The sequence below is a fragment of the Thiomonas sp. genome (assembly GCF_054608695.1).
Genome location: NZ_JBTRXV010000003.1, coordinates 74,820 through 129,302 on the forward strand (window position 1 = coordinate 74,820; position 54,483 = coordinate 129,302).

Below are 54,483 nucleotides of genomic sequence, written 5' to 3' on the forward strand. Positions count from 1 at the left end.
GGCTGCACCTTGCCGGTGAGCGAGACGGCGAACAGGCTGCGGCCGTGGAAGGCGCCGCCAAAGGCGATCACCCCCGGGCGCTTGGTGTAGGCGCGGGCGATCTTGATGGCGTTCTCCACCGCCTAGGCGCCGGTGGAGAACAGCGCGGTTTTTTTCGCGTGGCTGCCGGGCGTCAACGCGTTGAGCTTTTCGGCCAGACTCACATAGCTTTCATACGGCACGACCTGGTAGCAGGTGTGGGTGAAGCGATTCAATTGCTCCTGCAGCGCGGCGACGATCTTGGGATGGCGGTGGCCGACGTTCATCACGGCGATGCCGCCGGCGAAGTCGATGTAGCGGCGGCCTTCGACGTCCCACAACTCGGCGCCCTCGGCGCGGTCGGCGTAGAAACTGGCCATCACGCCGACACCGCGCGGCGTGGCAGCGGCGCGGCGGGCTTGCAGTTGTTCGTTGCGGGAATGGTTCATGGTGGGGCTCCTAGCGACTCCCCCTCCCAACCTCCCCCACACTATGGGGGATGAGTTGCCCCCTCCCCACTGGTGGGGAGGGCTGGGGTGGGGAGTGGGGTTGTTTCAATTCGCGCTGTCGATGCGCATCCAGGTGGTCTTGAGTTCGGTGTATTTGTCGAAGGCGTGGAGCGATTTGTCGCGGCCGTTGCCCGACTGCTTGACGCCGCCGAAAGGCACGGTGATGTCGTCTTCGTCGTACTGATTCACGTGCACCGTGCCGGCTTGCAGCGCACGCGACACGCGCACCGCGCGGTCGAGACTGCGCGACCACACGCCCGCATGCAGGCCGTAGGCGCTGTCGTTGGCGATGGCGATCGCCTCCGCCTCGGTCTTGAAGCGGATCACCGCCAGCACCGGGCCGAAAATTTCTTCCTGCGCGATTTTCATGTCGTTGCGTACGCCGTCGAACACCGTGGGGGCGACGAACTGGCCGCCCGTAGCTTCGAGCGCGCGGCGACCGCCGGTGACGCACTGGGCGCCCTCGTCCAGCCCGGCCTGGATGTAGCCCATCACCGTCTGCGTCTGGGTTTCATCCACCAGCGCGCCGAGCACGGTGCCGGGGTCGAGCGGGTCGGCGGGGGCGTATTGAGTGGCCAGCGCCTTGAGCTTTTCGACGAAGGCGTCGGCGATGGTGTCCTGCACCAGCAAGCGCGAGGGTGCGTTGCACGATTCGCCCTGGTTGTAGAACATGCTGCCGGCGGCGGTGGCGGCGGCGCGGTCGAGGTCGTCGAAGTCGGCGAACACGATGTTGGCCGACTTGCCGCCGAGTTCGTTGTACACGCGCTTCAGGTTGCTGCGGCTGGCATAGTCGAGCATGCGCCGGCCGGTGCGGGTGGAGCCGGTGAAGGCGATGGCGTCCACGTCCAGGTGCAGCGCCAGCGCCTCGCCGGCCTCGTGGCCGAAGCCGGGAACGACGTTGAACACGCCTTCGGGCAGCCCGGCTTCGAGCGCGAGTTCGGCCAGGCGCAGCGCGGTGAGCGGCGATTTTTCGCTGGGCTTGAGCACCACGCTGTTGCCTGCGGCCAGTGCCGGGCCCAGCTTCCACGAGGCCATCAGCATCGGGTAGTTCCAGGGCACGATGGCGCCGACCACGCCGATGGCCTGGCGCGTGACCAGGGCCAGCGCGTTGTCGCCGGTGGGGGCGATTTCGTCGTAGATCTTGTCCACCGCTTCGCCGAACCACTGGATGCAGCGGGCGGCGCCGGGTACGTCGGTGGACAGGCTGTTCTTGATCGGCTTGCCCATGTCCAGGGTTTCGAGCAGGGCGAGTTCCTCGCGCGCGCGGCGCAGTTGCTCGGCGAAAGCCAGCATCACCTTCTTGCGCTGCGCCGGCGCCTGGCCCGCCCAGCGGCGGTCGTTGAAGGCGGCGCGGGCCGAGGTCACGGCGCGGGCCACGTCGGCCGCCTTGCCGCGGGCGACGCGGGCGATGACCTTGCCGTCGAGCGGGGAGATGCAGTCGAACAGCTGGCCGTCGGTGGCGTGGTAGCGGTGGCCGTCGATCACCATGCGGCCGTCGATGCCGCGCGCGAGCAAGTCGGCAGCGCGGCCATGCCAGAGTCCACGGGGGTTGGGGGCGTTCATGCGAATCTCCTGGGTGTTGTGGTGTGTTGTGCTGTTGGGAATGCGTTGCGCCAACCGTGCAGGATGCAAACCCTGCCCTGGCCGAGGCTGGCAGGCGGCCTCAGCATACGCCGCAGCCGCATCAGCCGGCAGCGGGTACGGCCAGCGCCATGATGGCGTCATGCTTGCGCACGCGGCTGTGGTTTTCCCAGACGCCGGTGAAGCCACCAGGGACGACGAAAGCATCTCCAGCGCTGAACTGCCGGGCCGTGCCGTCATCGGCCGTGAGGGTCATGCGGCCTTCGAGCAAGACACAGAATTCTTCTTCATGCGCGTCGTAACGCACCCGCCAGGCACCAGGCTCGCCCTGCCGCACGCCCGCGCTGAATTGGCCGGTGGCGTCGGTGTCGTGGTTCCAGGCGATTTGTTGGGGATCGTCGCGCAGCACGCGTTCAGGCGCCGGGGAAATGGCCTCGGGCTGCGCCCCGGCGGAGTTGAAGGCGACGGGGTGGTTCATGCGGTTGCATGCGGTGAAGCGGTGGCAGGCTGCGCCCGCCCCCGCGTGGACCATCAGAAGCTCACCACCACCGAGGCGGCGAGCAGGTTGTTGTTGTTCTTGTAGCTGCCGCTGGAGACGTTGAGGAAAGTTGGAAGGCTGGAACGGTCGTAGCGGTATTCGAGCTTCAAGGTTGTCGACTGGGTGTAGAGGTAGTTCATGCCCAGGGACAAGGCGTAGCGGTTGGCGCCTGTGCAGGTCGTGGAACCGCTGGCCACGCATGCCGGATCAGGCCCGAAGCCGTTGATGCCGTCAGGCCCGTTGAATCCGCCCACCAAACCACCGCCATTCCTTGAATCGTTCAAGTAATCAAAGCGTGCGAAACCCAGGGTGCGCGGCGTGAAGTTGTAGGTGCCCATGCCCGACAAGCCATACCAGCGTGCGGTACCGCCGTTATAGGCCGCTTGGCTTTGCTGGCCGTAGCCGATCTGGCCGTAATAGCCCCAGTTGCCCTTGGTCACGTAACCATCGACCTCGAACATGGCCGTGCTGGAGTTGGTGTCGCCAGCGGGGTTGGCAGCGGCTAATGCAGCATTCGGCAACTTACCCACCAAGCCCCAGAAGCCGATGTCGGCGTTGTCGTAGCCGGGCACGCTGTAATCGGCACGGAACACTGCGGCGGGGGCGCGACCGCCGTTGCCGTTGTAGTAGTAGCGCGCGGAATTGACATTCGCCAGCATCGCCTTCCATTCCCAGTTGCCGCGCGTCACGTCCATGCCGGCGCCGGTGTAGGCCACGACTTCGGTGAAGTCGAACAACAGGTTGTGGGTGATGGCCTTGGTCTGGTTGTCCCAGGTGGATTCGTAGCCTTCCCAGTCGGGAATCTGGCCGGCGATCAGGCGTGTGTTTTTGTCGCCGTTCAGCGGCATGGACACCGAAGCCTCGTGCACGATGGAACTGCCGTTGAACACGCTGCCGGCGCCGCGGTCAGGCGCCAGCGTCAGGTTCCATTTGGTGCCGCCGTCTGTTTCCTTGAGGAACTGAATGTAGGCGCCGCCAAAATACGAGTTGTCGTAGTTGTACAGCGTGGGGCCAGCTGCCGAACCGTTGGAACGGTTGAGGAACACGAAGGAGCTGGCCTGCTGATCCTGGTTGTAGACGTAGGCCGGGGCGATCATGCCGGTGATCTTCAAGCCCTTCAGGCCGGAGCCCTCGGATGCCTGTTTGATGCCGCTGATTTGCACGTCCGCATGGTTGGCGACCTGGGTCGCCTCGGTCGTGGCCTTTTGGTTGTCGTTGATTTGCGCCTGCTGGGTTTTCACCTGGGCTTCGAGTTGCTGCACCTTGGCCTGCAAGGCTTGCAGCTCCTTGAGGATGTCGGCATTGGTGTCGGCCATGGCGATGGCAGGCATGAGGCCGAGGCTCAATGCCAGAACCGATAACTTGAACGGCTGCTTCATGTTGACTCTCCCTAGAGTGTGGGTTGTGAACGGACTACGAAAGCACGATTCCGGTATCTCCCGCATGAACCCCGGGATGGAACTCGATTTCCTGGCGGTAGGCGGCGGCGCTTTCCAGCGCGCGCCGGCGCTCGCGGCGGGCGATGAGCACGCTGCTGATGGCCACGGCGATGACCACCAGATACACGGTGATGGCACCGACGACGTTGATGGTGGGGTTCAGCCCCAGGCGGGCGCGCGAGAAGATGACCACGGGCAGGGTGGTGGCGCCGGGGCCGGAGAGGAAGGCGGAGATCACCACCTCGTCGATGGACAGCGAGAACGCCAGCAGCCAGGCCGACACCAAGGCCTGAGAGATGGACGGCAGCGTCACCAGCATGAACACCTGGAAGGGGCGCGCGCCGAGGTCCATCGCGGCCTCTTCGATGGACCGGTCCATTTCCTTCAGGCGTGACTGCACCACCACGGTGGCGTAGGAAATGGCCATGACGGTGTGGCCGATGAAAATGGTGAGAAAGCCTTTTTGCGGGAAGCCGATGGTTTTTTGCACGGTGACGAAAAACAGCAGCAGCGCCAGCGCAATGACCACCGTGGGCATGACCAGCGGGATGTTGATCATGAAATTGAGCAGGCTCTTGCCCTTGAAGCGCCGGTAGCGCGTGAGCGCGAAAGCCGCCAGCGTGCCCAGCACCACCGAAGCGGTGGCGGTGGACAGCGCCACCTTGAGCGAGAGGGTGAGCGCGGAGATGAGCTGGTGGTCGTGCAGCACGGCGCCATACCACTCCACCGTCCAGCCGCCCCAGAGGGTGACCATCTTCGAGGCGTTGAAGGAATAGATCACCAGCACCACGATGGGCAGGTAGAGAAAGAAATAAACCAGGATCATCCAGACCGTGGGCAAAGCCGAGGACCGTTTCATCGCGCGGCCTCCAATGCCTTGGTCTGGTATTTGTTGAACACCGCGATGGGCCCGAGGATGAGGATGATCATGACGATGGCCACGGCCGAGGCGCGCTGCCAGTCGAGGTTGAGGAAGAACTCGTTCCACATCACCCGGCCGATGTTGAGCGTGGACGGGCCAGCCAGCAGTTCAGGAATGACGTACTCGCCCACCGCCGGAATGAACACCAGCAGCGAGCCGGCGATGATGCCCGAGCGCGACAGCGGAATGGTCACCAGCCAGAAGGTCTTGAGCGGTGTGGCGCCGAGGTCGGCGGCGGCCTCGATCATGCGGGTGTCGAGCTTGACCAGCGTGGCGTAGAGCGGCAGGATCATGAACGGGATGTAGCCGTAGACCATGCCGATCATGAAGGAGAACTCGGTGAACATCATGCGCAGCGGCGTGTGGATGATGCCGGCCCACATGAGGAACTGGTTGATCAGGCCGTTGACGTCGAGCAGGTTTTTCCAGGCGTAGATGCGGATGAGGAAGGAGGTCCAGAACGGCAGCATCACCAGCATCAGCAGCGCCGAACGCACATTGGGGTTGGAGCGCGCCAGGAAGTAGGAGAACGGGTAGCCGATCACCAGGCACAGCACCGTGGTGAGGAAGGCATACCAGAGCGACGAGAGGTAGGTGAGGATGTAGAGGTTGTCGCGCACCAGTGCGAGGTAGGCGCCGAAGCGCAGCTTGAACTGCAGGCTGTCGTTGACGTAGGAAATGATGGGATCGAAGCCGATGCCCAGGGCGTTGCTTTCCGACAGGCTGATCTTGAGCAGGACGAAAAAGGGCGCGAGCAGGAAAGCAATGAGCCAGAGCTGCGGCGAGCCGATGACGGCGAGCCGGCCCCAGTTGAAGATCTTTGCGGGGCGTTTGCCAACCGCCGGGGGAGCGAGGTCTGCCATGAGGACGCGCCTTCAGTCGACGATGACCACGGGCGAGGTGGCGGCCCAGCTCGCGGTGACCGCGGTGCCGACGTCGAAAGGGTCGGCATGGCGGTCGGCGTTGGACACGGTGACGCGCATGCGCCGCTGCGTGGGCAGCTGCAGTTCGTACACGGTGTAGCTGCCCATGTAGGAGCGTGCGCAAATGACGCCGTGCAGGGCGTTGTTGGGGTGCGCGTGATGCCCGGCCTCGAGCAAGATTTTTTCGGGACGCAGGGCGACGTTCAGCTCCATGCCCAGGGTGCCGGCGATGCCGTGGCCGATGTGGAACAGGCCGTCGTCGCAACGCACTTCGCAATGGTCGGGCTCGTCGGTGACGAGGCGGCCTTCGAACAGGTTGACGTTGCCGATGAAGTCGGCGACGAAACGGGTCTGCGGGTGTTCGTAGATTTCGCTGGGCGTGCCCAGTTGCAGGAAGCGGCCCTCGCGCATCACGGCGATGCGGTCGGCCATGGTCATGGCCTCTTCCTGATCGTGCGTGACCATCACGCAGGTCACGCCGACCTTGCGCAGAATGCTCACGAGTTCGAGCTGGGTGCGCTCGCGCAACTTCTTGTCGAGCGCAGCAAGAGGCTCGTCGAGCAGCAGCATCTTGGGACTCTTGGCCAGGCTGCGCGCCAGGGCCACGCGCTGCTGCTGGCCGCCGGAGAGTTGGTGCGGCTTGCGCTTGGCGTAGGGCTTGAGTTGCACCAGATCGAGCATCTGCTCGACCCGCTGCGTCACGGCCCGCTTGTCCATCTTGTCGCGGCGCAGGCCGAAGGCGATGTTGTCGAACACCGTGAGGTGCGGGAACAGCGCGTAGGACTGGAACATCATGTTGATCGGACGCTCGTAGGGGGGCAGATCGGTGATGTCCTCGCCCGCCAGAAACACGCGGCCGCTGCTGGGCGTCTCGAACCCGGCGAGCATGCGCAGCAAGGTGGACTTGCCGCAGCCCGAGGAGCCGAGCAGGGCAAAGATTTCGCCCTTGGCGATGTCGAGTTCGATGTTGTCGACCGCGGTGACATCGCCGAAGCGCTTCGTCACCTGGTCGATCTTGAAAAAGGCTCCGCCCGCTTGAGGCAAGGGTGCCCCCTTGTTGCTGGTCTCCACCATGTTTGAGTTCTCGTGGCTTGCGCTGGAAGATGCCGCCCGCGCGGCGCGGTGCTGCGCTGCGGGCGGCGCAGGCTTTACAGACCGGTCTTGAACTTGGTGTACAGGCGGGTGACCAGACGGCGTTCCTCGCTGGTGTAGACCTTGGGCGGGATGAGCTTGTTCATCATCGCCTGGTCGAGGAAGACGTAGTCGTTGTCCTTCACGCGCGGCAGCACCATGGGCAGCGAGGCTGGCACCGGGTTGGCGTAGTACACCGTGTTGGTGTCGGCGGCGCAGACCTTGGGTTGCAGACGGTAGTTGAGGAATTTGTAGGCGTTGTCGACATGCTTGGCATCGGCCGGGATGTCCATGGTGTCGATGAAGATGACGGCGCCATGGGTGGGCGGGAAGACCTTGATGTCCACCCCGTTCTTGGCTTCCTTGGCGCGGTGCGAGGCGATGCCCATGTCGCCCGACCAGCCGAGCGAGGCGCAGATATTGCCACCGGCCAGGTCGTTGATGTAGCCGCTGGAAGAGAACTCGCTCACATCAGGGCGGATTTTTTGCACCATGGCATAGGCCTTCTCGAAGTCGGCCGGATTGTTCGTGGCTTGCGGAATGCCGAGGTAGTTGAAGGCCGCCTCCATGATGTCGCCGCCCGAGTCGAGGAAGGAAATGCCGCAGGACTTGAGCTTGTTGGCATAGGTGGGGTTGAACACCAGGTCCCAGGGGTTGGCCGGCATGGGCGTGCTGCCCAGCGCCTGCTTGACCTTGCCCACGTTGATGCCCACGGTGGTGTAGCCCCACATCCAGGGAATGAGGTATTTGTTGCCCGGATCGACCTGCGCCAACAGCTTCATCAACTCGGGGTTGAGGTTCTTGTAGTTGGGAATCTTGGACTTGTCGATGGGCAGCAGCAGGCCGCCCTTGATGTCGATGGCGGCCCAGTTGGACGAGGGCACGACGAGGTCGTAGCCGGTATCGCCCGCGACCATTTTGGCGAACAGCGTTTCGTTGGAATCGAAGGTGTCGTAGCGCACCTTGATGCCGGTTTCTTTCTCGAAATCGGGCACCGTGGTGGGCGCGATGTAGTCGGACCAGTTGTAGATGTTCAGCACGTTGTCGGCCGCGGCGGCCGGTTGGCTGGCGCTGAAGCCCAGCGCAGCGAAGCCCAGCGCCAAAGTGGACACCAGCTTGGCCGCGATCGAGATTGTCGAAAGCGGCGATTTCAGACTCGGTTTGCGATGCATCAAAACTCCCCTTTGAAGTGGTTAGACCGGTTGTGACAAGCGCGTGAGTAATTTATGCAAGTTTGATGCCAATAGGGCGTGTTTTGTTGTCTCGCATCCGTCTTGGCGTCAGTTGCACGGCGCAACGGGTTTATAGCAGCCCATCGGCCCGAAGACCAGCCAATGTGTCGTCCAGACTGCGTCGAATCCGGCGGATCATTTCGTCGATTTCAGCGTGGCTGATGACCAGTGGCGGCGCGATGATCATGCGTTCCTCCACGGCCCGCATCACCACCCCGTTTTTGAAGCAGTTGTCGCGGCAGCGGTAGCCCACGCCCAGCTCGGCATCGAACAAGGTGCGCGTCGCTTTGTCCTTGTAAAGCACCAGTCCCGCGACCATGCCCAAGGATTGGGCATCGCCCACCAGGGGGTGGTCGGCCAGGGTGGCGAACTGCGCGCCGAGGTAGGGCGCCGTGTCGTTGGCCACGCGTTGCACCACACCTTCGGCGCGCAGCGCCTGCACATTGGCGATGGCCACGGCGCAGCAGGTGGGGTGGCCGGAGTAGGTGAAGCCGTGGTTGAAATCGCCGCCCTGCTCGATGAGGACATGGGCGACGCGGTCGCTCACCAGCACGCCGCCGAGCGGCAGGTAGCCCGAGGTCACGCCCTTGGCGAAGGTGATGAGGTCGGGACGGAAATTGATGTGCGGATGCTGGCAGCCAAACCAGGTGCCGAGCCGGCCGAAGCCGCAGATGACTTCGTCGGACACCAGCAGCACGCCGTACTTGTCGCAGATGCGTTGAATCTCGGGCCAGTAGCTGGCCGGCGGGATGATGACGCCACCGGCGCCCTGCACCGGCTCGCCGATGAAGGCGGCCACCTTGTCGGCGCCCAGCTCCAGAATCTTGGCCTCCAGCCAGCCTGCCGCGCGCAGGCCGAAGGCATGCTCGCTCTCGCCCGGCCTGCCATGCTGCAAGGCGTAGGGCTGGTCGATATGGGTGATGCCCGGCAGCGGCAGATCGCCCTGCGCGTGCATGCCGCTCATGCCGCCGAGCGACGCCCCGCCCAGGGTGCTGCCGTGGTAGGCGTTGTGGCGGCTGATGAGGGTTTTGCGCTGCGGCTGGCCCATCAGGTCCCAATAGCGGCGCACCAGGCGGATGATGGTGTCGTTGCCTTCGGACCCCGAGTTGGTGAAGAACACATGCTCGAAGCCGGGTGGCGCCACGTCGGCCAGCAGCGTGGCCAGCTCGATGGTCGGCGCGGTGGTGGTGCGGAAAAACGCGTTGTAGAACGGCAGCAGCTGCATTTGCCGGGTGGCCGCGTCCACCAGGTCCTGCCGGCCGTAACCGAGGTTGACGCACCACAGGCCGGACATGCCGTCGATGATTTCGTGGCCCTCGGAATCCCAGATGCGCACGCCTTCGCCGCGCACGATGACACGGCTGCCGCCGGCGTTGAGGTCCTTGGTGTCGGTGAACGGATGCAGGTGGTGCGCGGCGTCTTTGGCGCGCAGGGTGGCGGTGTCGAAAGTGGGTAGGTCGTTGAGTTTCATGCGGGTCTCCGCGCGATGCTGATCAGGATTGCCGACCGGCTCGTGGTCCGGTCTGTGCAAACAATGCGTGAACGGGTTCGGGGATGGTTGTCTTCAAACATGCAGCAGCAGGTGCTCGCGCTCCCAGGGGCTGATGACCTTCATGAACTCGGCGTACTCGCTCATCTTCACGGCCTTGTAGATGCCGCAAAAACGCTTGCCCAGAATCTGTTCCAGTTCGGGCACGTCGTCCAGCATGCGCACCGACTCGCTCAAGCTTTGCGGCAGCGGAATGGCGTTGGGGCGGTTGTAGGCATTGCTCTTCATTTCGGCCAGCGGCTCGATCTCGTTGACCATGCCGAGGTAGCCACAAGCCAGGCTGGCGGCCAGCGCCACATAGGGATTGGCGTCGGCGCCGATGACGCGGTTTTCCATGCGCCGGTTCTCCGCATTGGAGTTGGGCACGCGGATGCCCACGGTGCGGTTGTCGCTGCCCCACTCCACATTGGTGGGCGCGGCGGTGTTGGCCACCAGGCGGCGGTAGGAGTTGACGTAGGGCGCGAACAGCGCCATGACGTGCGGAATGTATTTCTGCAGCCCGCCGATGTAGTGGGCGAAAGCGGGCGAAGCCTCGCCGTCCGGGTTGCTGAAAATGTTCTGCCCGGTCTTGCGGTCGACGATGCTCTGGTGCACATGCATCGCGCTGCCGGGCTCGCCGGCCATGGGCTTGGCCATGAAGGTGGCGAACATATTGTGGCGCAGCGCCGCTTCGCGCAGGGTGCGCTTGAAGAAGAACACCTTGTCGGCCAGGTCCAGCGGATCGCCGTGCAGGAAGTTGATTTCCATCTGCCCCGCGCCGACTTCGTGAATCAGCGTATCCACGTCCAGATCCATCGCCTCGCAATAGTCGTAGATGTCCTCGAACAGCGGATCGAACTCGTTCACCGCGTCGATGCTGTAGTGCTGGCGCGAGGTTTCAGCCCGGCCCGAGCGGCCGATGGGCGGACGCAGCGGCTGGTCGGGGTCGGTGTTTTTATCCACCAGATAGAACTCCAGCTCCGGCGCCACCACCGGCGCCCAGCCCTTGTCGGTGTAGAGCTTGATGATGTTTTTCAGCACCGTGCGCGGCGCATAGTCCACCGGCTCGCCATCCTTGGAATAGCAGTCGTGAATCACCTGCGCGGTCGGGTCGGTGGCCCAGGGCACGACCCGCACGGTGCTGGGGTCGGGCACCAGATTCATGTCGCGGTCGGTGTCGGCGATGAGCTGGTCGATATTCGAGTCTTCCGGCCAGTTGCCCGTCACGGTCAGGCCGATGATGCTTTCCGGCAGGCGCATGCCGCGGTCTTCGGTGAACTTGCTGCGCGGCAGAATCTTGCCGCGCGCCACGCCGGTGAGGTCAGGCACCAGGCATTCGATTTCGGTGATGCGGCGCTCGTTCAACCATCGCTCCAGATCGTTGAAGGTCCACTGTTTTCGGTTGTCGGTATTCATGTTTTCGGTTTCCAGATCGCGTTTCATGGTTGCACCTCGAGGTGTCGGGTCGCAGAGTCGGTGCCTGGACGGGTTCGTCCGGACAGCATGCTTCAGGCGGCTTTCGCTTCAGGGGGGCGCAGACGTTCGCGATTGCGGTTGGCATGGTCGCGGCAGGCATCGCCAAAGGCGGCGAAGAGCTTGCGCGAAACGGGGTTGTTGGCGGCCTGCCATTCCGGATGCCACTGCACCGCGAGCAGGAAACCGGGGGCGTGGCGATGGCTGTAGGCCTCGACCAGCCCGTCGGGCGCGTGCGCCTGGGCGAGCAGATCGGGCGCCAGGGTCTTGATGCCCTGGCCATGCAGACTGTTGACCTGCCAGCTGGACGCGTCCACCATGCCTTCCAGCCAGCCTCCGGGCACGGCGTGCACGGCGTGGGCGGGGCCGTACTGGCCGTCGATGTCGAGATCGCCATCCTCGCGGTGATCGGCGAAACCTTCGGTGTTGTGCACCTCTTGCAGCAGGCTGCCGCCGAGGGCGACGTTGATTTCCTGGAAGCCGCGGCAAATGCCGAACACCGGAACACCGCGGGCGATGGCAGCGCGGATCAGCGGCAGGGTCGTGGCGTCGCGCGCCGGGTCGGCGGGGGATTCGGGGTTGGCCAGGGCCGCGCCGTAGTGGCGTGGCTCCACATTCGACGGCGAGCCGGTGAACACCAGGCCATGCACGGCGTCGAGCAGGGCGTCGATGGGCAGCGTGTCGCCCAGCGCGGGCAGCAGCAGCGGCAGGCAGCCGGACAAGTCGCGCACGGGGTCGACATACTTTTGCGCCACCGCGTAGGTCGGGTGACCGGCGAGGAGTTTGAGGTCGGTGGACACGGCCACCAGGGGCAGGACGGATTGCATACGAGCGAGTTCAGGATGCGAAACGGGCGGCTTGAAGCGGTGGCCTATTCGGGAACGGCTTCGGCCACTTTGGCGGCGATGCAGACGACCGTTGAAACCACCTAAGCTACGGGTTTTCCTGGATCTTTTGGCTTTCGATGAACAAAGATACGTCAACAATGGCACCCTCGGAAGTGCCACTATCGGCTTTTCGGTGAGGGCCAGTGGTGTCTGCAGCCTTGGCTGCGCCGGGTGCCCGCCGAGGCCGGCCGTGCCCGGTCCTGCCAGGCTTATGGCAGGGGCGGGTTGCGCCGCGCCACCAGCGCGTTCACCCCGGCCAGAACCAGGCCGCCGAGGAAACGCCGGGCCGTTCCCAGGTTTCCTCGCCCCCTCGGGGGGCCTGACGCGAAGCGGCAGGTTTGGGGGCGCTCATGCCGACGTCACATCATCACCGCGAGGTCGTAGCCGGTGGCCTCGCCGGACTTGAGCAGCGCCGCGACCTTGGCGAAGAACTCGGGGTTGGACTGGATGGGTTCGAGGTATTTCACCGCGATGCCGGTTCATTTTCAGCATCTCGGACAAGCGAGGCTGGGTGAGGCCGCGCAGCAGCACGGGGGACAGGCGCAGGTCGGCGCCGTCGACTTGGCAGGTGTCGGATTCAGGGCGTGTGCGTTTCATTGTCTTGCTCCGGAGCGAGGACGCTGGACGGTTCGACCATAAAAGTGTGGTGCGGCTGCCAGCCCAGCTGCACGGCATCACCACGCTGCGGGGACAAGCCCGCGCCGAGGTTCTGGGCGACCACGGTGAAGGCTGGTCCGCCGTCCACCGCGACGCTGTGATGGTTGATGGCTCACGCCGATATAGGTGACCAGCTCGATGCGCCCCTCCAGGGCGTTCCAGCCATCCGGCAAGGCGGCACCCGGCGCGAACAGCACGATCTTCTCCGGCCGCTCGCCGTCCTGGCCATCGAGCTCACCGTCGGCCGATGCCGCTGTGCTGGCTTCGCGAAAATCATCGCGGTGATTTTCCGAAGTGCGCGTCGAATGCCAGGACGAGGGAGAATCCATCAGCCGATTCTAGGAATCCCAGGTTACGGTCTGGTGTAATTTTCACCTTCATCTGTAACACTTTATGGGGAATGTCCCGGGCTTTGATAAACCCCGTCTTGGTGCGTGAGAACCCCATCGCAGCGCGGGCTTGGTGCCTGGCGTCGGTCGCCAGGCTGCATCCCGGCATTCGGTTGCATGGCGCATCCGGTGGGGCGCGAGAAAATCGGCCCATGATGGAATGAAAATCCAAAAACTCGAATGACTCGATAATTGCTCACCGCTCCACGATAATCGAACGCATCCCATCCGGCGGCGCTGATCGGTTTGCGCACGGTCGCGATCAATGGCCTCATGCGTCTGGGTGCTCTAGGTTTTTTCGATGGAGCCACTTAAGCTTGCGTCACCGCCCGCTCCAGGACCGCCTCGCCTCCATGCGTTCTTACGATCTTGCCGAACTGCTGCTGACCGAGTTGCACCGGGCCGACAACCCGCATCACGCCGCACCGCTCAACCGTCGGCTGTACCAGACCTTGCGCAGCACCATCCTGGGCGGGCACCTCACCGCCGGCACGCAGCTGCCGTCCACCCGCGACCTGGCCCGCGACCTCGACCTGTCGCGCAACACCGTGATGTCGGCGGTGGGCCAGCTCGTCGCCGAGGGCTACCTCACGGCGCAGCAAGGCAGCGGCACCTATGTGTCGGACGCCCTGCCCGACCAGCGGCCGCTGACTCCCGCCAACTCCAGCCGCGCCCGCCAGGCGCGCGAGGCCGACGCCAACCCGCGCGATTTGTCGCAGCGCGGCTGCCTGCTGACGCAAAGCTCGGGCTCGGCGCAGTACGAGGTGCAGCCCTTCGCCCCGGGGGCGATCGAGTTCACCGAATTCCCCATCCAGCTGTGGCAGAAGCTGCAGGCCAAATACTGGCGCAGCCTGGACCGCAACCTGCTGGACTACGGCCAGGAGGGCGGCTACATGCCGCTGCGCGTGGCCATCGCCCAATACCTCACGCTGTCGCGCTCGGTGCGGGTGACGCCCGAGCAGGTGCTCATCACCTCGGGCACGCAGCAGTCCATCGACCTCGCCGCGCGCCTGCTCACCGACCACGGCGACGAGGCCTGGGTGGAGAACCCCTGCTACTGGGGCGCGCGCCGCGCACTGCAGGCGGCGGGGCTGAAGCTGCGGCCCATCGGCGTGGACGCCGAAGGCATCGCCCCATCGGCCACCGACTGGCAGGGCAACCCGCGGCTGATCTACGTCACACCCTCGCATCAGTACCCGCTCGGCCATGTCATGAGCCTGCCGCGCCGGCGTGCCCTGCTGGAGTTCGCCGCGCGCCGCCGCTGCTGGATTTTCGAAGACGATTACGACAGCGAATTCCGCTACACCGGCCGCCCCTACGCCAGCCTGCAAGGCCTGGACGAGCATGCCCAGGTGCTGTACTCGGGCACCTTCTCCAAGGTCATGTATCCCGGCATCCGCCTGGGTTATCTGGTGGTGCCCAAGGACCTGGTGCCGGCCTTCAACACCGGGCTGTACGACCTGTACCGGCCGGGCCAGCTGATGCTGCAGGCGGCGCTCACCGACTTCATCACCGAAGGCCACCTCAACACCCTGATCCGCCGCCTGCGCGTGGCCTACCAGACGCGGCGCGACGTCCTGGCGCGGCACATCCAGCAATGTCTGGGCGACCGCGTGCGCATCTCCGGCCAGGACTCGGGGCTGCATCTGTGCCTGGTGTTCCAGGACCCCGGCGTCGACGACGAAGCCATCGCCACCGCCGCCGACGCCCAGGGCATGACGGTGCGCCCGCTGTCGCGCTACTCCATCGGCGAGCCGCACCGGCAAGGCCTCATCCTCGGCTACGCCTACGTGCCCACCGAACGCGTGGCGCCGTGGGCCAAGAAGCTGTGCGAGCTGATCCGGCAAGCGCTGGATTGAAGCTTGGCGCACGGGCCTGGCGCGCGGTCCGCCGAGCTGCGCGTCGAGCCGTGTTTTCCCCGCGCGTTCTGGCAATTCCGGCGTTGTCGCACTAGCATCGTCCTGCTGATGATCAGCCCGCGCCCACAAGGCGCGGAGGCGGCCCGGGGTGCAACACGTTCCAGGGCCGGACGCACAAACCGCAGCTTGCGCTGCACCGGCTGGCCGCATACCCTGCACAGGCCGCCACTCAGGAGACACGCGCCATGAACGCACCTTTGCCCGAATCCATCCGTCGGGCGCTCGAGCTGGTTTCGCTCGACGACAAATACACCCTCGAATCCGGCCGCGCCTTCATGAGCGGCATTCATGCCCTGGTGCGCCTGCCGCTGTTGCAGCGCCAGCGCGATGCCTTGGCCGGGCTCAACACCGCGGGCTTCATTTCCGGCTATCGCGGCTCGCCGCTGGGCGGTTACGACCAGGCGCTGTGGAAGGCCCAGAAACAGCTGGCGGCGAACAACATCGTGTTCCAGCCGGGGGTGAACGAGGAGCTTGGGGCCACCGCCTTGTGGGGCACGCAGCAGCTCGACCTCTACCCCGAGCAGAACAAGTTCGACGGCGTGTTCGGCATCTGGTACGGCAAGGGCCCGGGCGTGGACCGCTGCTCGGACGTGTTCAAGCACGCCAATATGGCGGGCACCGCCAAACACGGCGGCGTGATCGCGGTGGCGGGCGACGACCATGTGGCGAAAAGCTCCACCGCCGCGCACCAGAGCGACCACATCTTCAAGGCCTGCGGCCTGCCGGTGTTCTTCCCCAGCAATGTGCAGGACATCCTGGACCTGGGCCTGCACGCCTTCGCCATGAGCCGCTATTCCGGCGTCTGGGCGGGGATGAAGACCATCCAGGAAGTGGTCGAGTCGTCGGCCTCGGTGGACGTGGCGGCGGACCGCGTGCGCATTGCACTGCCGAGCGATTTCGCCATGCCCGAAGGCGGCGTGCACATCCGCTGGCCGGACGATCCGCTCTCCCAGGAAGCGCGGCTGATGGACGTGAAGTGGTACGCCGCGCTGGCCTATATCCGCGCCAACCGGCTGAACCACACCGTCATCGACAGCCCGCATGCGCGTCTCGGCATCATGGCTTCGGGCAAGGCTTACAACGACACCCGCCAGGCGCTGGCCGACCTCGGGCTGGACGACGCCACATGCGCGCAACTCGGCATCCGCCTGCACAAGGTGGCCGTGGTGTGGCCGCTGGAGGCCCAGCTCACGCGCGAGTTCGCAACCGGGCTGCAAGAAATTTTGGTGGTGGAGGAAAAGCGCCAGGTCATTGAATACCAGCTCAAGGAAGAACTCTACAACTGGCGCGAAGACGTGCGCCCGAACGTGATCGGCAAGTTCGACGAGCTTCCTGGCGACAACTCCGGCGGCGAATGGAGCCAGCCCAATCCCGGCGCCAACTGGCTGCTCACGGCCAAGGGCGACTTGAACCCCGCGGTCATCGCCCGCGCCATTGCCGGTCGGCTGGAACGGCTGGGCATTCTGCGCGAGGCCGGGGTGGACGTGCAGCGCCGCGTGCAGCAGCGCGTGGACGTGATCAACGCCAAGGAGCGCGCGCTTGCCGCCATGCCGGTGGGCGAGAAACGCCCGCCCTGGTTCTGCTCCGGCTGCCCGCACAACACCAGCACCCGCGTGCCCGATGGCTCGCGCGGCCTGGCCGGCATCGGCTGCCATTACATGGTGGTGTGGATGGACCGCAGCACCTCCACCTTCAGCCAGATGGGCGGCGAAGGCGCGGCCTGGGTGGGCCAGGCGCCGTTCACCAAAGACAAGCATGTGTTCGCCAATCTGGGTGACGGCACCTACTACCACTCGGGCCTGCTCGCCATCCGCCAGGCGATCTCGGCCAAGGCCAACATCACCTACAAGATTCTGTACAACGGCGCCGTCGCCATGACCGGCGGCCAGCCGGTGGAAGGCAGCCTGAGCGTGGCGCAGATCAGCCGCGAACTGCAGGCCGAGGGCGCGCGGGAGATCGTCGTCGTCACGGACGAGCCGGAGAAGTACCAGCAGGTCACCGACCTCGCCTCCGGCGTGACGGTGCACCACCGCGACGAACTCGACGCCATCCAGCTGCGCCTGCGCGAAGTGGCGGGCGTGACGGTCATCATCTACGACCAATACTGCGCCACCGAAAAACGCCGCTTGCGCAAGCGCGGCAAGATGGTGGACCCGGCCCGCCGCGTGGTCATCAACCCCCTGGTGTGCGAGGGCTGCGGCGACTGCTCGGAGCAAAGCAACTGCCTGTCGGTGGAGCCGCTGGAAACCGAGTTCGGCCGCAAGCGCACCATCAACCAGAGCACCTGCAACAAGGACTTTTCCTGCCTCAAGGGCTTCTGCCCCAGCTTCGTCACGGTGGAAGGCGGGCAGTTGCGCAAGCCCGTGGCCAAGCAGGGACCGAACCTCGACGCGCTGCCGCCGCTGCCCGAGCCCGTCGTCCCTGCACCGGTGAAGGCCGACCGCGCCGGCGGTGGCTGCTACGGCATTCTGGTGGCGGGGGTTGGCGGCACCGGGGTCATCACCATCGGCCAGCTGCTGGGGGTGGCGGCGCATATCGAAGGCAAGGGCATCGTCACGCAAGACGCTGCCGGCCTGGCGCAAAAAGGCGGCGCCACCTGGAGCCATGTGCTCATTGCCGACACGCCACAGCAGATTCACACCACCCGCGTGGCCATGGCCGAGGCCGAGCTCATCCTCGGCTGCGACCCCATCGTCACCGCCGACCGCGAAACCCTCTCCCGCGTGCGCGAGGGCCGCACGTTCGTGGCGCTCAACACCCATGGCGCGCCCACCGCCACCTTCGTGCACCAGCCCGACTGGCAGTTCCCCGGCGCGGCCTGCAGCCAGACCATCGCCCAGGCCGCCGGCGCCGACCAGGTGGCCGGTTTCGACGCCGAAGCCGCCTCGCTGCGCCTGCTGGGCGACGCCATCTACGCCAACCCCATGCTGCTCGGCTTCGCCTGGCAAAAAGGCTGGATTCCGCTGGGCCACGCCGCACTGCTGCGCGCCTTCGAGCTCAATGCCGTGCAGGTGGAGAAGAACAAGGCCGCATTCGAATGGGGGCGCCGCGCCGCGCACGATCCGCAAGGCTTCGCCGCGCTCGCCACCACGGAACAGGTCATCACCCTGGCGCGCCGGCCGTCGCTGGACGAAGTGGTGAAGCGCCGCGTCGAGTTCCTCACCGCCTACCAGAGCGCGGCCTATGCGGCGCAGTACGCCGAGGTGGTCGCCCGGGTGCGGAGCGCCGAGGCTGCGCTGCCATCCGCACGCCTGGGCGAGGCCGTGGCCAAGGGCCTGTTCAAACTCATGGCCATCAAGGACGAATACGAAGTCGCCCGGCTGCACGCCGACCCCGCATTCGCGCAACAACTGCAAGGCCAGTTCGAAGGCGATTTCAAGCTGCATTACCATCTGGCCCCGCCCATGCTCTCGAAGCGCAACACCAAGGGCGAGTTGGTCAAGCGCGAGTTCGGCCCCTGGATCGGCAGCCTGTTCAAGCTGCTGCGCCACGGCAAGGCGCTGCGCGGCACCGCGCTCGACCTGTTCGGCCGCACCGCGGAACGCCGCGAGGACCGCGCCACCCTGGCCCGCTACCGCGCCACCGTGGACGAACTGCTCGCCGGCCTGACGCCGCAGAATCTGGCGCTGGCGGTGCGGATCGCCAGCCTGCCCGAGCACATCCGCGGCTACGGCCACATCCGCGCCCGGCATCTCGCCCAGGTGCTGCCGCAGTGGGATGGGCTGATGCGGCAGTGGCGCGAGGGTGGTGAGGCCGTGCTGCCGCGCGCTGCGGCGGACAACGTCGCCAACGTCGCCGCATGAGCGGCGCTTGCGGCGGCGCCGCGCGTCCACACCAGCCATGGGCGCGCGCACCATCGCGCCCATGCTGACCCTCGCCCTCAAGGCCGCGCTCGGCGCTGCCGCAGCCTTGCTCATCGCGGTGCTCGCGGCCAGCCGCAACTACGTCGTCGCCGGGCTGGTGCCGTTGTTTCCGACCTTCGCCCTCATCGCCCATGTGCTGGTGGGGCGTGAACACGGGCCTGCCGCGCTCAGGGCTACGGTGGTGTTCGGGCTGTGGGCCATGCTGCCGTATGCGGCGTATCTGCTGGCGGTGTACGCCCTGGCCGACCGCCTGCCGCTGGGGTGGGCCCTGGCCAGCGCCACGCTGCTGTGGCTGCTGGCGGCGGGCGTGCTGATCCTGGCCTGGTCGCGGCTGCACGCGGGCTGAGGGCGCTGGCCGCCGGGCATCAGCGGCGCGACATCAGCGACTGTCGCGCCGCGCCCGCGCGCAAGCTCACGCCGATTTGCCGATACGCTTGTGCCTTGCCGCGCACCGCGCCGCATCGCCCGGCGCATCTCCACATTCACAATCTCGCCCCATCATGCCCGCCTCCTGGCTTGCCGCCCTCAACACCGCCCTGCCTTATCTCGAATCGCTGGCCAAGGTTGCGCTGCCGGTGTTCGGCCAGCGCAAGCAGGCCAGGGAAGCGGCCGATGCCAGCCAGCAGCAACTGGCCGAACTGCAAACCGCCGTGACGCGCAACGCCGAGCATGTGCGCGAGCTGGCGCTGCAACTGCAGCAGGCGCTGGGCGCGCTGGAGCAGGCCGGGGTGGAACTGGCCGCGGCCCAACGCCGGCAGCGCTGGTGGAGCGCCGCCGCGCTGGCCCTGGCGCTGCTGGCCACGGTCTTGGCGGGCTATGCGGCCTGGCGCTGAAGCGATTGGCGCTGTGTGTTCGGCGTGCTGGTTGGCTTCGGCCTGGTCTGCATCTCCTCGGCGCGCTGACCCTGCCGGAGAGCCTGCCCGCTGCGCGACGCGTCGGCCGCGGTGGGATCCATGCAAGGGGGTCGGGCAACTCGGTGGATGTCCGCAGCACACATGCAGGCATCGCCATGAGCCATGCCACTGCGCAACAGGCCGTGCTTCAGCGCGATGCCGGCATGGTCGCCCCGCCCCACCGCGACGACCATCCGCTGCGCACCTACCGCGCGCTGCTGCACGACCGCAGCTATCTGCCGCAGGCGGCCACTGCGGCGCTGACCCAGGCGAGCCTGTTCGCCTACATCATCGCCGCGCCGTCCGTGCTCATCGGCCTTTATGGCGTGCGGCCCGAGCACTTCGGCTTCTACTTCGGCGCCAACGCCCCGGGGCTGATCGCCGCCGCGCGGCTCAACCACGCCCTGCTGGGCAGCATGCAATTCTGGCCGACCTGGCCTGCTGCGCCTGGGCGGGATGGGTGATGCATCGGCGCATGGCAAGCAGGGCCTGCTGACCCTGCACCCGCCTGCCGGACCGCGCTGACGTGCGTGGCCCACTCGCTCACACATGAGCGGATGCCGCCCCGACTCACTCCTCCACGGCACTCACCCTGACCGCCACGTCCAGCGTGTGTTCGCCACCGCCGCGGATGACGCCGCGCAGGGGGGAGACGTCGGCGAAGTCGCGGCCGACGGCGACGCGCACGTAGTCGGCCGCGGGTTGGCGGTCGTTGGTGGGGTCGAACTCGACCCAGCCATGCGCCGGGCACCAGACCTCCACCCAGGCGTGCGAGGCGTCGGCGCCCACCAGTTGCGCTTCGCCGGGCGGCGGGCGCGAGCGCAGGTAGCCGCTGACGTAACGCGCCGCCAGACCCACGCCGCGCAGGGCGGAGAGCATGACATGGGCGTAGTCCTGGCAGACGCCGTGGCGCAGTTCCAGGGCTTGCGGCGCGCGGGTGTGGGCCTCGGTGCTTTCCGGGTCGTAGGTGAAATCGGCGTGGATGCGGCGCATCAGGTCCAGCGCGCCTTCGAGCAGCGGGCGGCGCGGGGTGAAGCTGGGCGCGGCGTAGGCGGTGGCTTGGGCGAACAGCGGCGAGAAATGGCTGCCGAAGCTGAATTCGGCCTGCGCCACGAAGGGCTTGCCGGCGCGGTAGAGCAGCAGGTCGCGCACATGGTCCCAGGCGGGGCTGGCGGCGAAGTCGGGCGGGGTCGGCGCCTGCACCCGCACCAGGCTGATGGCGTTGACGCTCAAGGTGTCGTGCGGGGTGTAGAAGGCGAACAGGCGGCGGGCGTTGCCGAACACGTCGCGGCCTTCGCTGGCGTGGTCGGGCGCGGGCTCGACGACGCATTCGTGCAGCACGCATTGCTGCGTGGTTTCGTCGCGCGGGCGCAGGTGGGCGAGGTGATGGGCCAGTTCCACCGGCGCCTCGTAGGTGTAGGCGGTGAGGTGTTCGACGCGGTAGAGCGTGCCGGCTGCGCTGTGCGGCGGCAGGAGGTTGGTGCTGGTCTGCGTCTGCGTCTGATTCATGGCGATGGGAGGGGCGTGCAATTGGCGTGGATGGCGATGGCGCGAGCGCGGCGAGCTGCCCGCTCAATAGCCACCCAGACTGCGATCGACCGCGCCGACATGGGCGAAGTAGCGGCGGCTGATTTCTTCCGACAGGCGCCAGGTGTTGGCGCTGATCTGCGCCAGGGTCTGCTCCAGCCAGGCGTGGCGCTGGGCCGCGTCTTGCACGCAAAGCTCGGGCAGGTGCCAGACGTCGGGGTCGGGGGCCAGTGCCAGCAGGGCTTCGCGGTCGGCAGCACTGCCCGGCAGCTTGGCCAGGCGCGCCTGCAGGGTTTGCGCCACCCAGCCGAGGGCGCGGGGGTTCTCGCGGTCGAGCACCAGCAGGTCGAGCAAGGGCGGGACCTCGAGCCGCTTCTGGTACAGCGCGCGGTAGGTGATGATGCTGTTGAACAGGCGCAGCAGCAGGTTGAAGCCGCTGTCGCTGCGCACCGCGCCGGTGGCGAAGGCGCTGCTCAGGGCATCGGCCATGAGGATCAGGCGTTCGATGTGGCGGCCGATGCTGAGCAGGCGCCAGCCGTCGTCGCGGGTCATGCGGTCGGTCTGCGCGCCGGTGATGGCGCAGAGGATTTCGCTGATGCGGTCCAGCCCCTGCATCGCCTGGCTGGGCTGCCAGTCGGCATGGTGCGCGGCGCTGGACGGCGGCAGGATTTCGACTGCGGCCGCGGCCCCGATCCACTGCCGGTGCTCCGCCCCCAGGCGCTCGCGCACCTGCCCCGCCGCATGCCCCAGCGCCTGCAGGTTCTGCACGATGCCGCCGGCATGCCGCCCGGCCACCAGGCCGCGAATGAGGGCACGCTCGAAGCCCTGCGGCTGCTCGGCAAGTTCGGGCGTGTCGAACTCGACCAGGCCGCTGCGGCGGCACCATTGGTCGAGCACGGCGTACACCGCCGGGCCGAGGTCGTCGTCGCCCGAGAGCGCCTGCAGCGCGAGTTGCGCCAGGCGCGTGCTGTGCTCGGCGCGCTCGGTGTAGCGCCCGATCCAGAACAGGTTTTCCGCCGCGCGGCTGGTGACCACGCGGTGATGCTGCACCAGGTCTTGCGGGCGCATGGGAGCGGGCAGCATGGTGGTGTCGTCCACCGCCTCGCCGGTGATGATCCAGGCGTCCTGGCTGCCGCCGCCGCGCTGCATCGACACGGTGTTGCCGCCCGGCGGCGCGGTGCGCACCAGGCCACCGGGCAGCACGCGCCAGCCGCCGCGGCCGTCGGCCAGGGCGTAGACGCGCAGCATGGCGGCGCGCGCGCCCATGCGGCCGTCGCTCCACACCGGCACATGCGGCAGCGGCAGGTATTGCTGCAGCGCGACCTGCGCCGGCTCGCTCTGCACCCGGCGGCGCCAGGCCGGGAGCTGGCCGAAGTCCAGACTGGCGGTGACGACGGCCTCGAAGCCGCTGTCGGCATGCACCGGCTTGATCACCCAGGCGCGCAAGTCGTCCAGCGGCGCGGCGCACACGCCCGGCTCGCCGCACCACCAGGTGGGCAGCGAAGGCAGCAGCAGCGGCTCGCCGAGCAGGGTCTGGCACAGCCGCGGCATGAAGCCGTGCACCGCGGGCGATTCGAGGAAACCGGCGCCCAGCGCATTGGCCAGCAGCACATTGCCGGCGCGCACCGCTTGCAGCAGGCCGGGCACGCCGAGCATGGAGTCGGGGCGCAGTTCCAGCGGGTCGCAAAAGCTGTCGTCCAGCCGGCGTAGCACCGCGTGCACAGGTTCCAGCCCGCGCAGGGTCTTGAGGTAGAGGCGGTCTTCGCGCACCGTCAGGTCGTTGCCTTCGGCCAGGGTGATGCCGAGGTAGCGGGCGAGATAAACCTGCTCGAAATAGGTTTCGCTGTAGGGGCCGGGCGTCAGCAGCACGATGCGCGCCTGCGGCCCGCCCGGGGCCAGGCGCTGCAGCGTGTCCATCACCAGGCGGTAGCTGGCGGCCAGGCGCTGCACCCGCAGGCTGCCGAAGGCTTCGGGGAACAGGCGGGAGATGAGCAGCCGGTTTTCCAGCAGATAACCCAGGCCGGACGGCGCCTGCACCCGCTGGCTGACCACGCGCCAGTTGCCGTCGGGCCCGCGCGCCAGGTCGAAGGCGGCGATGTGCAGCCACAAGTCGCCCGGCGGGCTGTGGCCGTGCAGCGCGCGCAGGTAGCCGGGGTTGCCCTGCACCAGCGCCGGCGGCAGCAGGCCTTCGCGCAGGGTGTGCTGCGGCCCGGTGTAGATGTCGGCGAGGATGGTGTTGAGCAGGGCGGCGCGCTGGGCGACGCCGGCGGCGATTTGCGCCCAGGAGGCGGCGTCGACGATCAGCGGAAACAGGTCGACCGACCAGGCGCGGCTGGGCTGCTCGGCGTCGGCGTGGACGTTGTAGGTGACGCCGTCGTCGTGAATCTGCTGGCGCAGCAGCGCTTCGCGCGCCGGCAGGCCGTCGAAGCCGTCGGGCCCGAGCTGGCGGAAGAACTGCGCCCAGTGCGGTGCCAGCGGCGCGCCGGTGCTGCCGTCGCCCAGGCGGGAGCGCAGCGAGTCCCAGTGGCCGGGTGGCACCGGCGAGGCGAGGTCGGCTGCGAGGTCGACCAGGGCGTCGGCCGGGTCGGTGGTGGGGTCGGTGTGGAACAGGCTTGCCATGTGGCGATTGTCACATTGTCAGGGTGGCCCGGCGTCCAGCCGGGGGCGGGCTCAACCCTTGCGCTGGCGCAAATCCAGCGTGAACGGGAACTCCAGGCTGGGCTGGGCCGGCGCCACCACCATGCGCCCAGGGGTGTGGCCGAGGCCGATGAAGCGTGCCAGCCGCCGGCTCTCGGCCTCGTAGGAGTTCACCGGGAAGGTGTCGTAACTGCGGCCGCCGGGGTGGGCGACGAAGTATTGGCAGCCGCCGAGCGAGCGCTCCATCCAGGTGTCGACGATGTCGAAGGTGACGGGCGCGTGGGTGCCGATGCTGGGGTGCAGCGCCGAGGGCGGCTGCCAGGCGCGGTAGCGCACGCCGCAGACGAATTCGCCGCTGCGCCCGGTGGGTTGCAGCGGCACGGCGCGGCCGTTGACGGCGAGCACGTGGCGGCTGTCGGCCATGCCGCTGAGCTTGACTTCCAGCCGCTCCAGCGAGGAATCCACATAGCGCGCGGTGCCGCCGGCGGTGGTTTCTTCGCCCATCACATGCCAGGGTTCGAGCGCCATGCGCACTTCGAGCTTGACGCCGCTGACGGCGTATTCGCCCAGCAGCGGGAAACGGAAGGTGTGGTGCGGCGCGAACCATTGCGGGTCGAAGTCGAAGCCGGCGTCGCGCAGCTCGGTGAGCACGTCGTCGAAGTCCATGGCAATGAAGGTGGGCAGCAGGAAGCGGTCGTGCAGCGCCGTGCCCCAGCGCTGCAGCGCGGCGGTGTAGGGCTGGGCCCAGAAGCGCGCCACCAGCGCCCGCAGCAGCAGTTGCTGCACCACGCTCATGCGCGCATGCGGCGGCATCTCGAAGGCGCGCAGTTCGAGCAGGCCCAGGCGGCCGGTGGCGCTGTCGGGGCTGTAGAGCTTGTCGATGCAGAACTCGCTGCGGTGGGTGTTGCCGGTGACGTCGATGAGGATGTTGCGCAGGCTGCGATCCACCAGCCACGGCGGTACGTATGGGCCGCTAGTCTCACTGCGTTCGCCGCCCCCCGAGGGGGTGCTCGCGTCCACGCCGAAACCCTCGCGGTGGCGGCGCAGTTCCTGCAGCGCGATTTCCAGTTCGTACACCTGATCGTTGCGCGCCTCGTCCACCCGCGGCGCCTGGCTGGTGGGGCCGATGAACATGCCGCTGAAGAGGTAGCTCAGGGACGGATGGTTGTGCCAGTACGCCACCAGGCTGGCGAGCAGGTCGGGGCGGCGCAGGAAGGGGCTGTCGGCCGGCGTGGCGCCGCCCAGCACCACATGGTTGCCGCCGCCGGTGCCGGTGTGGCGGCCGTCGAGCATGAACTTCTCGGCCCCCAGGCGGGTTTCGAACGCCGCCTGGTACAGGAACTCGGTGTGATCGACGATTTCGGCCCAGTGGTGCGCCGGGTGGATGTTGACTTCGATGACGCCGGGGTCGGGCGTGACCTGCAGCAGCACCAGGCGCGGGTCGCGCGGCGGCGGGTAGCCTTCCAGCACCAGCTTGACCCGCAGGCGCTGCGCGGTGGACTCGATCGCGGCGAGCAGCTCCAGATAGTCTTCCATCTCCGCCAGCGGCGGCATGAACACATAGAGAATGCCGCCGCGCGCTTCCACGCACAGCGCGGTGCGCACGGTGTTGGCGGCGGAGACGAAGCGTGCAGGTTTGCGGTCGGGATCGAGGACATGAGAGGAAGGCTGAGTGCTCGCGGGCTCCCCACCCCAGCCCTCCCCACCCGCGGGGAGGGGGCTTTCACCCCTCCCCCACGCGTGGGGGAGGTCGGGAGGGGGAGCGCCGCCCGGTCCTGGTGCGCCACGACCCTGGCCTTGCACCGCAACGGTGCCGCCCACGGCAAAGCCACCGCCAGGACGGTGCGCGTCCACGCCACCACCAGGGTTGTATTGCCGCCGCAGTGGCGCGGCGTCGGGCAGCGGCCGGCGTGGGGCGAAGGGGTCTGGCGCGAAGTCGGTCTGGCGCTCGCCTTCGGTGGCCCAGGGCAGCGAGTCCAGCGGCAGGCGCCAGCCCATGGCGGAGTCGCCGGGGAACAGATACATGCGCTCGTGACGGAAAAACCAGGGGCCTGAGACCCAGCGCGGCCCGGCCAGGGAAAGGCCGGGCCGCCCCAAGTTTCCTTGACCCCCTCGGGGGGCGGACTGGGCAGCGCCCAGGCCTGGGGGCGCTCCCATGTCTGCAGCACCGGGCTCGCGCCGCAGCGGCAGGGCGTAGCCCGTGGGGTTGCGCAGGCCCTGCTCGAACACGTTGTGCAGGCGCTTGCGTTCGAGTTCGTCCTCGACGCGCGAGTCGAAGGGGTCGACATTCACCGGCAGGCGGCGTTCGCGCCAGAGGTAGTACCAGGCGTCCTCAAAACCGGCTTGGGCATGCGAAGGGTTCACGCCGAGGGCATCGATCAGCGCCAGCATGAAGGTGTGGGCGTCCTCGCGTGTGGCCCGTCCGCCGAGGCGTTCATCGGCGAACAACGACGCGTCGTGCCAGCAGGGCTGGCCGTCGCGCCGCCACACCGCCGACAGCGCCCAGCGCGGCAGTTGCTCGCCCGGATACCACTTGCCCTGGCCGAAGTGCAGAAAGCCGCCGGGGCCGTAGCGGTGGATCAGTTTGCCGATGAGTTCGCCGGCGTAGCCGCGCTTGGTCGGGCCTTGCGCGTCGGTGTTCCATTCGGGCGCGTCGCGGTCGGTGACGGCGACGAAGGTGGGCTCGCCGCCTTGCGTCAGGCGCACGTCGCCATTGTTCAGCTGCTGATCGACCACCTCGCCCAGGGTCAGCACCGCCTGCCACTGGTCGTCGGTGTAAGGCTTGGTGACGCGCGGCGACTCGTACACGCGCGTGACGGCCATGTGGTGGCTGAACTCGACCTCGCATGCGTCCACCAGCCCTTCCACCGGCGCGGCGCTGGACGGTGACGGGCTGCAGGCCAGCGGAATATGGCCTTCGCCGGTGAGCAGGCCGGAGGTGGGGTCGAGGCCGATCCAGCCGGCACCGGGGAGGAAGACTTCGCACCAAGCGTGCAGGTCGGTGAAGTCGGCGGTGGCGCCGCTGGGGCCGTCCAGCGCCTTCACGTCGGGCGTGAGCTGGATGAGATAGCCCGAGACGAAACGCGCCGCCAGCCCCAGATGCCGCAGCACCTGCACCAGCAGCCAGCCGGTGTCGCGGCAGGAGCCGCAGCCCAGCTCCAGGGTGCGCTCCGGGGTTTGCACACCCGGCTCCATGCGGATGAGGTAGCTGATGTCGCGCTGCAGGCGCTGGTTGATGTCGACGATGAAGTCCTGCGTGCGCCGCGGCTTGGTCAGGTCGATGCTGTCGAGCAGCGCCGCCAGCCGCGGGGTGCGCGCACCGGCCAGCAGATAAGGCGCCAGCTCGACTTTGAGCTCGGGCGCGTACTGAAACGGAAACTCCTCGGCTTCGGGTTCGAGGAAGAAATCGAAGGGGTTGTAGACCGACATTTCGGCCACCAGATCGACGGCGATCTGCAGCAGCCGGGTCTTTTGCGGAAACACCAGCCGCGCCTGGTAATTGGCGAACGGGTCTTGCAGCCAGTTGATGAAATGATCGGCCGGCTCGACCTGCTGGCTGAACGACAGGATGGGCGTGCGGCAATGCGGCGCCGGGCGCAGGCGCACCACATGCGGCGAGAGGTTGACGGGCCGGTCGAAGCGGTAGGTGGTGATGTGGCTGAGTGCAACGTGGATGGCCATGAGGGCACCTGTGGGCTTGGAGCGGGGGGCGGAAGGCTATAGCTGGACGATGCGCGGTGGGGATCGGCCATTCAGGCGGCGAGAAAGTCCTGGCTGATGCCGCCGCCCAGCTCGTTGATGCGTTCGAGAAAACGGGTGAGCCAGGCGTGCAGGCCGGTGGCCATGATCTCGGCCACCTGGCCGTACTGCAGTTCGGCGTTGAGCTGGCCGGCGCGGCGCAGGGTTTCGTGCGAGCGCCGGTTGGCCACCGCGCGCAGATGCGCCGTGCCCTCCAGCATGCAGGCGGCGAGCGAGCGCGGCATGTCGGGCCGCAGGATGAGCAGCTCGGCCACGCGCTCGGGGGTGATGACGTCGCGGTAGACCTTGCGGTACACCTCGAAGCCCGAGACCGAGCGCAGCACGCTCGACCAGTAATAGAAGTCGTATTCCTGCACCCGGCCGTTGGCCGAGCCGTGGAACTCGGCTTGCAGCGCGTGGAACTTCACGTCGAGCAGGCGCGCGGTGTTGTCGGCCCGCTCCAGGAAGGTGCCGATGCGCAGGAAGTGAAACGCCTCGTCCTGCAGCATGGTGCCGGAGGTGACGCCGCGCGACAGGTGCGAGCGGTTTTTCACCCATTCGAAATATTCGCCGGGATCGCGCTCGAAGCGCCCGTCGGCCAGCAGGCGCCACGACTCCAGCCAGGTCTGGTTGATGGTTTCCCACATCTCGGTGGTGATGGCGCCGCGCACCGCGCGGGCATTCTCGCGCGCCGCGCGCAAGCAGCTCTGGATGGACGAGAGGTTGTCCATGTCGCGCACCATGAAGTCCAGCACTTTGCCGGCCTCGATCGCGCCGTGGCGCGTGGTGTAGGCCTCGGTCAGCTCGGAAATGCCCAGCAGCCCGCGCCAGTCCAGGTGCTCCGACGCGCGCTCGGCGGCCCCGATCCCCGCATCCGGCGGCGGCAGCAGCGCGGCCTGGTGCTGTACGTCGAGCATGCGCGCGGTGTTTTCGGCGCGCTCGGTGTAGCGGGCCATCCAGAACAAATGATCGGCAGTGCGGCTCAGCATTCAGCGCTCCAGAACCCAGGTGTCTTTGGTGCCGCCGCCCTGGGAAGAATTGACCACCAGCGAGCCCTCGGCCAGCGCCACGCGGGTCAAGCCGCCGGGCACCAGCGAGACCGTTTTGCCCGACAGCACGAAAGGCCGCAGGTCGATGTGGCGCGGCGCGATGCCGACCTCGACGAAGATGGGGCAGGTGGACAGCGCCAGCGTCGGCTGGGCGATGTAGCGCTCGGGGTTGGCCTTGAGCTTGGCGGCGAAATCGGCGATCTCGGCCTTGCTCGCCGCCGGGCCCACCAGCATGCCGTAGCCGCCCGCGCCGTGCACCTCCTTCACCACCAGTTCGGGCAGGTGCGCCAGCACATAGGCCAGGCTGCCGGCCTCGCGGCACTGGTGGGTGGGGACGTTGTTCAGCAGGGGTTTTTCGCCCAGGTAGAACTCGATCATGGCCGGCACATAGGGGTAGATGGACTTGTCGTCCGCCACCCCGGTGCCGATGGCGTTGGCCAGGTTGACGTTGCCGGCGCGGTAGGCCGCCATCAGCCCGGCGCAGCCGATGGCGGAATCGGCGCGAAAGGCTTGCGGGTCGAGGAAATCGTCGTCGATGCGGCGGTAGATCACGTCCACCCGCTGCGGACCTTGCGTCGTGCGCATGTAGACGAAGTCGTCCTCCACGTACAGGTCTTTGCCCTCCACCAGCTCGATGCCCATTTGCTGGGCGAGAAAGGCATGCTCGAAATAGGCCGAGTTGTACATGCCCGGCGTGAGCACCACCACGGTGGGATCGTTCACCGCCGGCGGCGCCACGGCGCGCAGCTTCTCCAGCAGCAGGTCGGGGTAATGCGCCACCGGGGCGACGGCGTGGCGGGCGAACAGGCCGGGGAACAGGCGCATCATCATGCGGCGGTTTTCCAGCATGTAGCTCACGCCCGAGGGCACGCGCAGGTTGTCTTCCAGCGCATAGAACTCGCCGACGCCCTGCGCGTTTTCGGCGCGCACGATGTCCACCCCGGCAATGTGCGCGTACACCTGCTGCGGCAGGTTGATGCCCTGCATCTGCGGCCGGTACTGCGCATTGCCCAGCACCTGCTCGCTGGGCACCACCCCGGCGCGCAGGATGTCCTGGTCGTGGTAGATGTCGTGCAGGAAGCGGTTGAGCGCGTTCGCCCGCTGCTTCAGCCCGGCCTCCAGATGGCGCCATTCATGCGCCGGAATGATGCGCGGAATCAGGTCGAAGGGAATCAGCCGCTCGGTGCCGGCGTCGTCGCCATACACCGCGAAGGTGATGCCGACGCGGCGAAAAATCAGCTCCGCCTCCTCGCGCTTGGCCTGCATCGCCAAGGGCGGCTGCGCCCCCAGCCACTGGTCGTAGCCGGCGTAATGGGACCGCACGGCGCCGTCGGCCGCATGCATCTCGTCGAAGTAGGGCATGGTTCGCTCGTGACCAGCTTTGGGGGAAATCCGGGGATGGTCCCGACTGACTTGCAAAAAGCAGGCCAGTCGAGGTCATGCCGGGAGCATGCCGACCAAACGTCCGACAGGCGGTCCGACAAGGCCGGCAGCCTCCGCCTGATTGTGCCTGCCGCCCGTGACGGCCGCCTCAAACCCCCGCAAGCCGGGCGCGGGCAAAGAGCGAGGCGCAATCGTTCCAGATGCCCTGCGGCGTGCAGGCGGCCTGCATCGCCGCGGCGTAACCCTCGCGCAGCGCCTGCAGTTGCGCCGGGGTGCAGGCGGCCAGTGGCGGTGGATATTGCCCCGGGGCGGGAAAGTGGCTGTCCGGCCCGAAAGACAGCGCCTGCTCCAGGCTCAGCCAATAACCGTCCGGCTCGGTGTGGATGTCGATGTCGGCAAAGCCCGCGCCTTGCAGCAGCGCGCGCAGCCGCGCGGGCGTGCCCACCTCGCGGTGCAGGCGCAGGTCGATGCCCTGCTCGGCCGCCAGCCTTTGCAGCACGCGCGAGCTGACGAAGGCCGTCTCCGGATGGGTCTGCAGCCCGATCCACCCGCCCGGCCGCAACAGGCTGCGCCAATGCGCCAGCACCTGCGCAATATCGCGCATCAGCACCAGCGCGGCGCAGCACAGCACATGGTCGAAACCGGCGGGCGGCAGGCCGGTGGCCTCGGCATCGCGCGGCTCGAAACTCACTTGCGCCAGACCCTGCTCGGCCGCTTTGCGCTGCGCCTGCTGCAACATGGGTGCGGCGATGTCGATGCCCAGTACGCGGCCAGCGGCACCAACGCGCGCCGCCGCGTCCAGCGCCACCAGGCCGGTCCCGGTGGCGATGTCGAGCACGCTCTGACCGGCCTGTATGGGTGCGCGCTGCACCAGCTGCGCGGCCATGCGGCGATGCCAGTCGGCGTTGCCCGGCGCACTGTCGTAGCCGGCCGCGCGGGCGGCGTAAGCCCCGGCCACCTGCTGCTGGTAGGCGTCGAGCGCGAGGGTGGATGGGTTGGCGTGGGTGGCGTCGGACATGGCGCCAGCATAAGCACGGGCGCGGGCCATGTCGTCCCCCACAGGCGTCAGAACTCGGTCGGGTCGACGTCGATGGCCCAGCGCACGCGGGCTTTGGCTTGTTGCAGAGCGCCGCGCCAGCGCACGAGGAAGTCTTGCAAGGCGGCACGGCTGCTGCCTTCCACCAGCACATGCGTGCGATGCACGTCCGCCACCCGCGCCAGGCTGGCGGGCACCGGCGGGTAGACCATCAAGCCAGTTGGTGTGCGCCCCCCGAAGCCGGCGTTGCCGGCTTCGCCCCCCGAGGGGGCCAAGGAAGCTTGGGGCAGCCCGGCGCTTCCTTGGCCAGCGCTGGCGATTGCTGCCGCAAGCTGGATGGCCTGGGCGAGAAAGGCGTCCAGCACCTCGGGCTTCTTGTGCTCGGCGCGCAGCAGCGCCTGGTGGCTGAACGGCGGCATGCCGCCATGTTGGCGCTCCTTCAGCTCCCGCGCGGCGAAGCCGGGGTAGTCGTGCGCCACCAGGGCGCGGTAGAGCCCATGCTCGGGGTAGGCGGTCTGCACCAGCATTTCGGGGGCTGAGGACGAGGCGGCAGCGTCCGCGCAGGCGATGTCGGCGGGCCGGGAGTCGGCACGGCCGGCGCGGCCGGCGGCCTGCATCAGTTGCGCGAACAGGCGCTCGGGGCCGCGCAGGTCGTGGGTGAACAGGCCGGCGTCGGGGTTGAGCGCGGCCACCAGGGTGACGCGCTGGAAGTCGTGGCCCTTGGTGATCATCTGCGTGCCGACCAGAATGTCCACTTCGCCCGCGTGCATCTGCGCGAAGCCGGCCTGCGCCGCGCCCTTGCGCCGCGCGGTGTCGGCGTCGATGCGGGCGATGCGCGCTTGCGGGAACAGCGTGGCCAGCGCCTCCTCCACGCGCTGCGTGCCGCGTCCCAGCGGCTGCAGGTCGAGGCTGCCGCAGTCGGGACAGGCGCGGGGCACGGCGGCGCGGTGGCCGCAGTGGTGGCAGCGCAGGCTGCGGTCGGTGCGGTGGTAGACGAGGTGGGCGTCGCAATGCGGGCAGTCGCTCAGCCAGCCGCAATCCGGGCAGCGAATCACCGGGGCGTAACCGCGGCGGTTGAGGAACAACAGGCTTTGCTCACCACGCGCCAGGCGCCGGGTGATGGCCTCGAACAGCGCTTGGCCGATGAGTCCGCCCTGGCGCAGCAGCGGGTCCTGGCCGGCGTGCAGCAGGCGCACCGCCGGCAGGCTGCCGCTGGCGCGCTCGGGCAGTTCCAGCAGACGGTAACGGCCACGCTGCGCCGCGCGCCAGCTTTCCAGCGAGGGCGTGGCCGAACCCAGCACCGCGGCAATGCCGCGCTGGCGCGCGCGCCACACCGCCAGGTCACGGGCCGAATAGCGCGCGCCTTCCTGCTGCTTGTAAGAGGCGTCGTGCTCCTCGTCCACCACGATCAGCGCCAGCTGCGGCAGCGAGGCCAATGCCGCCAGCCGCGTGCCCAGCACGATGCGCGCCGCGCCGCTGTGGGCGGCGTACCAGTGGTCGAAGCGCTCGGCCTCGGCCAGGCCACTGTGCAGCACCGCAAGCCGTTCGCCGGGAAAGCGTTCGGCGAAGCGCTGCACCAACTGTGGTGTGAGATTGATTTCGGGCGTGAGCACCAGCACCTGCGCCTGCGGGTCTTGCGCCAGCACATGCGCGGCGAGTTGCAAATACACCTCGGTCTTGCCGCTGCCGGTGACGCCGAACAGCAGGAAGGGCGCATAGCCCCGGGCCGTGCGGATGGCATCGACGGCGGCTTGCTGTGCGGCTTGCAGCGCCGGGGGCAGGGTGGCTTGCTGCGTCGGGGGCGGCGTGTTTGGCTTGGCTTGCGGCGCGTGCAAGGCTTCGTTGTGCGCAACGTCGCGCATGGCGATCGGCATCGCGTTGCGCACAAGGTCTTGGGCCACGTCTTGAGCGACATCCCGCACCGCTTCCACCCAGCCCTGCGCGGCCCAGTCGCGCAGCAAGGCGGCAGCCTTGGGGTGCAGCTTGCGCGCCGCGTCGAGCTGCAGCCGTGGCGCGGCATCGTGGTGGATGAGGGCTGCGGGTGTTGCCGCGCCGGCGGCTTGGAGCGTCTTCAGTCCCAGCGCGGCGGCGAGCCGCCACAAGGCCGCATGGCGTGGGGACAGTTGCTGCGCCAGCGCCGCGCCGCCCGCCGGGGTGAGGCGAAACGCCTGGGGTTCGCGCCGCTGATGCCAGGCGGCCACGCGCTTGGCGGCTGCAGCGGCGCCGTGGTGGCGCAGCCAGGTGGGCAGGGCCGCGGCCATGAGCTCGCCGAGCGGACGCTGGTAATAGGCCGCGGCGAACTGCAGCAAATCCAGCCAGTCGGCGTCCAGCGCAGGCAAGGCAGACACAACCTCGCTCACCGCGCGCAGCGACGCCTCGGGCGTGGTGCTGCCTTCGGCTGGGCCCAGCACCACGCCCAAGACGTTTTGCCGCCCGAGCGGCACGCGCACCAGGCAGCCGCGCGGCAACGTCTCGGCATGGACGTAGTCCAGCGCGTCCCAAAGTGGGGCATCCACCGCGATGCGATGCAGGGTCATGGCGAGGTGGATGGCAAGGGTTGGGCGGAGCGGTTCAGCTCAGGGTTAACCACGAAGCTGGATGCCATTGGCCTTGGCTAAGTGAGTGTTGACTCGCATGCGGCGCGCAGCATTTTCGGGGCCTGGAGGGTTTGAGAAATTGTCAAGCCATGCTGTGAATAACTTTGTGAATAGTCCGTGCCCTGCTGCGTCTTTGGGCTGTGGATAAGTTTGTGGACAGATTCAAGCCATCACGATGTCAATCACAATTTTCTTTAATAATCAATAACTTAACTTAGATAACTTCAAGTCGAGCCTGTGATTTGATTGCTGCGCTGCATGGTATCGAAAATTGTGCATAAGAACGCACCGATCTTGACATGGGGGCTTGAGTCAGCACGACATTTGCCGCAAGGCCGGGTCGCGAATCGGCTGACATGCCCAACCAAACCGAGCGCGGCGCACCAGCCGCCAACTCAGCGGCGCAGCGTGCGGCTGTGGCCGTGCACGGCCTCGACCAGGGCGCTGACATGTTCGGGCGGGGTGAACTGCGAAATGCCGTGGCCGAGGTTGAACACATGGCCCACCGCCTCGCCCGGGGCGATGGCGCCGAAGCTGTCGAGCACGGCGCGGGCCTGCGCGGCAATCTGCTGCGGCGGCGCAAACAGGATGTTGGGGTCGAGATTGCCCTGCAGCGCCACGCGCTGGCCGATTTGCGCCCGCGCTGCGCCGAGGTTCACGGTCCAGTCCAGCCCCAGGGCGTCGGCGCCGCTGTGGCTCATGGCCTGCAACCAGGGACCGCCGCCCCTGGTGAACAGGATGATGGGGACCTCGCGGCCTTCGTGCTCGCGCTTGAGCCGGCTGATGACGCGCTGGCTGTAGGCCAGCGAGAACTCCTGGAAGGCGCCGTCGGCCAGCGCCCCGCCCCAGGAGTCGAACACCATCGCGGCTTGCGCCCCGGCGTCGATCTGGGCGTTCAGATAAGCCGCCACGGCGTCGGCGTTCACCGCCAGGATGTGGTGCATCAGGTCGGGACGCGAATACAGCAGGGTCTTGGTGGCGCGCCAGTCGTCGCTGCCCTGGCCTTCGACCATATAGCAGGCAAGGGTCCAGGGACTGCCGGAAAAGCCGATCAGGGGCACGCGCTGGCTGCCATCTCTCACCAGGGCACGGCGGATTTGCGCCACGGCGTCGAACACATAGCGCAGCAGATTCAGGTCGGGCGCGCGCAGCGCCAGGATGTCGGCCTCGTTGCGCAGCGGGCGCTCGAAGCGCGGACCTTCGCCGGCGGCGAAGCGCAGGCCCAGGCCCATGGCGTCGGGCACGGTGAGGATGTCGGAGAACAGGATGGCCGCGTCCAGCGGGTAGCGGTCGAGCGGTTGCAGCGTGACTTCGGTGGCGAAATCGGGGTTCTGCGCCAGGCCGAGAAAGCTGCCGGCGCGGGCACGGGTGGCGTTGTACTCGGGCAGGTAGCGCCCGGCTTGGCGCATCAACCAGAGGGGCGTGTAGTCGGTGGGTTGGCGCAGCAGGGCGCGGAGGAAGGTGTCGTTGGCGATGGCGGTCATGGGGGTATTGTCGCAAACCCCCGTGGCGCCCGGCTTGGGGCCGAGCCGGTCGGCCCGCCCGGCCTCACGCCTGGCGCAGGCGGTTGAGTTGCTGCAGCTCGTACTGGGTACGCACGCTGGACTGGGTGGCCTTGTCCACCGTGGTCTCGATGCCCTTGACCGAACGGCCGGCCGCCGGCGCATACCAATACTGGCTGGTGACCGTGGCGTTGGGCGTGGTGTAGACCCCCTGCAGGCGGATGGCGGCAAAGTGGCCGGCAGGGACGCTGACCTCCTCGCTGGCTTGCACCTGCACCCGCACGCCGATGTGCGACTCCTGCCACCACTCGGGCTGGCTCTGGATGACGACCTCATCCCAGACCTTGCCGCTGGACATGGGAAACTTGAATTGCGGAAACGCCGGCTTGTAGAGAATGGGCTCGCCAGGGGTGAGTTCGCGCGACAGCAGGTCGAACTGGTTGTCGTAGATGCTTTTCAGCCAGGTGGCATCGGCCTTGTCGCCGTTGTTCACTTCCATGTGGATCTGCCCGTCGTGCAGCAAGTCCACCACCCGGCTGCGTATCAACAGACCAGCGTCCCGCTTGTCGCTGTCGTCCAGGGTGCGGGTGAGGAACAGCCATTCATCGCCGACGCGGATGTCGGGGCGGGGCAGCTGGCTCAGGGGCGAGAAGGCGCTGGCGGACGGGGATGGAGGCATGGCGAGTCGTGCTTGCGGCAGGGCTGGCAGGAGGCTTCAAGCATAGTCGGCGGCAATACCCGCGCACTCGCCGGGGCTGCCTGCAGGGCGCTTCACGGCAGAGGTCGGAGCGCTGCGCATCCTTCTTATTACGCAAATAACTTGCGTCATTGACCTGGCAGGCTGCATCATCACGCCATGGCACGCCCTTCGCATCTCTCCGCCGCGATTCTCACGCTCATGCGCGCCGCGTCGCGCCACGCCTGGACGCTGGAGCAGATCCATGCCGATCTTGCCGCCCAGGGCAGGCAGGCGAACTTCTCCTCTGTGTTTCGCGCCGTCGAGCGCTTGCTGGCCGACAAGGCGCTGCGCAAGGTGCAGTTGCACGCCGCGTCGGCGCGCTACGAGTTGTACGGCCCGCATCACGACCATCTGCACTGCACCGCCTGTGACGCCATGACGCCGGTGCCCTGCCTGGCGACCGGCCTTGGCCTGGGGGCGCTGGAGCAAAGCACCGGCTACCGCGTGACCGACCACGAGATCGTGCTGGAGGGGGTGTGTCCACAGTGTCGGCAGCAAGGCCAGAGCTGAAGCAGCCGCCCGCGCCCAGGCGGTTTTTCGACGGCACCCGACGGCTGCAGCACCGCCGGGCACGTGACTGCATGCGGCTGCATACGCCTTCATCCATTCCATTCACAACCAACATGACCTTGATCGTCCCACTCACTGCCCGAACCCTGCGCGCCATGGCGGGCCGCCTCTGCGGCTACGTTGGCCTTGCCTTGGTTGCCGCGTTGTGGCCCCTCGCCAGCGCCCACGCTGCGCCCATCCCGGTGGTGGCGGCCGAAAGCACGTATGGCGCGATTGCCCAAGCCATCGGCGGGCCGTATGTGCAGGTCAGCAGCATCATCCAGAACCCCAATGTCGACCCGCACCAGTTCGAGGCCACGCCGCAGACTGCGCGCAGCGTGGCGCACGCCGCCATCGTGGTGATGAACGGGCTGGGCTATGACGACTGGATGCGCAAGATGCTGGCGGCCAACCCGGCGCCGAAGCGGGTGGTGATCGTCGCCGCCGCGCTCGACCCCGCGCTGGTGATGCCCGACCAGAACCCGCATGTGTTCTACGACCCGCGTGTGGGCGCGCTGGTGGCGCAGCGCCTGGCCGCGCTGCTGCAGCAGGCCGACCCGGCCCATGCGGCCGACTTCAAGCGCAACCTGCAGGCCTTCGAGCAGAGCCTGCGGCAGGTGGACGGCGTGGTGCGCCAACTCGCCGCGCAGCATCCCGGCCTGGCGGTGCTGGCGACCGAGCCGGTGTACGGCTACATGCTGCGCCAGCTCGGCTGGCGCAGCCTGGGCGACACGTTCCAATTCAATGTGATGAATGGCACCGAACCGGCGCCGCGCGTGGTCGCGCGCTATGAAGACGAACTGCGGCAACACCGCGCGGCCCTGCTGGTCTACAACAGCCAGGTGAGCGACCCGCTGACCCAGCGCATGCGCGGCATCGCGCGCCAAAGCGGCATCCCCATGGTCGGCGTGAGCGAATTCGCGCCGCCCGGGATGGGCTACACGGCCTGGTTGCTGAGCAGCCTGCACGCCGTGCAACAAACACTGGCCAAGGGTGGGCGATGAACGCTGAAGCTCATGCTGGAATCCCGGCAGACGCCGCTGGCAGCGGCGACGGCCATGTGGGCGCGGGCCGGGGCACGGCAGCCGCATGGGCCGTGCAAGCACGCGGCCTGAACTGCCGGCGTGGCGAGCAGGCCGTGATCACGGCGCTGGACCTGGCGCTCGCCCCCGGCCAGCTCGTGGGCGTGTTCGGCACCAACGGCTCGGGCAAGACCACGATGCTGCAAACCCTGGCCGGCATCCTGCCCGTGGGCGGCGGCAGCCTGGAATTGCTCGGCCAACCCCTGGCGGCGGCGCGCACCCGCATCGGCTATGTGGCGCAGACCGTGCCGGAGGGCGCGTTCGGCCGCATCGACGCTGCCAGCTTCGTCGCCGCCGCCTGGCAGGGCGAGCGTTGGGGCCTGGGCCTGCGCCACGCCGCCGAGCGCCGCCAGGCCACGCAACAGGCGCTGCACAGCGTGGAGGCGCAGCATCTGGCCATGCGACCGATGGATGCGCTCTCGGGCGGCGAGCGCCAGCGCGTGTGCCTCGCCCAGGCGCTGGTCAACCCGGTGCGCCTGTTGCTGCTGGACGAGCCGCTGTCCAACCTCGACCCGCGTTCGCAACAAGGCGTGCTGGCACTGGTGCGGCGGCTGTGCGATGCGCAGCAACTGGCGGTGATGCTCACCGCGCACGACATCAACCCGCTGCTGCCGGTGATGGACCAGGTGCTGTATCTCGCCGCCGGCCGCGGGCGCATCGGCACGGTGGACGCGGTGGTCAACGCCGAATCGCTCACCGAGCTCTATGGCCTGCCGATGGCGGTGGCGCGGCACGACGGCTATGTGTTCATCCACCCCGCGCGCGGCTTCATGCCGGAAGCGTCACCGCATTGCGGCCACGCCCACGACCATCCGCATGGCCATGCACATCACGCCATCCCCACCCTCCCCGCGCAGGCGGACGGGGTGCGAAGCAGCTCGCACGGCGCCGTTGAACCATCGGCAGGCCAACGATGATCCTCGGCCTGGAATACGGCTTCATGCGCCACGCCCTGCTGGCCGGCAGCAGCATTGCCGTGGCCTGCGCCGCGGTGGGCTATTTCGTCACCTTGCGGCGCCAGGCGTTTGCGGCGCATGCGCTGTCGCATGTCGGCTTCACCGGCGCGGCGGGCGCCATTCTGTTGGGTGTCAGCCCCTACCTCGGCCTGTTCGGCTTCACCCTGGCGGCGGGCTTCGCCCTGGCGCTGGCCGGCAGCCGGCTGCGTGAGCGCGACATCGGCATCGGCATGGTGTTGATGTTCGCGCTCGGTCTGGGCGTGCTGTTCCTCAACCTCTACACCGCCAACGCCCAGGCGGCCATGAGCATCCTGTTCGGCAGCATCGTCGGCATCACGGCGGCTCAAGCCGGGCTGTCGCTGGCGGTGGCGCTGGCTTGCCTGTCGGCGCTTGCGGCCATCTACCGGCCGCTGGCCTTCGCCAGCCTCAACCCCGAAGCTGCGCGGGCGCGCGGTGTGCCGGTGCGCGCGCTCGACTTGCTGTTCGTCGCCCTGGTGGCGGCGGTGGTGGCCATCGCCGTGCCGGTGATCGGCGCGCTGCTCATCTTTGCCTTCCTCATCGGCCCCGCAGCGGCGGCGCAGGCCTTGGCGCGCGGCATGGCGCGGGGCGTGCTGCTGGCCATGGTGTTCGGGCTGCTGCTCACCTGGGCAGGCCTGGCGGCTGCGTACTACATCGGCTATCCGGCCAGCACCTGGATCGCCTCGCTCAGCTTCGCCCTGTATCTCGCGGCACAAGCAGCGCTGCCCCGCCGCGTGCCGGGCGCCGCGGCCTGAGCCTGCGGAGGGAGGAATCGGGGGCGAACCCGGAGCGCCTCTGCGGGAAATCTGGAGCGCTGCGGCACGCCGGGCTCAGAGATGCGCGGCCGCCGTGCCCGCCACCCAGGACACCACGCTGGCCAACAAGAAAATCAGGAACTTGGTGTTGGTTTCCAGGCCGATGTTCTCGAACAGGCGCTTGAGCCACCAGACGGCAAAAGGGTAGGAAACGAAGGAGACGGCCAGGCCGAACATGGGCGGGAAGGGACGGGAAAGAGCGTGTCGGTGGTGCCGCGATTATCGGCAACGCGTTCGCGCCTGGCTGTGTGCGGCTGTAACTGCCGTGCAGCCGGCGCCTCAAGCCGGCTCGGCCAGGGCGGTGGCCGATTCCGTGCGCGACCAGGGCCAGAGCGCGGGGTTGGCGAAGCACTCTTTCAGGTAGTCGATCCACAGACGCTGGCGCAAGGGCATGTGTTTGCGCTGGGCGAACACGACATGAATGCCGACGGGCGGCGCGGCGTAGTCGGCCAGCACCTCGACCAGGCCGCCTGTGGCCAGTTCTTCGCCGACCTCCCACATCGAGCGCCAGGCCAAGCCGTGGCCTTCGATGCACCATTGGTGCAGCACGGCGCCGTCGGTGCAGTCGAGTGGGCCGCTCAGGCGCAGGTGCAGAGACTCGCCAGCTTGCTGGAACACCCAGCCGCGTGGCTGGCTGGCCACGCTGGAATAGGTCAGGCAGCGGTGGCGCTGCAAGTCCTGCGGCGATTGCGGCGCGCCGAAGCGGCGAATGTAGGCAGGCGACGCCACGCAGGCGCGGCGGCTTTCCCCCAGGCGCACGCTCACCAGGCTGGAGTCGGCCAGCGCGCCGACGCGCACGGCGCAGTCGTAGCCTTCGTTGACCAGATCGACGAGGCGGTCGGTGAGGTCCAGCGACAGGGTGACGTCCGGGTTGCGCTGCCGGAATTCGGGCACCAGCGGCGCCACATGCTTGCGGCCAAAGCCGGCCGGGGCGGTGATGCGCAAATGTCCGCTGGCTTTGACCCCGCCCGCGGTGACGCTGGCCTCGGCGCTTTGCAGATCGGCCAGCAGGCGCTGGCAATCTTCCAGAAAGGCCACGCCCTCGTGCGTGAGGCTGATGCGCCGCGTGGTCCGCACCAGGAGCTTGACCCCGAGACGGGCTTCCAGCGCGTCGATGCGCCGCCCGATGATGGCTGGAGCCACGCCCTCGGCGTTGGCCGCCGCCGTGAGACTGCCGCGGCCGGCCACGGCGACGAAGGTTTCAATCTGCTTGAGTCGGTCCATGTCTGCCTCCTGAGCCCGCCCAAACTTGGCCGGCATTGTGCTTGAGTTCGGTACTAATGCGTATATTCAGCCTCATTACCACCATTCAAGTCAATAGTGACTTACGCCATGACTCTGGCATTTGCGCCAATTCACCTTACACTTTGCAATGCAACATAGTGGCGTCGCAAGAGGTCTGTCTCGCCCCGCGTTTCAGCTGGTCTCGCCCTTTTGGGCTTGCAAGATGACAGGCATTCCGGCATTCCGCGCCGCAACATAAAACGCGTGACCAAAACCCCAGGAGATTCGCATGAAAGCCAACGATCTGCCCCAGGGCATCCGTATCAACGCCCCATACAACCCGGCCTTCGACGCCGTGCTCAGCCCCGAGGCACTGGCTTTCGTCGCCCAATTGCACCGCGCCTTCGAGCCACGTCGCCAGGCATTGCTGAGCGCGCGCAGGGTGCGTACTGCCCGTCTGGATGCTGGCGAAAGGCCCGATTTTCTGCCTCAAACCCGTGCCATCCGCGAGGGCGACTGGACCATCGCTCCCCTCCCCCCCGCGCTGGAGCGCCGCCGGGTGGAAATCACCGGCCCGGTCGATCGCAAGATGGTCATCAACGCCTTCAATTCAGGCGCCGACAGCTATATGGCCGATTTCGAAGACGCCAACACGCCGAACTGGGACAACCAGATCCAGGGTCAGATCAATCTGAGCGAAGCCATCCGCCGTCGCATCGTGCTGGAGCAGAACGGCAAGACCTACAAACTGAACGACACCGTCGCCACCCTGCAGGTGCGCCCGCGGGGCTGGCATCTGGACGAAAAGCACATGCTGGTGGACGGCCAGCGTGTGAGCGGCGGACTGTTCGACTGCGGCCTGTTCTTGTTCCACAACGCAAAGGAACTGATCGCGCGCGGCGCCGGTCCGTTCCTTTATTTGCCGAAAATGGAAAGCCATCTGGAGGCGCGGCTGTGGAACGACGTGTTCGTGCTGGCGCAAAACGAGCTGGGCCTTGCGCAAGGCACGATCAAGGCCACGGTGCTGGTGGAAACCATTCTTGCCGCCTTCGAGATGGACGAAATTCTGTACGAGCTGCGCGAGCACAGCGCCGGCTTGAACGCCGGGCGCTGGGACTACATCTTCAGCGCCATCAAGAAGTTCAAGGTGGACCGTGACTTCTGCCTCGCCGAGCGCGGTCAGATCACCATGAACGTGCCGTTCATGCGCGCTTACGCCCTGCTGCTGCTCAAGACCTGCCACAAACGGCACGCACCCGCCATCGGCGGCATGAGCGCGCTCATTCCCATCAAGAACGACCCGGAGAAAAACGCCGAGGCGATGGAAGGCATACGCCTGGACAAGCGCCGCGACGCCATCGACGGCTACGACGGCGGCTGGGTCGCCCATCCCGGACTGGTGGCGTCGGCGATGGAAGAATTCGTCGCCGTGCTCGGCGACAAGCCCAACCAGATCGGCAAGACCCGCGACGATGTGGTTGTTGCCGCTGCCGACCTGCTGGACTTCCGGCCCGAGACGCCCATTACCGAAGCGGGTCTGCGCAACAACATCAATGTCGGCATCCATTACCTCGGCGCCTGGCTGTCGGGCAGCGGCGCAGTGCCCATCCACAACCTGATGGAAGACGCGGCGACCGCCGAAATCTCCCGCAGCCAGGTGTGGCAGTGGATTCAAAGCCCCAAGGGCGTGTTGGCCGATGGCCGCAAGGTCACGGCGGAACTGGTGCGCGGGCTGATTCCCGAAGAGTTGGCCAAGGTCAAGGCCAGCGGCGCCGAAGGCCAGTTCGACAAGGCGGCGCAGATTTTCGAGCGCATGGCCACGGGCAAGGATTTCATCGAATTCCTCACCCTGCCGCTGTATGAAGAGCTCGGCTGAAGGCAGAGCCGGGCTATGCGTGCCGACACGCTAACCGCGGTCAGCCGCGTGACAGCGTCAGGCCGAAGGCCCGGGTTCCAAAGGGCTCGGGGTAGAGCCGTTGCCGGCTGCGCCGCTGCTGCTCGATTCAGCGTCTTGCCCCTGGGGGGCGTCGGGCGAGCCATCCGGCTTGTGCGCCTTGCGCTGCAGCTTCTCTTGCTTCTTGCGTTGCTTGGCGAGTTCCTTCTGGCGTTTTTCGTAGGAGTAATTCGGCTTGGCCAATGTGAGTCCTGGTGGGGTTGTGAAAATCAGCCGTTGAAGAAGCCGCCGTCGCGGGCTTGTTGGTCGGCGTGATAGCTCGAGCGTACCAGCGGGCCGACGGCGGCGTGGGTGAAGCCCATGGCGCGTGCCTCGCGCTCGAACATGGCAAAGGTCTCGGGTGGCGCATAGCGCGCCACCGGCAGGTGGTGGCCGCTGGGGGCGAGGTATTGGCCGATGGTGAGCAGGTCGATGTGGTGGGCACGCATATCGCGCATGGTGTCGAGAATTTCCGCGTCGGTTTCGCCCAGGCCCACCATCAGTCCGCTCTTGGTGGGGATGCCGGGATAGCGCACCTTGAAATCGGCCAGCAGCTTGAGCGAGTGGGCGTAGTCGGCGCCGGGGCGGGCCTGCTTGTAGAGGCGCGGCACGGTTTCCAGGTTGTGGTTCATCACGTCCGGCAGGCCGGCGGCGAACACGTCGAGCGCCTTGTCGAGCCGGCCGCGGAAGTCGGGCACCAGCACTTCGATCTGCGTGGCGGGCGACAGCTCGCGCGTGGCGCGGATGCAGTCGACGAAATGCTGCGCGCCGCCGTCACGCAAGTCGTCACGATCGACACTGGTAACCACCACATAGCGCAGCTTGAGTGCGGCGATGGCCTGGGCCAGATTGCGCGGCTCGTCGGCATCGAGCGGGTCGGGACGGCCGTGTCCGACGTCGCAAAACGGGCAACGGCGGGTGCACTTGTCGCCCATGATCATGAAGGTGGCGGTGCCGTGACCGAAGCATTCGCCGATGTTCGGGCAGGAGGCCTCCTCGCACACCGTGACCAGCTTGCGCTCGCGCAGCAGGCTCTTGATTTCGTAGAAGCGCGACGAAGGCGCGGCAGCCTTGACGCGAATCCAGTCCGGCTTTTTCAGCGCCGTGCCTTCGGCCACGATCTTGATCGGGATGCGCGCGGTTTTGGACTGGCCCTTTTGTTTGACCGAGGCGTCCGCCGAAGGTGGCATGGCCATGTGGGCGTTGCCCGGTGTGGCTTCGGAGCTTGGGTCGAGCGGTGCGTTCATGGGCAATGGGGTCTGAGGTTCATGCCTGCGGTGGCGTGTTGGGTGTGGTGTCGGCCAGCATCGCCAGTTCGGTGGCGAAGCACATGCCCACCGCATCGGCCCGGGTGTGCACGCCGAGTTGGGCCAGATCCACCACGTCGAGCCCGGAAAATCCGCAGGGGTTGATGCCGGCAAAGGGGGTGATGTCCATGTCGACATTGATGGCGACGCCATGATAGGTGCAGCCATTGCGCACCTTCAGGCCGAGCGCGGAAATCTTGGCGCCGGCACGGGGATGGGGGGCGCCCAGGTAGATGCCGGGTGCGCCGGGGCGCCGCACGCCCACCACGCCCAGGCGCGCCAGGGTGCGAATCACGGCTTCTTCCAGGCGATGCACGGTCTCGCGCACCATCCAGTGCCGGCGGCGCAGGTCCATCAGCACATAGACCACCGCCTGGCCAGGGCCGTGATACGTGACCTGTCCACCACGGTCGGTTTGCACCACGTCGATGCCGTGCGCATCCAGCACATGCTGGGCCTGGCCAGCCTGGCCCAGGGTGTAGACGGGCAGGTGTTCGACCAGCCAGATTTCATCGGGCGTGGTGGTCAGGCGCGTGGCGGTGAAAGCGCGCATCGCATCCCAGGTGGGCACATAAGCTTGCAGGCCGAGTTGGCGCAAGCGTATCTCGCCGGGCAGCGCCTGCGGTGCACGCGCCATGGCTCGCTCCAGCATCTGCGGGTCGGCTCTGAGGCCGGACTGAAGATGAAGACTGGCAAAGCCCCCTGAGGCGGTGCGCTCCGCCCAATGTCGCAGCGCTGTTGCGTCCGCAGCAGCATCGCGATGGGGGATGGAATGGTCCATTCATCTATCGTAACGCCATCTCGGGGTTTTCCCGAGTGACCGGAGCGGCGCCCCGGACTTGTCAGCCCACCGTCAAGCGGCCTGCCTGCGTCAGGCCTGCTGTGCCAGCAGTCGGCTGATCAGGCCGTGCAGTTCGGCGAAATTCGGCGGCCCGACGTACTGCTTCACGATATGGCCGGACTTGTCGATCAGGAAGCTGGTGGGGGTGAGGCGCACATCGTGGAAAGCTTTGGCGATATTGCCGCTGGTGTCCATCGCCACCGGGAACGGCAGCGAGCCCAAGGGGCCGGCGGTAGCGAAGGTTTTCACATAGTCGGGCCGGTCGTAATTCATCGACACGGCGACCAGCTCGAAGCCCTTGGGTGCAAACTGGTCATAGGTTTGCACCATATACGGCATCTCGCTGACGCAAGTGGTGCAGCTCGTGGCCCAAAAGTTCACCAGCACCACTTTGCCGAGCAGGTTTTGCGATGTGAGGGTCTTGCCGTCGAGCAAGGTGTAGCTCACCTCGGGCGCCTTCGGGTCGCGACCGATCGCATTCCAGGTCAGATAACCGGCCAGGGCCACGGCCACCAACACCACCAGGGCCGTCCATTTTTTCAACGATGCTTGCATCACGGGTTCACCTTGCGCATCTGCGCCTTTGATCGTGCGATTTTAGGCGCCGCTCGAAGTTTTGCTCAGGCTGCGGGCGCTGCATGTTTGAGGATCGGGCCTGCGGAAAGTTCGCCGGCGTCGAGACGACGCAACGCCTGGGTGCGCTCCCAAGGAAACGCGGGGCTGCTCCCAAGTTTCCTTGGCCGCCCTGGGATGTCTCAATACCGCTGCTCGGCCGCGCGCCCAAGCCGCCAGTTGGCGTCCCAGTTGTGAGCGTAGGCGGTGGCCAGCGCCGGGTCGTTCCACACGACAAGCACGTTCTCGGCGTTGTAGCGCGCGGCGGACACGCTGTAGTTGTAGCTGCCGGTCTGCACGCTGCGGCCGTCGATCACCATGAACTTGTCGTGGAAGATGGGATAGATGTCGATCGAGCGCACCGCGACGCCGGCCAGCAACAGGGCGTTGATGGCATGACGGGCGTAGCGCCGGTCGTCCTCGAAGTTGGCTTTCCAGTCCAGCAGCACGCGCACGTTCACGCCGCGCTTGTGGGCCACGATCAGCGCCTTGGCCACCGCTGACGCCGTGAAGCTGTAGGCCGCAAGCTGGATGCTGTGGCGCGCGCCGGCAATGGTGGCGAGCACCAGGCGCTCGGCGCTGCCGTCGGGCGAGAAGCCCACCGAGGTGGCGGCGCGCACGTCTTGTGACGCGGGCTGCGGCCTCTGGGTTCGAGCCCTGTCGTCGGCCTGCGCCGGCCCCGCGGCGGCCAGCAGCAGGGCCATGAGGAGCCATGGAATGCAGCGAAGCCGGAGCTTGCAAAAGGCTGGCATGGGATGCGGTAACAGGAGCAGAGGAGCAAGTGGCGCTGAAAGCAAACAGCCGGCACCGAGCGAGGCCGGTGTCGGCTGTTTGCTTCGCCACAACGCGGGCAACGTGCTTCGCCGACGCTCAGGCGATGACACCCTCGCGCCGACTTGCGACTTGCGCTTACTTCAGATGAGCGTTGAGCAGCTTGGTCATTTCGAACATCGTGACCTGGGGCTTGCCGAACACGGCCTTGAGCTTGGCGTCGGCGTTGATCATGCGTTTGTTGGCCGGGTCCTGCAGGTTGGCGGCCTTGATGTGCGCCCAGACCTTCTTCACCACCTCGGTGCGCGGCAGCGGCGCGGCGCCCACCACGGCAGCCAGTTGCGGGCTGGGGGTCAGCGGCTTCATGAACGCGGGGTTGGGTGCGCGCTTGGCGGGGGCCGCCGTCTTGGCTGCGGCCGGTTTTGCAGTTGCCATGTTTCAAACTCCATCGATTGCTTGAGGGGGGCGCACCCGGCTTGCGGCGGCAGGCGCGCGTTCTGTGTGCTGGTCGGCACAGCGGTGCCATGAAAGCTCCGACCCCGCATCTTATAGCCCGGCGCGCGCAGGAGCAGCAAAATGTGCCGCCACAGGCGCCCGAGCCCAAGCCGCCGTGTCGCAAAGCGTGTCCGGATCACGCACCGCGCGCAGCCGTTCAAGCGCGTTGCGGGGCCATCGAAATCGGTCATTGCACTGGGCGCTGGGCTTTGGGCGTGGTGGGCTTCAGAGTGCTCCCACGTCGATCTGACCCTGCAGCACCGCGCGCACATCGCCGCCGACCCAGACCTGGCCTTGTGCGTCCTGCGCGATGTGCACGCGGCCGCTGCGGCCCAGGCGCGTGCCTTGCGCGGCCACGTACTGCGCTGGTCGTTCGCCGTTGCCAATCAACCACTGCGCCAGACTGGCGTTGAGGCTGCCGGTGACGGGGTCTTCGGGCACGCCCACAGGCGAGGCGAAGGCGCGCACTTCGATGGCCGTTTCATGGCCTGGCGCTTGCGGCGCTGCCACGCCGACTTTGACGTGCAGGCGCCTGAGCGCGGCGTGGTCGGGTTCGAGTTGCAGCACGGTGCTCGCCGCGCCCAGCCAAAGTGCGAGCCAGCGCGGGCCGTTGTCCAGCCAGGCGCTGGCGCGCACGTCGGCGGGTGCCAGACCGAGGGCGGTGCAGACCTGGCCGAGCAGGCCTGGTTCCACCGCCTCGGGGCGCATCGGCGGCGCGGCGAAGGCCAGGCGCTGGACCGTCGTGGCGGTCGTCAAGCCGCTGCGCTTCACCGGCACCAGGCCGATGGCGGATTGCTGCATCACCACATCGGCCCGGGCGGGCACACCGCCGCGCTGCAGCCAGGCGGCGCAGGTGCCCAGGGTCGGATGGCCGGCGAAGGGCAGCTCGCCGCCGGGGGTGAAGATGCGCAGCCGGTAGTCGGCGCCGGTTTCGGTGGGGCGCAGCACGAACGTGGTTTCGGACAAACCCAGCCAGGCGGCGATGGCCTGCATGCTGGCGCTGTCCAGCGCGTCGGCGTCGAACACCACGGCCAAGGGGTTGCCGCTGAAGGGCGTGGGTGCGAACACATCGAGCTGCACGAAGGGCAGGTTCATGGCGTGGCTTTCAGGTCGTGCGGATCAGCGACGGTGCATGGACAGAGCGGGTCTGTTCCGCCTGCAGCGCTTCGCTGAACAAAGCGCCGAGCCGGGCGACGGCGTCTTGAATGATGCCAGCCTCGACATTGGAGAACGACAGGCGCAAGGTGTTGGGCGCGGCGGCGCCGACGTTGAAGGTTTCACCCGGCACATAGGCCACGCCGCGCGCCACGGCCTGTGGCAGCAGGCTCGCAGCGTCCATGCCGGCGGGCAGGGTGAGCCAGACGAACAGGCCGCCTGCGGGCCGGGTCCAGCTCACGCCCGCGGGCATGTGGTCGGCCAGGGCTTGGAGCATGGCGTCGCGCCGCGCGCGGTAGATCTGGCGCAGCCCCGGCAGGCCGCGCTCGACCACGCCGGCATGCAGCGCTTGCAGCAGCACCCATTGGTTGAAGCTGGCGGTCTGCAGATCGGCCGCCTGCTTGGCTTGCGCGAGCTTGTCGATCAGCAGTTGCGGCCCGGCGACCCAAGCCAGCCGCAGGCCGGGCGCGAGCACCTTGGAGAAGGTGCCGAGGTGCGCGCCCTGGGCCACGCCGCGCGCGATCAGGCCGGGCGCGGGCGGGGTGTCGAACCACAGCTCGCCATACGGGTCGTCCTCCACCAGCCAGGCGTTGGACGCGGCGAGTTGCGCAGCCAGGGCGTCGGCACGCGCGGGGGCGATGCTGCGCCCGGCGGGGTTGGAGAAGCGCGGCTGCAGATACGCCATGCGCGCCCCGGGCAAGGCGGCGGCGAGTTGCGCGGGCAAGGGGCCGTCGTCGTCCGCCTCGATGCCCACCAGGTGCGGGCCGTACAGCGCGAAGGCTTGCAGTGCGCCGAGGTAGCTGGGGCGCTCGACCAGCACCGGGCTGCCAGCGTCGATCAGCACCTTGCCGAGCAGGTCCAGGCCTTGCTGCGAGCCGCTGGTGATGAGCACTTGCGCCGGCGTGAAGTCCATGCCCTGGGTGCGCAGATACGCCGCCACCCATTCGCGCAGCGGCGCGATGCCCTCGGTGGGGCCGTACTGCAGCGCGGCTCGCGGGCGCTCGCGCAGCACGCGGTCGGCGGCTTCGCGCAAGGCCTCGGCGGGGAAGCTGGCGGCGTCGGGCAGGCCGCCGGCCAGCGACACCACGTCGGCGCGTCCTGCCAGATGCAGCAGATCGCGTATGGCCGAGGAGCGCAGCCGCTCGGCACGCTGCGCCAGGGGCGGGAGCTTGGATTGGGAGGATGGAGGCATCATCGAACGGCGTCCTTGGTGTTGAGGGTGGAGTTGGGGTTGGCGAGGGTTGGAGGCATGGGCGCTGCGGCCTCATCCGCTGTGGCCACTTCAGCCGCTGCGGGATGCACCCGCGCCCGCCGCCCCGCCAGCACCGTGGCCATCACGGCCAGGGCGAACAGCAGGGTGGTGGCGTCCAGCCGTTCACCGAGCAACAGGCCGGCGGCGAGCATGGACAAAAACGGTTGCAGCAACTGTACCTGCGACATGCGCACCGTGCCGCCGAGGGCCAGCGCGCGGTACCAGGCGAAAAAACCCAGCCACATCGAGACGATGCCGAGATAAGCCAGTGCGCCCCAAGCCGCTGGCGCGATCGCCGCCGCGTGCTGCGGCCACAGCCAGCACGCGGCGGGCAGGGTGATGGGCAGGCTGAACACCACCGCCCAGCTGATGACTTGCTCGGGCGGCAACTGCCGCGTCAGCAGCGCGCCTCGCGCATAGCCCCAGCCGCCTGCCAGCATCGCCAGTCCGAGCAAGGCATCGGCCGCTTGAAGATGCAGGCCCAGACCCGGCGCGCCGGGATGCGCGTGACCACCCTGACGCAAGGCATAGGCGCACACCAGCGCACTGCCGGCTGCGGCCCAGAGCCAGAAGGCGGCGCTCGGCCGTTGCCGCGCCAGCATGGCGCCGATGGCTGCCGTCGCCAAAGGCAGCAGACCCAGCATCAGCGAGGCGTGCACCGCATCGACCTGGCGCAACGCCAGGCTGGTCAGCAGCGGAAAACCGAACACCACGCCCGCCGCCACCGAGCCGATGGCCAGCCGCAACCGGCGCGGCGGCCAGGGCGTCCTGCGCCACGCCAGCCAGCATGCCGCCAGCAAACCGGCCAGGGCGGCACGCGCCAGCGCCACGAACAGCGGTGCAAGCTCCGGCGCCGCCGGCGAGCCCACCGCCAGGCGCGTGGCCGGCAAGCTCAGAGCGAAGAGCGCCGTCCCCAGCAGGCCCAGGAGCCAGGCGCGGCCGGGGACAGGCGTGGTCTGCCGGCCATGCGGCGCGACCGCCTGCGAGCCTGAGCCGTGCGCCAGCGAGCCAGGCGGCGGGCCGGTGCTCTGGCCTGCTTGCGCGGGCTTTGCTGCCGGGTCATCCGATGGGTCGATGGGTTTGATCATGTTCACAGCCTAAGCGCGTCACCCATACAGAAACCATACACTTCGGCTTTCAGCTGATCAATCTGTATAGGTGGTATCACCATGACAGAAACCTCTTTTCCGTTCCTTGCGACCAGCACCTTGCACGTCGGGCAGAACCTGCAGACGCGCATCGCCGCGCGCTTCGCCCAGCAAATCCAGGCGCAGTTGCTGGCGGCGGGTAGCCGGCTGCCCTCGGTGCGCGCCTGCGCCCAGCAACACCAGGTGAGCCCGCAGACGGTGGTTGCGGCCTATGACTTGTTGCAGGCCCAGGGCTTGGTTGAAGCCAGGCCGAAGCGCGGTTTTTTCGTGCGCGCCGCGCGGCAGGCGCCCCGGCAGTCCGCCACTTCGGCCGCCGCCGCGCCCCTGCCCACTCACGCCACGGCGCTGATGCGCGGCATGTTCGCGCAAATGCATGCCGCGGGTTCCCCGGGCTTGCGCGGCATGCCGGGCGCCGGCACCTTGCCGCCGGATTGGTTGCACACCCCGGCGCTGGCCCAGGCCGTGCGCCGTGTGCTGCGGGAGCGTGAGCTGGAAAGCGTCAGCCTGCACTACGGCCACCCGCTAGGCGATCCGGCGCTGCGCGACGCGCTGGCGCAGCAATTGGCGCAGATGGACATTCGCGCCCGGCCGGAGCAACTGCTCACCTGTCTGGGCGCGACCCAGGCGCTGGACCTGATCGCGCGTGCCTTCACCCGGCCGGGCGACGCAGTGCTGGTGGAGCAGCCGGGCTGGTCGGCGCAGTTCGCCCAGCTCGCCCAATGCGGCCTCGACCCGCTGCCGGTGCCGCGCGGCGCCGACGGACCCGATCTGGAGCGGGTGGCGCATTGGGCACGCACGCGCCGCCCGAAGCTCATGGTGGTGGTCAGCCGGCTGCACAACCCCACCGGCCACGGCCTGAGCGCGGCCAACGCGCACCGCTTGCTGCAGTTGGCGCACGAGCATGGCTTCCTCATCGTCGAAGACGATGTCTACGGCCCTTTGAGCGAACAGCCATCGCCCTTGCTGACGGCGATGGACGCGCTCGATCACACCCTGTTCATCAGCGGCTTTTCCAAGCTGCTGGCGCCGGGCTGGCGGGTGGGTTATGTGGCGGCCTCGCGCGAGCGCATCGAGCGCCTGACCGACCAGAAGCTGCTGAGCAACCTCACCTCGCCGGCGCTGACCGAGCGCAGCCTGGCGATGCTGCTGCAGCAAGGCGTGCTGCGGCGCCAGGCGCAGCAACTGCGCGAACGCCTGGGCACTGCGCGCAAGCAGGCGGTGCGTCAGGCGCTGGCGCAGGGCTGCCGTTTCGAGGCTCCGGCGCAAGGCATGTTCGGCTGGGTGGACACGGGCGTGGACGCCGACCGTCTGGCCCAGCGCCTGCTCGATCAGGGTTATCTGCTCGCTCCGGGCCGCTTGTTCGACCCGCAGGCCGAACCCAGCAGCCGCATGCGCCTGAACTTCGCCCATGCGCTGGACGCCGCGTTCTGGAAGGCCTACGCCTCGGCAGTGGCCGAACTGCGCGCGTGAGCGGTCGCAACGCGTTCCCAACTGCGCTCAACGGGTCGTCACGCCGTCACGCGTCGCCTGGCCCGGCTGCTGCGCGGAGCCATTCGGCTAACTCCGCCCGCCAGTCGCCCGCAGCCGCCGCGTCGCGTTGATCGCCGCCCTGGCACCTCGAACCCGGCCGGCTCTACGCGCGGAAATGCGCCGAGGCCCAACCGGCCGCCAGGCACAGCACCACGACCGCCGTCAGACGCGTGCGCAAGCGCAGCCAATCGGCCGCAAGCCGGGTCCAGCGTGCGGCATCCGGCCAGCCTGCGTCCTGCGCGGCGCGGGCGTAGCCGGGCCAGAGCAGGCCGTCCATGGCGCGCGTCAGCAAAACCACCAGAGCCAGCGCCAGCAGGCCCCAGGCACGCGGCATCACCAGGCAGCCCAGCGCCAGCAGGCTTGGGGCCACGCCCCACAGCAGCGCCAGGCGTTGCAGGGGCGCGTCATGCAGCGGCCGTGCCAGCACCACACCCCAATGCACAGCTCCGAGGAAACTCAGCGCCAGCGCTGCATAGGCGCTGAGCAGGCCGAGGGCGAAGGGCTGCATCAAGGCATCGGCCGGGCTGGCCCAGGAGGTCGCAGCGAGGGCGGCGAAGGGGATGACTCCGGCCCAGCCCAGGGCCGTGATCCAGGAGAGAAGCGGCGCGTGGGCGTCGCTGATGCTGTTGGCAGGCGTGGACATGGCGGCGTGTGATGGATGGGGGCGGTCGGCGCGATGGGCGAATGCGGTGCGATTGTGCCGCGCCCACCGCAATGTCGCTGGGCATGGGCAATCCTCACCATGCGTCAAAACGCAAGCGCACAGGCCCTAGGCTTCGGCATACTCCCTGCTGTAGGAAACCATGGGGGCGCAGCCTGACAAGAACGACTGCATGCGGCGGTATAGTTTCGATTGCAACATTTTGTTGCCACTCGAAACTATACGTTCACAAGACCCATCATGCCCATCACACGCCGCCAACTCGTTGCCGCCGCCCCCATGCTCTTCGCCCCTGCCATCCTGCGGGCGCAGCAACCCATTGTCATCAAGTTCAGCCATGTGGTTGCGCCGAACACGCCCAAAGGCGCGGCGGCCGAACACTTCAAGAAGCTGGCCGAGGAACGCACGCAAGGGCGGGTCAAGGTCGAGGTGTATCCCAACAGCCAACTCTACAAGGACAAGGAAGAACTGGAGGCGCTCCAGCTCGGCTCGGTGCAGATGCTCGCGCCCTCCTTGGCCAAGTTCGGGCCGTTGGGAGCGAAGGAATTCGAGCTGTTCGACCTGCCTTACATCTTCGGCAACTACGAGGAGCTGCACAAGATCACCCAGGGGCCGATCGGCCAGGGGCTGCTGAAAAAACTCGACAGCAAGGGCATTCTCGGCCTGGCGTACTGGGACAACGGCTTCAAGGACATGAGCGCCAACAAGGCCCTGCGCAGCCCGGCGGACGCCAAGGGCCTGAAGATGCGCATCCAGTCGAGCAAGATTCTCGAAATGCAAATGCGCGCCATTGGCGCCATTCCGCAGGTGCTGGCCTTCTCAGAGGTGTACCAGGCCCTGCAGACCGGCGTGGTGGACGGCACGGAAAACCCGCCGTCGAACTTCTACACGCAGAAATTCTTCGAGGTGCAGAAGTTCATGACCCAGACCCAGCATGGCTATCTGGGCTATGCGGTGATCGTCAACAAGCCGTTCTGGGAAGGCCTGCCGGCGGACATCCGCAAAACGCTGGATCAGGCGATGAAAGAGTCGACCGAGTTCGCCAACAGCGTGGCGCGCAAAGACAACGAAGACGCCACCGAGGCCGTGCGCAAATCCGGCAAATGCCAGGTGCTGGCGCTCACCCCGGCCGAGCGGCTGGCGTGGAAAAAAGCCATGACACCGGTGTATGCCGAGGCCCAGGCGCGCGTGCCCAAGGCGCTGATGGACGAGGTGTTCAAGGCCACGGGGTTCGATCCGGCCAAGTTGTGATCGCGTGATTGCCCGAAGAAGCCCGTGGCGCAGGTTTGGGCGCGCGGGCTTCTTCGTTTTTCCGGCCCCTGCGGAGTCTTTCCATGCATCCCCCGAACCTTGCCGGGCGCGCGCTCGACCGGCTTGAAGAAACGCTGATCGCCGCACTGATGGCGGCCGCCACGCTGCTGATCTTCGTCGCCGTCGTGCATCGCTACGTAGCCGGCATGCCCATTCCCGGCCTGCAAGACTGGCTGCTGCGCATCAACCTGAGCTGGGCGCAGGAGCTGTGCATTTTCATGTTCGTGTGGATGGCCAAGTTCGGCGCGGCCTACGGCGTGCGCACCGGCATCCACGTCGGCGTCGACGTGCTGGTCAACCGCCTGGCGCCCGCGCGGCGCAAGGCGATGATTCTGTTCGGCCTGCTGGCTGGGGCCTTGTTCACAGGCGTCATCGCCACACTGGGCGGCATCATGGTGTGGAAGATCGGCCATACCTCGCAGGTCTCGTCCGACCTGGAATGGCCGATGTGGACCGTCTATCTCGCGATTCCCCTCGGCTCGGGCCTGATGTGCTTTCGCTTCCTGCAAGTGGCCCGGCGCTTCAACCGCGACGGCGAATTGCCGCACCACGACCCCGGACAGGTGGAGGGGCTGGACGAGCCGCTGGACATTGCGCCGGAAGCCGACAACATCCATCCGCATGCGCGCGTGCGGACCTTGGACGAGGCAGCGCCGAGCCAGCCGCAGAGCCGCGACAAAACCAGCGAGGCGGGCGAGCGCCCCCTCGGGGGG

45 protein-coding genes and 2 pseudogenes (1 of these 47 cut by a window edge) are annotated in these 54,483 nt (G+C 67.6%); 13 read left to right on the forward strand and 34 right to left on the reverse strand.

Going from position 1 to position 54,483, the window contains the following annotated elements:
- The 13 genes and pseudogenes from gabT to ACYCUK_RS03175 all read right to left on the reverse strand — a co-directional run.
- A pseudogene (gene gabT / locus ACYCUK_RS03115) lies at window positions 1-467 on the reverse strand (4-aminobutyrate--2-oxoglutarate transaminase); it reaches 823 nt to the left of the window's first position.
- 105 nt (window positions 468-572) lie between these two features.
- Window positions 573-2,090, reverse strand: a complete 1,518-nt coding sequence (locus ACYCUK_RS03120; protein ID WP_461593375.1) for an aldehyde dehydrogenase — start codon at window positions 2,088-2,090, stop codon at window positions 573-575.
- Between the two features lie 121 nt (window positions 2,091-2,211).
- Window positions 2,212-2,586 (reverse strand): cupin domain-containing protein, encoded by a 375-nt coding sequence (locus tag ACYCUK_RS03125; RefSeq protein ID WP_461593376.1) that lies wholly within the window; start codon window positions 2,584-2,586, stop codon window positions 2,212-2,214.
- Between the two features lie 53 nt (window positions 2,587-2,639).
- A complete protein-coding gene (locus tag ACYCUK_RS03130; RefSeq protein WP_461593377.1) occupies window positions 2,640-4,025 on the reverse strand; it encodes a DUF3138 family protein in 1,386 nt (461 codons plus the stop codon).
- Window positions 4,026-4,059: 34 nt separating this feature from the next.
- Entirely contained in the window at window positions 4,060-4,944 is an 885-nt protein-coding gene (locus ACYCUK_RS03135; protein ID WP_461593378.1) for an ABC transporter permease, read from the reverse strand.
- Window positions 4,941-5,870 (reverse strand): ABC transporter permease subunit, encoded by a 930-nt coding sequence (locus tag ACYCUK_RS03140; RefSeq protein ID WP_461593379.1) that lies wholly within the window; start codon window positions 5,868-5,870, stop codon window positions 4,941-4,943. Before ACYCUK_RS03140 ends, ACYCUK_RS03135 begins: the two co-directional genes overlap by 4 nt.
- A 12-nt stretch (window positions 5,871-5,882) precedes the next feature.
- Window positions 5,883-7,004 (reverse strand): ABC transporter ATP-binding protein, encoded by a 1,122-nt coding sequence (locus tag ACYCUK_RS03145; RefSeq protein ID WP_461593380.1) that lies wholly within the window; start codon window positions 7,002-7,004, stop codon window positions 5,883-5,885.
- A 74-nt stretch (window positions 7,005-7,078) separates the two neighbouring features.
- A complete protein-coding gene (locus ACYCUK_RS03150) occupies window positions 7,079-8,233 on the reverse strand; it encodes a polyamine ABC transporter substrate-binding protein (protein ID WP_461593381.1) in 1,155 nt (384 codons plus the stop codon).
- 130 nt (window positions 8,234-8,363) lie between these two features.
- Window positions 8,364-9,764: an aspartate aminotransferase family protein gene (locus ACYCUK_RS03155; RefSeq protein WP_461593382.1), complete on the reverse strand. Its 1,401-nt coding sequence runs from the start codon at window positions 9,762-9,764 to the stop codon at window positions 8,364-8,366.
- Between the two features lie 93 nt (window positions 9,765-9,857).
- Window positions 9,858-11,237, reverse strand: a complete 1,380-nt coding sequence (locus ACYCUK_RS03160; RefSeq protein WP_461593417.1) for a glutamine synthetase family protein — start codon at window positions 11,235-11,237, stop codon at window positions 9,858-9,860.
- A 92-nt stretch (window positions 11,238-11,329) separates the two neighbouring features.
- Window positions 11,330-12,121 (reverse strand): gamma-glutamyl-gamma-aminobutyrate hydrolase family protein, encoded by a 792-nt coding sequence (locus tag ACYCUK_RS03165; RefSeq protein WP_461593383.1) that lies wholly within the window; start codon window positions 12,119-12,121, stop codon window positions 11,330-11,332.
- A gap of 637 nt (window positions 12,122-12,758) precedes the next feature.
- Window positions 12,759-12,926 (reverse strand): TOBE domain-containing protein, encoded by a 168-nt coding sequence (locus tag ACYCUK_RS03170; RefSeq protein WP_461593384.1) that lies wholly within the window; start codon window positions 12,924-12,926, stop codon window positions 12,759-12,761.
- Complete coding sequence (locus ACYCUK_RS03175; RefSeq protein WP_461593420.1) at window positions 12,856-13,167, reverse strand: hypothetical protein; 312 nt, start codon at window positions 13,165-13,167, stop codon at window positions 12,856-12,858. Before ACYCUK_RS03175 ends, ACYCUK_RS03170 begins: the two co-directional genes overlap by 71 nt.
- A gap of 413 nt (window positions 13,168-13,580) precedes the next feature.
- Between ACYCUK_RS03175 and pdxR the strand changes: the two genes are divergently transcribed.
- The 5 genes from pdxR (at window position 13,581) to ACYCUK_RS03200 (ending at window position 20,366) form a co-directional block, all read left to right on the forward strand.
- The gene (gene pdxR, locus ACYCUK_RS03180; RefSeq protein ID WP_461593385.1) at window positions 13,581-15,086 is read left to right on the forward strand and encodes a MocR-like pyridoxine biosynthesis transcription factor PdxR; all 1,506 of its coding nucleotides are present in this window, start codon (window positions 13,581-13,583) and stop codon (window positions 15,084-15,086) included.
- A 245-nt stretch (window positions 15,087-15,331) separates the two neighbouring features.
- Entirely contained in the window at window positions 15,332-18,949 is a 3,618-nt protein-coding gene (locus tag ACYCUK_RS03185; protein WP_461593386.1) for an indolepyruvate ferredoxin oxidoreductase family protein, read from the forward strand.
- Between the two features lie 37 nt (window positions 18,950-18,986).
- On the forward strand, window positions 18,987-19,355 hold the full coding sequence (locus ACYCUK_RS03190) for a GlpM family protein (RefSeq protein ID WP_461593387.1): 369 nt from the start codon (window positions 18,987-18,989) through the stop codon (window positions 19,353-19,355).
- A 154-nt stretch (window positions 19,356-19,509) separates the two neighbouring features.
- Entirely contained in the window at window positions 19,510-19,842 is a 333-nt protein-coding gene (locus ACYCUK_RS03195) for a chemotaxis protein (protein ID WP_461593388.1), read from the forward strand.
- Between the two features lie 176 nt (window positions 19,843-20,018).
- A complete protein-coding gene (locus ACYCUK_RS03200) occupies window positions 20,019-20,366 on the forward strand; it encodes a hypothetical protein (protein ID WP_461593389.1) in 348 nt (115 codons plus the stop codon).
- Window positions 20,367-20,472: 106 nt separating this feature from the next.
- Here the strand turns inward: ACYCUK_RS03200 and ACYCUK_RS03205 are convergent, their stop codons facing one another.
- The 9 genes from ACYCUK_RS03205 to ACYCUK_RS03245 all read right to left on the reverse strand — a co-directional run bounded on the left by ACYCUK_RS03205 (window position 20,473) and on the right by ACYCUK_RS03245 (window position 36,050).
- Window positions 20,473-21,411, reverse strand: coding sequence for a transglutaminase family protein (locus tag ACYCUK_RS03205; protein ID WP_461593390.1), 939 nt, complete (start codon window positions 21,409-21,411; stop codon window positions 20,473-20,475).
- Window positions 21,412-21,474: 63 nt separating this feature from the next.
- Complete coding sequence (locus ACYCUK_RS03210) at window positions 21,475-24,048, reverse strand: circularly permuted type 2 ATP-grasp protein (RefSeq protein WP_461593391.1); 2,574 nt, start codon at window positions 24,046-24,048, stop codon at window positions 21,475-21,477.
- 51 nt (window positions 24,049-24,099) lie between these two features.
- Window positions 24,100-27,747, reverse strand: a complete 3,648-nt coding sequence (locus ACYCUK_RS03215) for a transglutaminase family protein (protein ID WP_461593392.1) — start codon at window positions 27,745-27,747, stop codon at window positions 24,100-24,102.
- Between the two features lie 71 nt (window positions 27,748-27,818).
- Window positions 27,819-28,793, reverse strand: a complete 975-nt coding sequence (locus ACYCUK_RS03220) for an alpha-E domain-containing protein (protein ID WP_461593393.1) — start codon at window positions 28,791-28,793, stop codon at window positions 27,819-27,821.
- Window positions 28,794-30,215 (reverse strand): circularly permuted type 2 ATP-grasp protein, encoded by a 1,422-nt coding sequence (locus ACYCUK_RS03225; RefSeq protein ID WP_461593394.1) that lies wholly within the window; start codon window positions 30,213-30,215, stop codon window positions 28,794-28,796.
- A gap of 169 nt (window positions 30,216-30,384) precedes the next feature.
- Window positions 30,385-31,254, reverse strand: a complete 870-nt coding sequence (locus ACYCUK_RS03230) for a class I SAM-dependent methyltransferase (protein WP_461593395.1) — start codon at window positions 31,252-31,254, stop codon at window positions 30,385-30,387.
- 47 nt (window positions 31,255-31,301) lie between these two features.
- Entirely contained in the window at window positions 31,302-33,809 is a 2,508-nt protein-coding gene (locus ACYCUK_RS03235) for a primosomal protein N' (protein ID WP_461593396.1), read from the reverse strand.
- Window positions 33,810-34,264: 455 nt separating this feature from the next.
- A complete protein-coding gene (gene hemE, locus ACYCUK_RS03240) occupies window positions 34,265-35,353 on the reverse strand; it encodes a uroporphyrinogen decarboxylase (protein ID WP_461593397.1) in 1,089 nt (362 codons plus the stop codon).
- A gap of 64 nt (window positions 35,354-35,417) precedes the next feature.
- Window positions 35,418-36,050 (reverse strand): hypothetical protein, encoded by a 633-nt coding sequence (locus ACYCUK_RS03245; RefSeq protein WP_461593398.1) that lies wholly within the window; start codon window positions 36,048-36,050, stop codon window positions 35,418-35,420.
- Window positions 36,051-36,227: 177 nt separating this feature from the next.
- Between ACYCUK_RS03245 and ACYCUK_RS03250 the strand changes: the two genes are divergently transcribed.
- The 4 genes from ACYCUK_RS03250 (at window position 36,228) to ACYCUK_RS03265 (ending at window position 39,470) form a co-directional block, all read left to right on the forward strand.
- On the forward strand, window positions 36,228-36,620 hold the full coding sequence (locus ACYCUK_RS03250) for a Fur family transcriptional regulator (RefSeq protein ID WP_461593399.1): 393 nt from the start codon (window positions 36,228-36,230) through the stop codon (window positions 36,618-36,620).
- Between the two features lie 113 nt (window positions 36,621-36,733).
- Window positions 36,734-37,663 (forward strand): metal ABC transporter solute-binding protein, Zn/Mn family, encoded by a 930-nt coding sequence (locus ACYCUK_RS03255; RefSeq protein WP_461593400.1) that lies wholly within the window; start codon window positions 36,734-36,736, stop codon window positions 37,661-37,663.
- Entirely contained in the window at window positions 37,660-38,658 is a 999-nt protein-coding gene (locus ACYCUK_RS03260) for a metal ABC transporter ATP-binding protein (protein ID WP_461593401.1), read from the forward strand. Before ACYCUK_RS03255 ends, ACYCUK_RS03260 begins: the two co-directional genes overlap by 4 nt.
- Entirely contained in the window at window positions 38,655-39,470 is an 816-nt protein-coding gene (locus ACYCUK_RS03265) for a metal ABC transporter permease (protein WP_112484885.1), read from the forward strand. The genes ACYCUK_RS03260 and ACYCUK_RS03265 overlap by 4 nt, the downstream gene beginning before the upstream one ends.
- 75 nt (window positions 39,471-39,545) lie before the next feature.
- Here ACYCUK_RS03265 and ACYCUK_RS03270 read toward each other — a convergent pair whose 3' ends face one another.
- Together ACYCUK_RS03270 and ACYCUK_RS03275 are read right to left on the reverse strand one after the other, a co-directional pair.
- Window positions 39,546-39,707: a hypothetical protein gene (locus ACYCUK_RS03270; protein ID WP_199195222.1), complete on the reverse strand. Its 162-nt coding sequence runs from the start codon at window positions 39,705-39,707 to the stop codon at window positions 39,546-39,548.
- Window positions 39,708-39,809: 102 nt separating this feature from the next.
- A complete protein-coding gene (locus ACYCUK_RS03275; protein ID WP_461593402.1) occupies window positions 39,810-40,754 on the reverse strand; it encodes a LysR family transcriptional regulator in 945 nt (314 codons plus the stop codon).
- A gap of 289 nt (window positions 40,755-41,043) precedes the next feature.
- Here ACYCUK_RS03275 and aceB point away from each other — a divergent pair, with 289 nt between their 5' ends.
- Window positions 41,044-42,630 carry a malate synthase A gene (gene aceB / locus ACYCUK_RS03280; protein ID WP_461593403.1) on the forward strand — a complete coding sequence of 529 codons (1,587 nt, stop codon included), beginning with the start codon at window positions 41,044-41,046 and terminating at the stop codon, window positions 42,628-42,630.
- A 57-nt stretch (window positions 42,631-42,687) separates the two neighbouring features.
- On the opposite strand, the gene ACYCUK_RS03285 is transcribed toward aceB, so the two are convergent.
- From ACYCUK_RS03285 to ACYCUK_RS03325, 9 genes are all read right to left on the reverse strand, one after another.
- Window positions 42,688-42,891, reverse strand: a complete 204-nt coding sequence (locus ACYCUK_RS03285; RefSeq protein WP_461593404.1) for a hypothetical protein — start codon at window positions 42,889-42,891, stop codon at window positions 42,688-42,690.
- A 26-nt stretch (window positions 42,892-42,917) separates the two neighbouring features.
- A complete protein-coding gene (gene lipA, locus ACYCUK_RS03290; RefSeq protein WP_461593418.1) occupies window positions 42,918-43,883 on the reverse strand; it encodes a lipoyl synthase in 966 nt (321 codons plus the stop codon).
- Window positions 43,884-43,953: 70 nt separating this feature from the next.
- Entirely contained in the window at window positions 43,954-44,631 is a 678-nt protein-coding gene (gene lipB / locus ACYCUK_RS03295) for a lipoyl(octanoyl) transferase LipB (protein ID WP_461593405.1), read from the reverse strand.
- Window positions 44,632-44,865: 234 nt separating this feature from the next.
- Window positions 44,866-45,390: a TlpA family protein disulfide reductase gene (locus ACYCUK_RS03300; protein WP_461593406.1), complete on the reverse strand. Its 525-nt coding sequence runs from the start codon at window positions 45,388-45,390 to the stop codon at window positions 44,866-44,868.
- 200 nt (window positions 45,391-45,590) lie between these two features.
- Entirely contained in the window at window positions 45,591-46,151 is a 561-nt protein-coding gene (locus ACYCUK_RS03305) for a phospholipase D family nuclease (protein ID WP_461593407.1), read from the reverse strand.
- A gap of 205 nt (window positions 46,152-46,356) precedes the next feature.
- Window positions 46,357-46,653, reverse strand: a complete 297-nt coding sequence (locus tag ACYCUK_RS03310) for an SWIB/MDM2 domain-containing protein (RefSeq protein WP_112484875.1) — start codon at window positions 46,651-46,653, stop codon at window positions 46,357-46,359.
- Window positions 46,654-46,938: 285 nt separating this feature from the next.
- Window positions 46,939-47,808 carry a PhzF family phenazine biosynthesis protein gene (locus ACYCUK_RS03315; RefSeq protein WP_461593408.1) on the reverse strand — a complete coding sequence of 290 codons (870 nt, stop codon included), beginning with the start codon at window positions 47,806-47,808 and terminating at the stop codon, window positions 46,939-46,941.
- 10 nt (window positions 47,809-47,818) lie between these two features.
- Window positions 47,819-49,063 carry an aminotransferase-like domain-containing protein gene (locus tag ACYCUK_RS03320; protein WP_461593409.1) on the reverse strand — a complete coding sequence of 415 codons (1,245 nt, stop codon included), beginning with the start codon at window positions 49,061-49,063 and terminating at the stop codon, window positions 47,819-47,821.
- A complete protein-coding gene (locus ACYCUK_RS03325; RefSeq protein WP_461593410.1) occupies window positions 49,060-50,208 on the reverse strand; it encodes a DMT family transporter in 1,149 nt (382 codons plus the stop codon). Before ACYCUK_RS03325 ends, ACYCUK_RS03320 begins: the two co-directional genes overlap by 4 nt.
- 81 nt (window positions 50,209-50,289) lie before the next feature.
- Between ACYCUK_RS03325 and ACYCUK_RS03330 the strand changes: the two genes are divergently transcribed.
- The gene (locus ACYCUK_RS03330) at window positions 50,290-51,738 is read left to right on the forward strand and encodes an aminotransferase-like domain-containing protein (RefSeq protein WP_461593411.1); all 1,449 of its coding nucleotides are present in this window, start codon (window positions 50,290-50,292) and stop codon (window positions 51,736-51,738) included.
- A gap of 163 nt (window positions 51,739-51,901) precedes the next feature.
- Here the strand turns inward: ACYCUK_RS03330 and ACYCUK_RS03335 are convergent, their stop codons facing one another.
- On the reverse strand, window positions 51,902-52,441 hold the full coding sequence (locus ACYCUK_RS03335) for a DUF3429 domain-containing protein (RefSeq protein WP_461593412.1): 540 nt from the start codon (window positions 52,439-52,441) through the stop codon (window positions 51,902-51,904).
- Between the two features lie 297 nt (window positions 52,442-52,738).
- Between ACYCUK_RS03335 and ACYCUK_RS03340 the strand changes: the two genes are divergently transcribed.
- Window positions 52,739-53,710 (forward strand): TRAP transporter substrate-binding protein, encoded by a 972-nt coding sequence (locus ACYCUK_RS03340; protein ID WP_461593419.1) that lies wholly within the window; start codon window positions 52,739-52,741, stop codon window positions 53,708-53,710.
- An 83-nt stretch (window positions 53,711-53,793) separates the two neighbouring features.
- A pseudogene (locus tag ACYCUK_RS03345) lies at window positions 53,794-54,357 on the forward strand (TRAP transporter small permease); the annotation flags it as partial.
- Between the last annotated feature and the right edge of the window lie 126 nt (window positions 54,358-54,483).

Excerpts from the sequence above, each read along its gene's own strand:
- ACYCUK_RS03120 (WP_461593375.1), bottom strand. The coding sequence starts at position 2,090 with ATGAACGCCCCCAACCCCCGTGGACTCTGGCATGGCCGCGCTGCCGAC.
- ACYCUK_RS03125 (WP_461593376.1), bottom strand. The coding sequence starts at position 2,586 with ATGAACCACCCCGTCGCCTTCAACTCCGCCGGGGCGCAGCCCGAGGCC.
- ACYCUK_RS03130 (WP_461593377.1), bottom strand. The coding sequence starts at position 4,025 with ATGAAGCAGCCGTTCAAGTTATCGGTTCTGGCATTGAGCCTCGGCCTC.
- ACYCUK_RS03135 (WP_461593378.1), bottom strand. The coding sequence starts at position 4,944 with ATGAAACGGTCCTCGGCTTTGCCCACGGTCTGGATGATCCTGGTTTAT.
- ACYCUK_RS03140 (WP_461593379.1), bottom strand. The coding sequence starts at position 5,870 with ATGGCAGACCTCGCTCCCCCGGCGGTTGGCAAACGCCCCGCAAAGATC.
- ACYCUK_RS03145 (WP_461593380.1), bottom strand. The coding sequence starts at position 7,004 with ATGGTGGAGACCAGCAACAAGGGGGCACCCTTGCCTCAAGCGGGCGGA.
- ACYCUK_RS03150 (WP_461593381.1), bottom strand. The coding sequence starts at position 8,233 with ATGCATCGCAAACCGAGTCTGAAATCGCCGCTTTCGACAATCTCGATC.
- ACYCUK_RS03155 (WP_461593382.1), bottom strand. The coding sequence starts at position 9,764 with ATGAAACTCAACGACCTACCCACTTTCGACACCGCCACCCTGCGCGCC.
- ACYCUK_RS03160 (WP_461593417.1), bottom strand. The coding sequence starts at position 11,237 with ATGAATACCGACAACCGAAAACAGTGGACCTTCAACGATCTGGAGCGA.
- ACYCUK_RS03165 (WP_461593383.1), bottom strand. The coding sequence starts at position 12,121 with ATGCAATCCGTCCTGCCCCTGGTGGCCGTGTCCACCGACCTCAAACTC.
- ACYCUK_RS03175 (WP_461593420.1), bottom strand. The coding sequence starts at position 13,167 with ATGGATTCTCCCTCGTCCTGGCATTCGACGCGCACTTCGGAAAATCAC.
- pdxR (WP_461593385.1), top strand. The coding sequence starts at position 13,581 with ATGCGTTCTTACGATCTTGCCGAACTGCTGCTGACCGAGTTGCACCGG.
- ACYCUK_RS03185 (WP_461593386.1), top strand. The coding sequence starts at position 15,332 with ATGAACGCACCTTTGCCCGAATCCATCCGTCGGGCGCTCGAGCTGGTT.
- ACYCUK_RS03190 (WP_461593387.1), top strand. The coding sequence starts at position 18,987 with ATGGGCGCGCGCACCATCGCGCCCATGCTGACCCTCGCCCTCAAGGCC.
- ACYCUK_RS03195 (WP_461593388.1), top strand. The coding sequence starts at position 19,510 with ATGCCCGCCTCCTGGCTTGCCGCCCTCAACACCGCCCTGCCTTATCTC.
- ACYCUK_RS03200 (WP_461593389.1), top strand. The coding sequence starts at position 20,019 with ATGAGCCATGCCACTGCGCAACAGGCCGTGCTTCAGCGCGATGCCGGC.
- ACYCUK_RS03205 (WP_461593390.1), bottom strand. The coding sequence starts at position 21,411 with ATGAATCAGACGCAGACGCAGACCAGCACCAACCTCCTGCCGCCGCAC.
- ACYCUK_RS03210 (WP_461593391.1), bottom strand. The coding sequence starts at position 24,048 with ATGGCAAGCCTGTTCCACACCGACCCCACCACCGACCCGGCCGACGCC.
- ACYCUK_RS03215 (WP_461593392.1), bottom strand. The coding sequence starts at position 27,747 with ATGGCCATCCACGTTGCACTCAGCCACATCACCACCTACCGCTTCGAC.
- ACYCUK_RS03220 (WP_461593393.1), bottom strand. The coding sequence starts at position 28,793 with ATGCTGAGCCGCACTGCCGATCATTTGTTCTGGATGGCCCGCTACACC.
- ACYCUK_RS03225 (WP_461593394.1), bottom strand. The coding sequence starts at position 30,215 with ATGCCCTACTTCGACGAGATGCATGCGGCCGACGGCGCCGTGCGGTCC.
- ACYCUK_RS03230 (WP_461593395.1), bottom strand. The coding sequence starts at position 31,254 with ATGTCCGACGCCACCCACGCCAACCCATCCACCCTCGCGCTCGACGCC.
- ACYCUK_RS03235 (WP_461593396.1), bottom strand. The coding sequence starts at position 33,809 with ATGACCCTGCATCGCATCGCGGTGGATGCCCCACTTTGGGACGCGCTG.
- hemE (WP_461593397.1), bottom strand. The coding sequence starts at position 35,353 with ATGACCGCCATCGCCAACGACACCTTCCTCCGCGCCCTGCTGCGCCAA.
- ACYCUK_RS03245 (WP_461593398.1), bottom strand. The coding sequence starts at position 36,050 with ATGCCTCCATCCCCGTCCGCCAGCGCCTTCTCGCCCCTGAGCCAGCTG.
- ACYCUK_RS03250 (WP_461593399.1), top strand. The coding sequence starts at position 36,228 with ATGGCACGCCCTTCGCATCTCTCCGCCGCGATTCTCACGCTCATGCGC.
- ACYCUK_RS03255 (WP_461593400.1), top strand. The coding sequence starts at position 36,734 with ATGACCTTGATCGTCCCACTCACTGCCCGAACCCTGCGCGCCATGGCG.
- ACYCUK_RS03260 (WP_461593401.1), top strand. The coding sequence starts at position 37,660 with ATGAACGCTGAAGCTCATGCTGGAATCCCGGCAGACGCCGCTGGCAGC.
- ACYCUK_RS03265 (WP_112484885.1), top strand. The coding sequence starts at position 38,655 with ATGATCCTCGGCCTGGAATACGGCTTCATGCGCCACGCCCTGCTGGCC.
- ACYCUK_RS03270 (WP_199195222.1), bottom strand. The coding sequence starts at position 39,707 with ATGTTCGGCCTGGCCGTCTCCTTCGTTTCCTACCCTTTTGCCGTCTGG.
- ACYCUK_RS03275 (WP_461593402.1), bottom strand. The coding sequence starts at position 40,754 with ATGGACCGACTCAAGCAGATTGAAACCTTCGTCGCCGTGGCCGGCCGC.
- aceB (WP_461593403.1), top strand. The coding sequence starts at position 41,044 with ATGAAAGCCAACGATCTGCCCCAGGGCATCCGTATCAACGCCCCATAC.
- lipA (WP_461593418.1), bottom strand. The coding sequence starts at position 43,883 with ATGGCCATGCCACCTTCGGCGGACGCCTCGGTCAAACAAAAGGGCCAG.
- lipB (WP_461593405.1), bottom strand. The coding sequence starts at position 44,631 with ATGGCGCGTGCACCGCAGGCGCTGCCCGGCGAGATACGCTTGCGCCAA.
- ACYCUK_RS03300 (WP_461593406.1), bottom strand. The coding sequence starts at position 45,390 with ATGCAAGCATCGTTGAAAAAATGGACGGCCCTGGTGGTGTTGGTGGCC.
- ACYCUK_RS03305 (WP_461593407.1), bottom strand. The coding sequence starts at position 46,151 with ATGGCCCTGCTGCTGGCCGCCGCGGGGCCGGCGCAGGCCGACGACAGG.
- ACYCUK_RS03310 (WP_112484875.1), bottom strand. The coding sequence starts at position 46,653 with ATGGCAACTGCAAAACCGGCCGCAGCCAAGACGGCGGCCCCCGCCAAG.
- ACYCUK_RS03315 (WP_461593408.1), bottom strand. The coding sequence starts at position 47,808 with ATGAACCTGCCCTTCGTGCAGCTCGATGTGTTCGCACCCACGCCCTTC.
- ACYCUK_RS03320 (WP_461593409.1), bottom strand. The coding sequence starts at position 49,063 with ATGATGCCTCCATCCTCCCAATCCAAGCTCCCGCCCCTGGCGCAGCGT.
- ACYCUK_RS03325 (WP_461593410.1), bottom strand. The coding sequence starts at position 50,208 with ATGATCAAACCCATCGACCCATCGGATGACCCGGCAGCAAAGCCCGCG.
- ACYCUK_RS03330 (WP_461593411.1), top strand. The coding sequence starts at position 50,290 with ATGACAGAAACCTCTTTTCCGTTCCTTGCGACCAGCACCTTGCACGTC.
- ACYCUK_RS03335 (WP_461593412.1), bottom strand. The coding sequence starts at position 52,441 with ATGTCCACGCCTGCCAACAGCATCAGCGACGCCCACGCGCCGCTTCTC.
- ACYCUK_RS03340 (WP_461593419.1), top strand. The coding sequence starts at position 52,739 with ATGCTCTTCGCCCCTGCCATCCTGCGGGCGCAGCAACCCATTGTCATC.